Here is a 57,118-nt window from a genome sequence, read left to right as displayed (position 1 = left end):
TACACGCCCTCCGTCGGTCTTCTGAACGGTCTGAACATGGCTTGTGGTATGCTGCTGGATGAAGGGCTGGAGAACGTCTTTGCCCGCCACCAGCGGATTGCCGAGGGCGTCCGCGCCGCGGTCCGCGCCTGGGGGCTGGAGCTGTGCGCCGTGTCGCCGGATGTTTATTCCGACAGCGTCAGCGCCATCCGCACGCCGGACGGGTTTGACGCCAATAAATTCGTGAGCCTGGCGGCGGAGAAATACGGCGTCGCCTTTGGCACCGGCCTGGGTGAGGTCGCGGGCAAGGTGTTCCGCATCGGCCACCTGGGCAGCCTGACCGACGTGATGGCGCTCTCGGGTATTGCGACCGCCGAAATGGTCATGGCCGACCTGGGCCTGAACATCCAGCTGGGTTCCGGCGTGGCAGCGGCACAGGACTACTACCGCGGCAACACCGCCGGTCGCGCCAAGGCCGCCGCCTGATGAAGGATACCGCTATGTATATCCCAACCTATGAGGACATGCTGGCTGCGCGTGAGCGCATCCAGCCCCATATCCGCCGCACGCCGGTGCGCACCTCAGCCTATCTGAATGAACTGACCGGGGCGGAGCTGTTCTTCAAATGCGAGAACTTCCAGGAGCCGGGCGCCTTCAAGGTGCGCGGCGCCAGCAACGCGGTGTTCGGGCTGGATGAGGCGCAGGCCGCTAAGGGCGTGGCCACGCATTCCTCTGGAAACCATGCTTCCTGTCTGTCTTATGCGGCGATGCTGCGTGGCATCCCGTGCAACGTGGTCATGCCGCGCACCGCGCCGCAGGCCAAGAAGGACACCGTGCGCCGCTACGGCGGCAAGATCACCGAATGCGAGCCCTCGACCAGCTCGCGCGAGGAGACCTTTGCCAAGGTGCAGGCGGAGACCGGCGGCGACTTTGTGCATCCCTACAATGACCACCGCGTGATTGCGGGGCAGGGCACCTGCGCCAAGGAATTCGTGGAGCAGACCGACGGCCTCGACATGGTTGTGGCCCCCATCGGCGGCGGCGGCATGATCTCGGGCACCTGCCTGACGCTGTCGACGCTGGCGCCCGAAACCCAGGTGATCGCGGCGGAGCCGGAGCAGGCCGACGACGCCTACCGCAGCTTCAAGGCAGGTTACATCATCGCTGATGATGCGCCCAAGACCATCGCCGACGGGCTGCTGGTGCCGCTGAAGGATCTGACCTGGCATTTCGTCAGCAACCACGTCAGCGAGATCTACACCGCGTCCGACGCGGAGATCATCGAGGCGATGAAGCTGATCTGGAAGCACTTGCGCATCGTGATGGAGCCGTCCAGCGCGGTGCCGCTCGCCACCATTCTGAAAAACAAGGACGCCTTCGCGGGCAAACGCGTGGGCCTGATCGTCACCGGCGGCAATGTCGACCTCGACAAGCTGCCCTGGATGAACAGCTAAACTGGGGAATATCAAAATGAACGCACAGACCAAATTCGAAGAGCTTGAAGTCGGCTATGACGTCCCGGCGATCCCGGGCATGGACGAGGCCGACATCCAGACCCCGGCGCTGGTCCTCGACCTGGACGCGCTGGAGCGCAACATCAAGAAGATGGGCGACTATGCCAAGGCGCACGGCATGCGCCACCGGGTGCACGGCAAAATGCACAAGTCGGTGGATGTGGCCAAGCTGCAGGAGACCTTGGGCGGTGCCGTCGGCGTCTGCTGCCAGAAGGTATCCGAGGCAGAGGTTTTTGCCCGCGGCGGCATCAAGGACGTGCTGGTTTCCAACCAGGTCCGCGACCCGCAAAAAATCGACCGTCTGGCCCGCCTGCCCAAGCTGGGCGCACGCACCATTGTCTGCGTCGATGATCTGGCCAACGTGGGCGACCTGTCGGCGGCGGCGCAGAAGCACGGCACCGAACTGGAAGTTTTTGTCGAGATTGATTGCGGCGCGGGCCGCTGCGGCGTGACCACCACCGAAGCGGTTGTCGAGATCGCCAAGGCGGTGAACGCAGCAGAGAACCTCAAGTTCTCCGGCATCCAGGCCTATCAGGGCGCCATGCAGCATATGGACAGCTACGAGGACCGCAAGGCCAAGCTGGACATCGCCATCGCGCAGGTTGCCGATGCGGTCGAAGGCCTGAAGAAGGAAGGCATTGAATGCGAGCTGGTTTCCGGCGGCGGCACCGGCTCCTACTACTTTGAATCGAACTCGGGCGTGTACAACGAACTGCAGTGCGGCTCCTACGCATTCATGGACGCAGATTACGGCCGTATCCTGGACAAGGACGGCAAACGGATCGATCAGGGCGAGTGGGAAAATGCCTTCTTCCTGTTCACTCAAGTGATGAGCCACGCCAAGGCCGACAAGGCCATCGTGGACGCCGGCCTCAAGGCGCAATCGGTCGACAGCGGCCTGCCCTTCATCTTTGGCCGCGACGACGTGGAATACATCAAATGCTCCGACGAGCACGGTGTTGTCTCCGACCCTGACGGCGCGCTGAAGGTGGGCGACAAGCTGCGTCTGGTGCCGGGCCACTGCGACCCGACCGCCAACGTGCATGACTGGTACGTCGGTGTGCGGAACGGCAAAGTCGAAACCGTCTGGCCCGTCTCGGCCCGCGGCAAGGCCTACTAACCGAACCATCCCCGAACTGGCGGAGGTGCGCATGCCGCCCTCCGCCGGCTTTTTTGTTGAGGAGAAACAGACATGTATATCGTTCCGGAAAAGGCGATTGCGGACCTGGTGACCCGCGAAGCCTCGTTCGATGCGGTCGAGAAGGTCTTTGCCGCCATGGCCGCAGGCGATGCCTACAACTTCCCCGTCGTGCGCGAGGCAATCGGCCACGAGGACGCGCTTTATGGCTTCAAGGGCGGCTTTGACCGCGCGGGCCTGACCCTGGGCCTCAAGGCCGGCGGTTACTGGCCGAACAACCTGGAAAAACGCGGGCTGATCAACCACCAGTCCACCGTTTTCCTGTTCGACCCCGACACCGGCAAGGTGAAGGCGATGGTGGGCGGCAACCTCTTGACCGCGCTGCGCACCGCCGCGGCGTCTTCGGTGTCGATCAAGCACTTGGCCCGCCAGGACGCCAAGGTGATCGGCATGATCGGCGCAGGCCATCAGGCCAAGTTCCAGCTGCGGGCCGCCTTGGAGCAACGCAGCTTCGAGAAGGTGATCGGCTGGAACCTGCACCCGGAGATGCTGCCGAACCTGCAGGAAGTTGCAGATGAGGCGGGTCTGCCCTTTGAAGCAGTCGAACTGGACGGCATGCGCGAGGCGGATGTGATTATCTCGATCACCTCGTCCTTCGATGCGATCCTGACGGCGGATCAGGTCAGCCCCGGCACCCATATCGCCTGCATGGGCACAGACACCAAGGGCAAGCAGGAGGTAGATCCGCAACTGCTGGTCGCCGCGGACGTGTTCACCGACGAGGTCGCGCAGTCGATCTCTATCGGCGAGGCGCAGCACGCGGTGACGCAGGGTCTGATCCAGGAAGCAGACGTCGCCCAGATCGGCGCAGTGATCAACGGCACCAACCCGGGCCGCACCTCGGACGATCAGATCACCCTGTTCGACGGCACCGGTGTCGGCCTGCAGGACTTGGCCGTCGCAGCCTCCGTCGTTGAGGTGGCGGTAGAACAGGGCATCGCCATCGAAGTCGATTTCTGAACCGCAGCAAAACCAGCAAAGAAGAAGGGCGCGGTGAGGGCGCCCTTTCTGTTCCGGGGGCGTGACTTTGTCAGGCCCGGTCCTCACGCGGCAGCGATCCGCGGCCATGGCCGCTCATCCCGCCCGAGACTTCCTCAGTTGCTTCACCCGCCAGCTCTTGCGGCAGCACCAGGTTCAGCACGATGGCAATCAGCGCCGCCGGCAGCAGACCGCTGGTCAGCAGGATCCGCGCGGTATCGGGCATATGCTGCAAAGCACCGGGCTCCAGCTGCAGGCCAAGGCCGATGGATAGGGAAATCGCAAAGATCACCATATTGCGGCGGTTCCAGTCCACGTCCGACAGCATCGAAACGCCAGCCGCAACCACCATACCGAACATCACAATCACGCCGCCGCCCAGCACCTCAATCGGCACCGTGCGGATCACCGCGCCCACCTTGGGCACCAGCCCGCAGACGATCAGGAAGATGGCGCCGCAGGTCACCACATGGCGGCTCATCACCCCGGTCATCGCAATCAGGCCGACGTTCTGGCTGAAGGAGGTGTTGGGGAAGGCGCCGAAAAAGCCCGCCACGGCAGTGCCCACACCATCGGCATAAGTGGCACCCTCAATCTCCTGCTCGGTGGCCTCGCGGCCCGCGCCGCCCTTGGTCACACCGGACACGTCGCCCACGGTTTCAACCGCCGAGACAAAACTCATCAGGCAGAAGCCGATGATGGCGGCGGCAGAGAACTCGACCCCGTATTTGAACGGCTGCGGCAGGGCAAAGGCGGCGGCTTGCGACCAGGAGCCTGAGACGGCCTCAAACGTCAGCATCCCGGTCATCAGCGCGTAGACATAGCCAACGATCAGCCCCAGCAGCACGGCAGAGACCGACAGCATGCCCTTGGTAAAGAATTTCAGGCCAAGGGTGACAATGATCACCACCAGCGCCGCTGACCAGTTCAACAGCGAGCCATATTCCGGCGTGCCGATGGCCGGAACTCCGCCCGCGGCATACTGGATGCCGACCTTGACCAGCGCCAGGCCGATCATCGTCACCACCAGCCCGGTGACCAGCGGCGGCAGGGCAAAGCGGATCTTGCCAATTACTGTGCCGAGCAGCCCGTGAAAGATGCCGCCGACAATGACGCCGGTGAACAGCGCGGCCAGCCCGTCCACACCCTTGCCCGCAACCAGCGGAATCATGATCGGCAGGAAGGCAAAGGAGGTCCCCTGCACAATCGGCAGCGCCGAGCCGATGGGGCCCAGGGTGATAGTCTGCAACAGCGTAGCGATGCCCGCAAACAGCATCGACATCTGAATCAGATACAGCAGCTCCGGGAAATCGGGCGAGTTGGAGCCGAAACCGAAACCGGCGGCGCCGGCCACAATGATCGCAGGTGTCACGTTTGAAACAAACATCGCCAGCACATGCTGGATGCCCAGCGGCACCGCCTTGTGCAAAGGCGGGGTGTAATTCGGGTCGCGGAGCTGTGCCGGCGTGCCAATGGAAGTATCAGCCATGTCTTCTCCTGTTGGTCATGGGGATCTTACCGCTTCTTGTTTTTTGTTGGCGGCTTCGAGTTGTGCGGTCAGTCTGAGACCACAGTGAATGGCTCCTTGAACCAGTGTTCTTCAAGATTTGGCGTGGTGCCGATGCGGTCGACCACGATGTACTGGCCAGGTGCGCCCAACGGGGCCAGCACCCCGTGCCAGGTGTTCCGGTACAGGTTGATGGACTGACCCGGCTGGCTGATGAAGGCTTGCAGATTGGCGGGGGTGCCATCTTTGTCATCCGCCACCACAACCAGCATCGGCACGCCGTTGACGGGCACAAAGGCCTGGCTGCCCTCCGGGTGGCGTTCCACCATGTCCACTTTGTGCGGCAGGTGGCGGGCCTTGGCGTCAAACAGGCTGATGCCGGCCCGCCCGCCCTCGCCGAAGTCCAGGGTGGCGCGGTCGTGGTGACGGCCGCACATGCCCTGATTGATGATCTTGTCCGCTGCGCCAGTGACTTCGATCACATCGCCATAAGGCATAAAAGCTTCGGTTGTGAGCGGAAGCGCCGTCAGCCAGCGGCTCATGGCAACAGGTCCTGCAGACGGAACTGAGCAATCCGCTCAACCTGGCGGCAGGCCTCCTCGAACTCGGTCGCCCGGTCATTGTGGATACGGCGGTGGAACGCCTCCATGATCGACGCCTTGTTGTGGTCGCGCACCGCAATGATGAAGGGGAAGCCGTGCTTCTCCACATACTCGGTGTTGAGCCGGGTGAAGGAGTCACGCTCCTCGTCCGTCAGCATATCGAGGCCGGCACTGGATTGTTCCGAGGTGCTCTCCGCTGTCAGACGGCCCGCGGCGGCCAGTTTGCCCGCCAGATCCGGGTGCGCGGTCAGCACGCCCAGGCGCTCGTCCTCGCTGGCGGTGCGGAATTTGCGGCAGAGCGCGTTGTGAACACCAGCGGCGCAGTCATGCGCAGGGCCAAGCTCCAGATCAAAGGCGCGGTCGGCAATCCAAGGCGAATGCTCGAAGATCGAACCGAACTTGGCGACAAAATCCTCGCGCTCCATCCGGCTCGGGCGCTCGCGCTTTACCGGCGGATGGGTCTCTGCCCAATGCTCGGCAATGTCGATGCGGCGCGGGCACCACACACCCTCGAACTTCTGGATGTAGTCGATAAAGCGCTTGAGACCTGCAATTTTACCCGGACGTCCGATCAAGCGGCAATGCAGGCCGATGGTCATCATCTTCGCAGCACCTGCCTCGCCCTCGGCATAAATAACGTCGAAGGCATCCTTCAGATACTGGAAGAACTGCTCCCCGGTGGTGTACCCCGGCGAATTGGCAAACCGCATGTCATTGGCTTCAAGCGTATAGGGGATGATCAGCTGATCATGTTCGCCGGTCTCCAGCCAATAAGGCAGATCGTCGTCGTAAGTGTCTGAAATATAATCAAACCCGCCTTCTTCCGCCGCAAGCCGCACGGTGTTGGCGCTGCAACGTCCGGTGTACCAGCCGCGCGGACGCTCGCCGGTGACCTCAGTATGAAGGCGCACCGCCTCGGCAATCGCGGCGCGTTCCTCGTCCTCGGGCATGTCTTTATGCTCGACCCATTTCAACCCGTGGCTGGCAATCTCCCAGTCCGCATCTTTCATCGCCTGCACCTGTTCGGGCGAGCGGGCCAGTGCGGTGGCGACGCCATAGATGGTCAGCGGAATACCGGCGCCGGTGAACAGCCGGTGCAACCGCCAGAACCCCGCGCGGCTGCCGTATTCATAGATCGATTCCATGTTCCAATGGCGCTGGCCGGGCCATTGCGCGGCGCCGGGAATGTCGGATAGAAAGGCCTCGGACGCCGCATCCCCGTGCAGGATGCAATTCTCGCCGCCCTCTTCATAGTTCAGAACAAATTGCACGGCGGCTTTGGCCCCATTGGGCCACTGCGGATCAGGTGCGGCAGCACCGTATCCGCGCAAGTCACGAGGATAGCGCGTCACGTCAGGTCTCCTGTCTTTTTAATATGTATAGAACAGATAATCCCGCCCCGCTTTCAGTATATTTTTGAAAGAACTTTTTGACTCTTCCTTCTGTATGCACGGGGCTGAACAGCGCATATCTAAGTCAACAGAATTGAATGGAGGCTGGCATGACCGGATTTCTGACCACCCATGTGCTGGACACCGCCCGCGGCTGCCCTGCGGAAGGGCTGAAGATCGACCTTTACCGGATCGACGGCAACGAACGCATTCACCTGCGCAGCCTGACCACCAATGACGACGGGCGCACCGATGAACAGATCCTGCCGGCAGGTGAATTTTCCACCGGCACCTATGAGCTGGTGTTCCATGCCGGCGGCTATCTGCGCGCTACCGGCCAGGCCGGCGCTGACCCGCTGTTCCTGGATGAGGTGCCGCTGCGTTTTGGCATGAGCGAGGCAGACAGCCACTATCACGTGCCGCTGCTCTTGTCGCCCTACGGCTATTCCACCTACCGCGGCAGCTGAGCCGCAATCCCCAAAACACCTCTCCTCCCGCTTGGCATCCGCCGACGGTTCCCGTCCCAGGCAACTGGGGCGGGCTTTTTCATTCCGAGGGCAAGGACGCCTGGATGTGATCCACCATGAAGTCCATGAACAGCCGCACCTTGGGATCCTGGTGGCGGCGGTGGACATACAGGCAAGCCATCTGGATCGGGACCGGCGGCTCCTCTGCCAGCACCGGCACCAGCCGGCCGGACGCCAGGTGTTCCGAAATCTCGAACACCGGCTTCAGGATGATCCCATGCCCGTCCAACGCCCAGCTGGTCAGCACATCACCGTGATCCGATTCAAACGGCCCGGTGACGGTTACCCGCTTGACCCCGTCCTCGCTGCGCAGCGGCCATTGGAACTCCGGCGCGCCGGGGTAACGCAGGTTCAAGCAATCATGCGCCTCGGTCTTCAGCTCGTCGCTGCTGGCAGGCTGGCCCCGGCGTCTGATGTATTCCGGTGAGGCGCACAGTACCCTGGCACAATCGGCAATCTTGCGGATACGCAGGTTGGAATCCTCCGGCACGCCGAGGAAAAACGCCGCATCCAGCCCCTCGGCAGCCAGGTCCAGTTTGCGGTCCGACAGCCGCAGCCGGATTGAGATCAGCGGGTAGGCCTCGTTGAACTTCGGCACCGCCGGCGCAATCAGGTGCTGCCCCAGCCCCAAGGGTGCGGCCACATAGAGCGTGCCGCGGGGCGTTTGCGTCACATTGCTGATATCGGCCTCAGCCTCATCCACCGCTTCCAGGATCTTGACCGCGCCGTGGTAAAACAAGTTGCCCTGTTCGGTCGGATTGAGCAGCCGGGTGGTGCGCTGGAACAGCCGCACATTCAGGTGGTCCTCCAGCTGTGAAATCCGCGACGATGCCACCGCCGCCGAAATCCGCATGTCGCGCGCTGCGGCGGACATATTGCCAAGTTCATAGACGCGGACGAAGGTGCGGATGTTGTCGAGATAGGCCATTCATGTATTCTTTGTGTTATTTTGAAACAGCTTGGGTTTTTTACCTAATACATGAAAATAGCGGCATGCTCTAGTCTCGGGTCAAAGCTTATGAGGAGAGAACAATGGAAGAGCTCGTGATCATGTGGGACTGGCTGGGCTTCGCGGTCCGCTGGCTTCACGTCATCACCGCCATTGCCTGGATCGGATCGTCCTTTTACTTCGTCGCGCTGGACCTTGGCTTGCGGAAGGTTCCGCATCTGCCGGTTGGCGCGCATGGCGAGGAGTGGCAGGTTCACGGCGGCGGTTTCTATCACATCCAGAAATATCTGGTGGCGCCGGAAAACATGCCGGAGCATCTGATCTGGTTCAAATGGGAGAGCTACGCCACCTGGCTGTCGGGTGCCGGTCTGTTGATGATCGTCTATTGGGCCGGCGGTGAGCTGTATCTGATCGACGCGGCCAAGGCCGATCTGGCCCTGTGGCAAGGCATCCTGATTTCCGGCGCGTCGCTGACCATCGGATGGATCATCTATGACTTCCTGTGCAAGTCGCCGCTGGGGGAAAAGCCGACCTTCCTGATGGTGCTGCTGTTTGTGCTGCTGGTCGCGATGGGCTGGGGCTACAACCAGATCTTCACCGGTCGCGCCGTTATGCTGCACCTGGGCGCCTTTACGGCTACCATCATGACTGCAAACGTCTTTTTCATCATCATGCCGAACCAGCGCATCGTGGTGAAGGACCTGCAGGAGGGCCGCACGCCGGACGCGAAATACGGCAAGATCGCCAAGCTGCGCTCGACCCACAACAACTATTTGACGCTGCCGGTTGTGTTCCTGATGCTGTCCAACCACTACCCGCTGGCCTTTGCCACCGAGTACAACTGGCTGATCGCGGCGCTGGTGTTCCTGATGGGCGTGACCATCCGCCATTACTTCAACAGCAACCACGCAGGCACCAGCAACCCGACCTGGACCTGGCCGGTGACCGCGATCCTGTTCATCGGCATTATGATCCTGAGCCAGGCACCGCTGCAGCAGGACACCTATGAAGAGTCTGAGACGCGGGAGCTGACCAAGAGTGAACAGGTCTTTGCCAGCAACCAGCATTTCGAGGATGTGATGAACGTGGTGCCGGGCCGCTGCGCCATGTGCCATTCGCGCGAGCCCTACTATGACGGCATCCGCCGCGCACCCAAGAACGTGCTGCTGGAAACCCCGGCCGATGTGGCGAAATACGCCAAGGACATCTATCTCCAGGCCGGCGCCACCCACGCGATGCCGCCCGCCAATGTGACCTATATGGAGGACGAGGAGCGCGCCCTGATCCGCCGCTGGTACGGCAGCGCCGCCAAAGATCTGCCGTTTGCACTGGCCGCGAACTGACGCAAAACCGTCTGACATTCCCAATGGCCCCGCCCCAGTGGCGGGGCCTTTTTCGTCCGCCACCACGCCTGCGCCCCCACCGCAGCATGAGCATGGAACCAGACAGCCCCGCCATGTGTTATACTGCTACAGGGTTTGCCCAGCTGCGCCGGATACCCGGAGTCTTCCGGCTTGTTCAGCCACAGCGCCATTCCCTTTCGGGCACCCTTTTCCGGCGGTAATCGCCGGGAACCGGCCGTTTGGGACCGCGGCAAAACTGCGGGGATTGGACGTTGAAGGAGGAAATGCAATGCTTAAGAAAACCATCGCTATCGGATTTGCACTCTGCACCACCCTGGCCGCTTGCGGCGACACCACCGGCGAGCAGCTGGTCTATGGCGCAGGCGCGGGCGCAGCCGGTGCTGCTGTGCTGGACGGCAATCTGGTGACAGGAGCCGCTGTCGGGGCCGCGGCCAATCTGCTTTACTGCGAGGAAAATCCGCACCGCTGCTAAGGCGAGAACCCTCGTTATTGAGAGGCGGGCCAGCGGTGCCCGCCTTTTTCTTTGGCGCCTACCCGCCCGCGTCGCTGCGCCGGAAGGCCGCCAGCCCATGTTTCACCGCATAATCGACAAACAAGCGGATCTTGGGATCCTGCAATTTCCGGTGCGGGTAAAGGCAGCCGAAGATCGTCGGCTCCGGCGGCGTGTCCGGCAATACTTCCACCAGTGCGCCGCTGCGAAGGTGCGCGGCCACATCAAACCGCGGCTTGTTGACGATACCCCGCCCGTCCAGCGCCCAGCCAGTCAGCACATCACTGTCATCGGCGTCATATTTGCCCGACACCTCCAGCTTGCGCAGCCCCTCGGGCGTTTCCAGCGTCCAGTAATACTCGGGTGAGCGCGGGTAGCGCAGCAGCAGGCAATTGTGGCCGCTCAGCAGATCCTCCGGCAGCTGCGGGGTGCCGTGGCGATCCAGATACTCCGGCGCGGCGCACAGAACCCGGGCGCAATCTGCGATCTTGCGCATCTTCAGGGTGGAATCGTGCGGTGTGCCGATGAAGAACGCCACATCCAGACCATCAGCCAGAATATCAACCTTGCGGTCCGACATCCGCATCCGGATTTCGGTCGCCGGGTAGTCCTCGACAAAGCCTGGCACCAGCGGTGCGATGATGCGGCGGCCCACGCCCAGGGGCGCGGTCACCCGGATTACCCCGCGCGGTGCGGCGGAGAATTGCGAGACCACCGCCTCGGCATCCTCAATCGATTCGAGAACCTTCTTGGCTTCGGTGTAAAACAGCTGCCCGGCCTCGGTCGGGGTCAGCGACCTCGTGGTACGGTTGAACAGACGCACGCCAAGGTGCTTTTCCAGCTCCTTTATACGTTTGCTGGCCACGGCGGGAGTCAGCCGCAGATCACGCCCGCCAGAGGTGATGCTGCCCAGTTCAACGACTCGGGTAAAGACCCGCAGCGATTCCAGATAAGACATGTTCTACAGACCTTTACTGGGCGCGTTTGCCGCTTGCCGTTTCACAGCAGCTGGCGGCGGGCACGCCGGTTCCGGCACCTATAGCCTAACCATTTTCAACAAGGTGTTGAAAGCCTTTCGCAATTGCACCCGTTAACCGGGGCAGTCAGACAGGGTAAAACAAACCTAAGCGGGCCATGACGGCCCAACAACACTCCGGAGGCCAGATGACACATCAAACCGACATCCGCTTTCTGCTGAACGGCCAGGACATCACACTTCAGGACGTGAAGGCAACCACCACGCTCTTGGACTTCCTGCGCCTGGAACAGCGCCTGACCGGCACCAAGGAAGGATGCGCCGAGGGCGACTGCGGCGCCTGCACCGTGCTGGTTGGGCGGCTGCAGAATGGCGCCCTGCGTTATGAGGCGATCAACGCCTGCATCCGTTTCCTGGCGTCGCTCAACGGCTGCCATGTGGTAACAGTCGAGCATCTCTCCGGTCCCAATGGCCGTCTGCACCCGGTGCAGCAGGCCATGGTGGAATACCACGGCAGCCAGTGCGGTTTCTGCACCCCCGGATTTGTGATGTCGCTGTATGCGCTGTGGATGGAAAACCCGCAGCCGAACGAGGCTGAAGTCGAAACCGCCGTGCAGGGCAACCTTTGCCGCTGCACCGGGTATGAGCCGATTGTGCGCGCCGCACTTGCGGTGAACCAGTACGGCACCCCGGCCAATGACTATCTGACCACCGAGCGTGACAGCCTGACCGCCGAGCTGAAGGCAATCCAGCCGCAGGTCCGTGTGGTGACCGGTCCTGAAGACGACCGCGCCATACTGCCGCTGGACGTCGCCGATCTGGCAGCGGTGCTGGCAGAGAACCCCAAGGCAACCATCGTGGCGGGCTCCACCGATGTGGGCCTGTGGGTGACCAAATTCATGAAGCCGATCTCTCCGGTGGTGTTTGTATCCCACCTGGAGGCGCTGAAGGCGGTGGAGCTGACGGATGAGGCGCTGATCATCGGCGCCGGCGTCACCTATACCGAAAGCGAGGCGGCGATCCGCAATGCCTTCCCGCATCTGAGCGCGTATTGGGACCGCATTGCCGGCTGGCAAGTGCGCAACATGGGGACCATCGGCGGTAATATCGCCAATGGTTCACCCATCGGGGACACGCCGCCGGTGCTGATCTCTTTGGGTGCCGAGGTGACGCTGCAGAAACAGGGCAGCAGCCGCACCCTGCCGCTGGAGGAGTTCTTTATCGACTACGGCAAGCAGGACCGGGAGCCGGGCGACTTTGTGGCCTCAATCCGCATTCCGCAGCCTTCGAACGGACAGATCGACGCCGCCTACAAGATCTCCAAGCGCCGGGACGAGGATATCTCCTCGGTCGCCGCCGGGGTCAGCGTGAGTGTGAAGGACGGCACGATAACCGCTGCGCGCATTGCATTCGGCGGCATGGCGGCAACGCCCAAGCGCGCCGCCGGTGCCGAGGCCGCACTGGTCGGCCAGCCTTGGAGCAAGGCTGCGTTCGACGCGGCAGCGGAAGCGGTGAAGCAGGATTTCACCCCCTTGAGCGACTGGCGCGCCTCCGCGGAGTACCGCGCGCTCACGGCCAGCAACCTGCTGCGCCGCTTCTACCTGGAACATGATGCGGGAACCGCCGGAGCCGTCCGGCTGGCCGTCGCCTGAGGAGGATTTGAGATGAAAGACCATCAGACCATCAGCGGCGCCGTGCATCAGGATCGCCAGCACGACAGCGCGATCAAACACGTCACCGGCCGCGCCGAATACACCGACGATATCGCCGAACCCTATGGCACGCTGCATGCCTATCTGGGTGTGTCCACCGTCGCGCACGCCAATATCAAGGACATCGACCTCAGCGCCGTGCGCAACGCCCCCGGCGTGGTCGATGTGCTGACCGCCGATGATATTCCCGGCGTCAACGACATCAGCCCCACCGGCAAGCATGACGAGCCGGTATTCCCGACCGATAAGATCGAATTCCACGGCCAGCCGATGTTTGCGGTGATTGCCGAAACCCGCCACGCCGCCCGCCGCGCGGCTGAGCTGGCGCAGGTGGATTACGAAGTGCTGCCGCACGCGCTGGACCCGGTCCAGGCGCAGGAGGCGGGTTATCCGATGATCACCGACCCGCTGAAGCTGGAGCGCGGCGACGTTGAGGCCGGGCGCAAGGGCGCTGCCCACCGCATCAAGGCGCAGATGACCGTTGGCGGCCAGGACCACATGTATCTGGAGGGCCATATCGCCTTTGCCATCCCCGGCGAGGACGAGGATGTGACCGTGCATTGCTCCACCCAGCATCCCAGCGAGGCGCAGCATATGGTGGCGCATGTTCTGGGCGTGGCGAACAACGCGGTCACCGTCAACGTGCGCCGCATGGGCGGCGGCTTTGGCGGCAAGGAAAGCCAGATGAACCTGTTCTGCGCGGTGGCTGCAATCGCTGCGAAGAAACACAATCGCCCGGTCAAGATCCGCCCGGACCGCGATCAGGACATGACCGCCACCGGCAAGCGCCATGACTTTGTGATCGACTATGACGTGGCCTTTGACGACGCGGGCCGCATTCAGGCGGTTGAGGGCGGCTTTGCCGCGCGCTGCGGCTATTCCTCGGATCTGTCGGGGCCGGTGACCGACCGAGCGCTGTTCCACGCGGATAACGCCTATTTCTACCCGAACGTGCTGCTGAAAAGCAGACCCATGAAGACCAACACCGTCTCCAACACCGCCTTCCGCGGCTTTGGCGGCCCGCAGGGTGTGGTCGCTGCCGAACGGATGATCGAGGAGATCGCCTATGCCCTCGGCAAGGACCCCCTGGATGTGCGCAAGGCCAATTTTTACGGCGAAGAGGGGCGCGACCTGACGCCGTACCATCAGAAGGTGGAGGACAATATCCTCGACCGGCTGATCACGGAGCTGGAGGAAAGCGCCGAATACCGCAAGCGCCGCGAGGAGATCATCGCCTTCAACAAGGAATCGAAGATCATCAAGAAGGGCATTGCCCTGACGCCGGTGAAATTCGGCATCTCCTTCACTGCGACCTGGTACAACCAGGCGGGCTCGCTGATCCATCTCTACAACGACGGTTCAATCCACCTGAACCACGGCGGCACCGAGATGGGGCAGGGCCTCAACACCAAGGTGGCGCAGGTTGTGGCCGATGCCTTCCAAGTGGATTTCGAGCGCATCAAGATCACCAAGACCACCACCGAGAAGGTGCCGAACACTTCGGCCACCGCGGCATCAAGCGGCTCGGACCTGAACGGCATGGCCGCGCTGGACGCGGCGGAGCAGATCATTGCCCGGCTGACCAATTTCGCGGCCGAGAAGTATGAAGTCTCCGAGGCGGAGGTCGAATTCCTGCCCAACCGAGTGCGGGTTGGCAGCGAGGAGATCCCCTTTGATACGTTGGTGAAAGAGGCCTATATGGCCCGCGTCCAGCTGTCGGCTGCGGGGTTCTACAAGACACCGGAAATCCACTGGGACCGCGCGGCGGGCAAGGGGCAGCCGTTCTTCTACTACGCATATGGCGCGTCCTGCTCGGAAGTGTCGGTCGATACGCTGACCGGCGAATACCGGGTGGAGCGCACCGATATCCTGCATGACGTGGGCCGCTCGCTGAACCCGGTGCTGGACAAGGGCCAGGTGGAGGGCGCGTTCATTCAGGGCATGGGCTGGCTCACCACCGAGGAACTGTGGTGGGACGGCGAAGGCCGCCTGCGCACCCATGCGCCCTCGACCTACAAGATCCCGCTGGCCTCTGACCGGCCGCGCATTTTCAACACCCAGCTGGCCCAATGGTCGGTGAACAAGAAGCGTACCATCAAGCGGTCCAAGGCCGTGGGCGAGCCGCCGTTCATGCTGGGCATCTCGGTGTTCGAAGCGCTGTCGATGGCTGTCGCCAGCACCGCGGACTACAAGGTCTGCCCCCGCCTGGACGCCCCGGCGACGCCGGAGCGCGTGCTGATGGCGATCGAAACCCTCAAAGGGCAGGGCTGAGCCATGGCCCGCCACCTTTCCCTCCAGGGTTTTCTGGCCAGCCGCAAACATGTGGTGCAGGTGCGCCTGAGCCGCGTTCGCGGGTCTTCCCCGCGCGAAGCCGGCACCTGCATGTTTGTGGCGGCAGAGAGCCTCTGGGGGACCATTGGCGGCGGCCAGCTGGAATACATCGCCATCGACCACGCCCGGCGGATGCTGAAGCAGGGTGTGATCAGCGACACGCTGGACGTGCCGCTGGGGCCGGAGATCGGCCAGTGCTGCGGCGGACGTGTGGAGATGTCGCTGGCGCAGATGCGCCAAGCGGACCGCGAGAACGCGATTGCCAAAGAACAGGCTGATGAACAGACCCTGCCGCATGTCTATGTGATGGGCGCGGGCCATGTGGGCCGGGCGCTGGCGGATCTGTTCCAGCATATGCCGGTGCGCTGCATCCTGATCGACCAACGCGACGAAGAACTGGCCCTAGCACAAGCGGATGTGGAAATCCGCCAAAGCGCCATTCCCGAGATCGACATCGCCACCGCCCCGGCGGGCAGCGCCTTTGTTGTTCTCACCCATGATCACGCACTCGATTTCCTGCTTGCCTCCGCTGCCCTGCAGCGCGGCGATGCTGGATACGTGGGCCTGATCGGATCGGCCACCAAGCGGGAGAAATTCCGCCGCTGGTGCCGGGACCATTGCGACGGTCAGCGAACCGACCGTCTCATCTGCCCCATCGGGGCAAGCGGCAGCCGCGACAAGCGGCCCAGCGTCATCGCGGCCTTCGTGGCTGCGGAAGTGATCGCTGAATTGACCTCTGAAACTGCCGCGTCCGCTCCAGCACGGAGCATTGATTTGCCCCAAACGGGCAAGCAACCGGACGCAGAGGGAGACACGGCTGGAGTGATCAGCCGTTAAGGACTGCGTCCTCTGATAGGAGGAGGCCGCCATGACCACAGGGCGGAGCTACACATACAAACTGTTCGCGCGGAATGACTTCAGTGCATTTTGGGCGTTGTTCACCGACAACCTGATCAACCTGATCGTGCTATCTGGCATCTGTCAGTTTGTGTTCAACATGCCGGCGGACATCGTGTTCGGCCGCATTGTGCCCGGCGCCGCAGTGGCGATCCTGGCCGGTATCGCGGTTTACACCTGGCTGGCCAAGCACACCGCCGAGAAACAAGGGCGCGACGTGACCGCGCTGCCCTATGGCATCTCAACGCCCGTGATGTTCGTCTATCTGTTTGGGGTGATCGGGCCGATCTACTGGTCAACCAATGACGCGATGCTGGCCTGGCAGGTGGGCATTGGTGCGGGCTTCATGGGCGGTATCGTGGCTGGCCTTGGCGCCATCGCTGGCCCCTGGCTTAAACGCGTGACTCCGCGCGCCGGTATGCTCGGCACCCTCTGCGGCATCGCGCTGGTGTTCATCGGCACCGTGCCGCTGGCAACGATATTCGAGGATCCGTTCATCGGCTTTGCCTCGATGATCATCATCCTGTGGGGCCTGGTCGGCCGTCACCGGCTGCCGTTCAACATCCCCGCCGGTCTGCTGGCACTGATCGTCGGCACTGTTGTGGCGCTGGGAATGGGCAAGGCTTCGGTCTCGTTCGAGGGTGTGGGCGTCTACCTGCCGATCCCCTATTTCGGTGACCTGATCGCCGGTATCCAGCATCTGTTTGCCAACCCGGAGCTGTTCCTGGTGCTGGTGCCGGTGCAGATCTACAACTTCATTGAGACCATGAACAACGTCGAAAGCGCCGAAGCGGCGGGCGACCATTACCCGGTCGGCCTGTGCCAGGTGACCGACGGTGTCGGCACCATGATCGGTGCGGTCTTCGGCTCGCCGTTCCCGACCACCGCCTATATCGGCCACCCTGCGTATAAACGGATGGGCGCGCGCTCGGGCTATATTATCGGCGTTGGCCTGGTGATCCCCTTTGCCGCCTTCTTTGGCCTCCTGGCGTTCCTCAACAACCTGATCCCCGTGGCCGCTGCCGCACCGGTGCTGGTGTTTGTGGCGCTCAGCCTGGTGACCAATACCGCGCATTCGGTGAAGACCGACCATATCGCTGCGGTAACCATTGCGATGATGCCGCATGTCTCGGCCTTCCTAGTGATCAAGTGGGGTGCATTGGCCGGCGCATTGGGCGCATTGGGTGCCACCGGCATGGCCCAGCTGGGTGACGCTGAGCTGACCGCAGCGCTGCTGCAGCAGGGCGCGCATTACGAAGGCCATCTGGCGCTCAGCCAGGGTGCCATCCTGACCGGTCTGATCTGGGGTGCCATCGTGGCCAGCGTGATCGACGGCGATTTCCGCAATGCGGGCGGCTTTGCCCTGGCGGCGGCGGTGATGTCGCTGGTCGGCGTGATCCACTCTGCCAGCCTGCACTGGCCGGAATTCAGCGGCGTGGCAATGGGCTATCTGATCGCGGCTGCCTTCCTGTTTATCTATCCGATCTTCCACAAGGCGGATGAGACAGAGAAAGCCGAAAACGGCAGCATCGACTCCAAAGCACCGCACTTGCCAGCAGGCGAATAATCCCAAATGAAAAGGGGCAGGGGGCATAGGTCCCCTGCCTGCCAACCAAGGACATCAAAGACATGACATCGAAACAGACGCTGCTGCGCGGGCGGGTGCTGACCTTCACCGCCGAGCCGCAAGGCGCTGACGACACCAGCGCCTATGAGTTCATCGAGGACGGCGCGCTCTTGGTGGCGGACGGTATGATCCTGGCCAAGGGCAGCTATGGCGATCTGGCCGCGCAGGCGGCGGGCGCCGAGGTGATCGACCACCGCCCGAACATCCTGATGGCCGGCTTCATCGACACCCATCTGCATTTCCCGCAGGTGCAGGTGATCGCCTCCTGGGGATCACAACTGCTGGAGTGGCTGAACAATTATACCTTCCCTGAGGAGGTCCGCTTTGCCGATCCCGGCCACAGCGCTGATATGGCCGGGCATTTCTTTGACTTGCTGACCAGCCACGGCACGACCACCGCCGTTGCCTATTGCTCAGTCCACAAAACCTCCGCCGAGGCCTATTTCTCCGAGGCCGCACGCCGCAACATGCGGATGATCGGCGGCAAGGTGATGATGGACCGCAACGCGCCCGAGGGCCTGCTGGACACGCCCGTCAGCGGCTACGACGACACCAAGGAACTGATCGCGAAATACCACGGCAAGGGCCGCGGCATGTATGCGGTCACGCCGCGCTTTGCCATCACCTCCACCCCCGGCCAGATGGAAATGGCCGGCGCGCTGGTGAAGGAGCACCCGGAGTGCTACGTGCAGACACATCTGTCGGAAAACCACGACGAGATCGCCTTTACCGCCGAGCTGTACCCGCAGGCGCGGGATTATCTGGATGTCTACCAGTCCTACGGTCTGCTGACAGAGAAGATGCTGCTGGGCCACTCGATCCACCTGCAACCGCGCGAGATCGATGCGCTGGCCGAGACCGGCGCCAAGCCGGTGTTCTGCCCGACCTCAAACCTGTTCCTGGGCAGCGGGTTGTTTGACGATGCAGGCCTGCGCGGCCGCGGCATCACCAATGCGATTGCCACCGACATCGGCGCCGGCACCAGCTATTCGATGCTGCAGACCCTGAACGAGGGCTACAAGGTTCTGCAATTGCAGAACCAGAAACTGCACCCCTTGCGTGCCTTCCACTGGATCACCCGCGGCAACGCGGTGGCGCTGGGGCTGGCGGACAAAATCGGCACGCTGGAGGCCGGCACCGAGGCCGACATCGTGGTGCTGGATTCCCGCGCCACTCCGGCGATGGATCTGCGGATGCAGAGGGCCGAGACCCTGTCCGAGGAGCTGTTCATCCTCCAGACCCTGGGCGACGACCGCTCCATCGCCCAGACTTATGCGGCTGGCAAGCCGATGAAGGTCTGAGGCTCCGTTGAAAAAAGACCGGCCCTTGGGCCGGTCCGTAGCTGCCGGACAGAAACGTCCCGGCAGGGAGTGAAACCTTCAGGAACGGCGCTGGACCGGCTCCGCGCCATAAACTTCCTCAAGAATAACCTCGACTAGATCGAACTCTGTGTGCAGGTTGACGTCCTCGAAATAGATGTGGCTTGGCCAGGCCTGGCTGACGTGGTTGTCCTTGGGCAGGTCCACATGGGCGCAGACATTGCGGATTGCCGCCACATGGGTCCGCGCCATCCCGCGGGTTTCCGCCTTGGTGGCGTCCAGATCCTCGATGCTGTTGCGGTCGATTTCGGGTGAGCCGATGCCCGAGGTCAGCGGCATGTTGCGGGCGATCGCCTGCTGTTCATAGAAAGAGATGTCAACCTTGTCCGCAGCCAGCCGCATTATGAAGACCGGATTCACGCTCACCTTTGCATCTGTCAGCTCCAACAGGGCCGGGTTTTCCAAAGGCGCCGGTTCGGGTGTGGCAGCGGTGCTTGCCTCGGTGCCGCCGCGGCGGCGGGAGCGGCGGTCTTTCTTCCTGGCCAGCGTCACGTGGTCGCCGCGGTAGTTATTGTCGAACACCCGGTCCGCATAGGGCTTGTCCCGCAGCATGTGCCGGATCGCGCGGATCGACATGTTTTTGCAGTTCTCAGGCCCGATAAAGAAGGGCGAGCCGGAGGCGTCCGACAGTTCGATCCAGCCGTTCGGGAAGGTGGCGATATGGTGGTCCATCCACGGCCCCAGCACAACGTCGCCCAGGTGATACAGCAGTGCGTTCACCTCATCCGGATCATTCACAACATCGCCCAAAAGCGGTTCTTGCCCATAGATATCGGCGGCCAGGCTGTAGGGCGCAGTGATCTGCAACAGCGGCGGCAGGCCGGTCAGCTCCTCATGCACCCGCAGGATTTTGGTGATCGCCAGCGGCACGCCGGTGGTGAATTCCGGAGTCTTCAAGTCGCGCCAGTTGTCCTTGTTGATCAGCATGTTATCGGGGTCGGCGCCAGGCGGGTATTTGTCCGGGTACATCATGGTCTGGCCCAGCGGCTCGCAGGACCAGGCATACAGCGCCCAGGTAATATAGAACTTGTTCACCCCCAACAGCCGGCTGACCGCAAGGTTGGCGCGGACATAGCGATAGGGATCCTCGTGGTAATACTCGCGGGTCTCGATCCCATAAAGATCATTCAGCACCGCCAGCGCCAGCATGTGCACCGAGGCGACGCTGTTGACCCGGTTCGGGTCGGCCTTTTGCCCGAAATTGGCATCGAAACCGCCAGCGATAGCGGCGTCGAACACCCGCTTCATTTCTGCTTTGGCTTCAGCATCGCCCGCCTGCCAGGACCGCAGCAGGTCCAGCCCCTTGGGGAATGCGTAATCTTCGATTCTGGTCATGGATCGGCCTCAAACCTTCGTGAACCCGTGGCGCGTTTTGCACCAGTTTGGATTGAGACTACTAAAGAGTGGGCACATCAAATATACCCGTTATAGACCCAACTATAGACCCACTTGGACCAATGCCAAAATCCCCGGGCGGCGCCTTGCTGCAAGGTTTCACAATCGAACGCGACTCCCCGGTGCCGATCTACCGGCAGCTGGATGCCTCCTTGCGGCGGCTGATCCTGGACGGTTCGCTTGCCCCGGGGCAAAAGCTGCCCTCCACCCGCGAGCTGGCACAGGAGCTGGGGATTTCACGGATCACGGTCAAGAACGTCTATGAACAGATCATTGCCGAAGGCTATGCCCAAGCGAAAACCGGAGCCGGCACTTTTGTTGCCGAGGGGCTGGATACAGAGGCTTTTCCGCAGGTCCGCGCACCGCGGCACAGAGAAAAACCGGCAGATTTCGAGATTTCGGACCACGCGCGAACCATCACCGCGTCAAAGTCCCTTGCCCGCTACGGCGAGACGGCTCCTTTTCGCCCCGGCGTGCCTGCGCTGGACCAGTTTCCTGCGAAGCTCTGGCAGAAATACATGGCCGGGGCCATGGAACGGAACGCGCGGCGCAGCCTGAGTTACGGGCAGGTGAATGGCAATGCAGCCCTGCGCGTGGCGATTGCCCGCCATCTGGGTGATGCACGCGGCATGAAGGTTGATGCGGAGCGGGTCATCATTACCTCCGGCGCGCAGCAAGCCTTTGTTCTGATTGCTTTTGTATTACTCAATCAGGGGGATACGGTCTGGTACGAAAACCCCGGCCATATCGCAGGGCGGGACGTGATGCAGATTATGGGGGCCCATGTGGCACCGGTGCCGGTGGACGGCGAGGGGCTGGATCTGGACCATGCCGTCCGCCGGTATCCGAAGCCCGCGCTGATTTTCACCACACCGTCGCATCAGCAGCCATTGGGCACCACGATGAGCCTGGGGCGGCGGCTGGCACTGCTGAATTACGCACAGGAGAACAACGCCTGGATCATCGAAGACGATTACGACAGCGAGTTCCGCTACCGTGGCCGGCCGCTGCCCGCGCTCAGTGCCTTGGACAGCGCGCGGCGGGTGTTTTACGTGGGCACCTTCTCGAAATCGATGTTTGCGGCAATGCGGCTGGGCTATGTGGTGGTGCCGCCCGAGTTTGCCGGAACCTTTGCCACGGCGCGCAACCTTTTGGGGCAGAACTCCTCCGCCGTGGTGGAGGAGGCGATGGCGTGTTTTATGGCGGACGGACGGTTCACCGAGCATATCCGCAAGATGCGCAAGCTATACCGGGTCCGCCGGGATGTGCTGTTTGAGGCCCTCAGCCGTGATTGCGCGGCTTGGCTGGAGCCGCAACGCACAGATGCCGGGATGCATATGGTGGCCTGGCTGAAACACGGGATTGATGACGAGACGGCCCACCGCGCACTGCTGGCGGCGGGCATCGACTCGCTGCCAATCTCGGTCTACTGCATCGAGCCGATTGGGCGCGCGGCGCTGGTGCTTGGGTTTTCCGGCGTTGATGAGCGGATTATTCCGCGGCTGGTCAAACGGCTGGCTGAGGCGCTGAACGAGCTCAGGTCAGCGCGCTAACCGCTGAAGGCCACCTCAACTTGCAAGCCGGGATTTGCATCGGACAGGGTCAGCCTGGCGCCATGCAGCTCGGCAATTGCCGCCACCAGGCTGAGGCCGAGACCGCTGCCCTGGGTGGTGCGGCTTTGTTCCAAGCGGTAAAGGCGGCGCAGCACATTCTGGTGCTCGGCTTCGGGAATACCGGGGCCGTGGTCGCGCAGGGACAGGATTGTCTCCCTGTTGTGCTGCAGCGACAGGCTGATGCCGGAACCTTCCGGCGTGTGGCGCAGGGCGTTTTCGATCAGATTTGCCAGCAACTGGCCGAGCAGCGCCCGGTCACCGCTGACCAGGACCGGCGCCTGCGGCAGGCTGAGCGTGAACCCCCGGTTTTGCTCTTCTGCGGCCGGTTCATAGATTTCGGCAAAGGTCGTTGCGATTTCGCAGAGGTCCACCGGTTCGAACCGCGATCTCGGCGTGCCCCCCTCCAGCTGGGCAATCTGCAGCAGCGCCTGAAAAGTACGGGTGATGCCGTGGGTCTCCGCAAGTGCCTGATCCGCCAGCGTTTGCGCATCTGACGGCAGGTCCGGTATTTCCTGCAAGCGGGCAAGCTGCACCGCCACCCGCTGGATCGGCGTTTTCAGGTCATGGGCAATATCGGCAGAGACCTGCCGCAGCGCCTCGGTTGATTGCTGCTGTGCCCGGGCCATGCGGTTCACGCTCTGGCCGATGCGGGTGATGTCGCTCCGGCGCGCCGCTTCCGGCACCCGAGCGCCAAGATCGCCGGAGGTCAGCGCCGACAGGGTGTGCTCAATCCCCGCCAGCGACCGGGCCGAGCGCCGCGCCAGCAGCACGCCGCCCAGGACTGCGATGGCAATGGCCGGCAGCAGGCTGAAAAACAGCACCCGCAGATAGGTCTGCCGCAGGTCGTCCAGAGGCTTGGCAGTCTGCGCGACGGTCAGCAGCCCGCCGTGGATGTATTCGCTAAGAGAGATAAAGCGGCCGGTAATCTCAACCGGAGCCGGCCCCAGTGCCACGACCCGGAACCCTTCCTGCTGCTGCATGATCGCCGCATTGCCGGCCACGATCCGCCCGCCCGGGCGGCGGTAGCTGAGCAGACGCCGTTGCGGATCGGTCTCGGCGGTCTCGGCATTGACCAATGCGGCCAGTGCAGCGGCGGAAGGCGTTGCCCGGAAACCCGCCATATCCTGTGTCAGGCTCTCCTCGATCGCCTGCCGCTGGGCACCATGCGCAACATAGTAGGTGATCCCAAGGCTCAGCGCACTGGCCGCCACAAACAGCAGCGACAGCCACAACGACTGCCGCATCGGCGACGAGCGCAGCAAAGCCCGCGTGCGGATCCGCCGGTCACCCGGCAATCCGGTACCCCGCACCGCGCACGGTTTCGATCAGATCGCTGGCAAAGGGCTTGTCCATCTTGGCGCGCAAACGGGAGATATGGGTCTCCACCACATTGGTCTGCGGGTCGAAACTGATGTCCCAGACCGCCTCCAGCAGCATGGTGCGGGTCTGCACCCGGCCCTTGCGGCGCATCAAATGCTCCAGCAGGCGGAATTCGCGCGGCAGCAGGTCAATCGCCTGCCCTTCGCGGGTCACCGTGCGGCGGACCAGATCCATCTCCAGATCACCAGCCCGGAGCACTGTTTCCTGTGTCTGCAGCCCCGGGCGGCGGGCGAGGGCAGCAACACGGGCGGACAACTCGCCAAAGGCGAAGGGTTTGACCAGGTAATCATCCGCCCCAGCCTCTAGCCCGTCGATCCGGTCGTTCACGCCGCTGAGCGCGGTCAGCATGATGGCAGGCGTGCGCAGCCCGGCGCCGCGCAGGGTCTTGATCAGGCTCAGCCCGTCCAGGCCGGGCAGCATCCGGTCGATGATCAGCACGTCGTAATCAGCCGCGTTGGCCTGCAGCAGCCCCTCGCGTCCATCAGTGACAAGGTCAACACTATGCCCCTCTTCGCGCAATCCCGTGGCCACATAAGGCCCCGTTGTCGTGTCGTCTTCCATCACCAGGATCTTCAAGGCTTCCCCCGCTTTGCTGCCGGCCCGGTGATACACCGTGCCGCGCCTCTGCACACATTACAGATCTGTATAGAAGACGTCAGGACATTGAAATCCGCACCCGCCATCTGCCTTGCATCACTTCAACGCAAGGAAATGAAGATGCCCAAAACCTACGCTCCTAAACGGTTTGCCTTTGCCCTGACCGCTGCCGCCTCAGCAGCGGCGATGTTTACCCTGGCGCCTGCGCCCGCTCTGGCGGTGCCGGCGGGCGGTTATGCGGATCTGGTCGAAACCTTCTCGCCTGCGGTTGTGTTTGTCGAGGTGACTGGCAAGGCGCAGCCGGCTTCCGGCCGGCAAACCATACCGAATGACCAGTTCATGGAAGAGTTCATGCGCCGGTTCGGCGGCAAAATGCCCCGGTTCGACGACAGCCGCCCGGTGAAGGGCGCTGGCTCCGGCTTCGTGATCTCCGGGGACGGGCTGATCGTCACCAACCACCACGTGATCGACAATGCCCAGACCGTATCCGTCACCCTGGCCGATGGCAGCGTGCATGAAGCAACCGTGATCGGGGCCGACCCGCTGACCGACATTGCCCTGCTTAAGGTCGAGGCAGACGCACCGCTTACCGTGGTGGAATTCGGATCCTCAGACGCGCTGCGGGTGGGGGATGAGGTGCTGGCCATGGGAAGCCCCTTCGGCCTGGCAGGCACGGTGACATCGGGCATCGTCTCGGCCACCTCCCGCAATATCAACGCCGGGCCGTTTGATGACTTCATCCAGACCGACGCGGCGATCAACCGGGGCAATTCCGGCGGTCCGCTGTTCAATGCCGAAGGTGAGGTTGTCGGCGTCAACACTATGATCTATTCGCCCGGCGGCGGCTCGGTCGGGATCGGCTTTGCCGTGCCCTCGGACATGGTGCAGAAGATCGTCGCTGATCTGGAAGATGATGGCGAGATCACCCGCGGCTGGCTGGGCGTGCAAATCAAACCGCTGTCCGAGGACGCCGCCAATGTCCTGGGCCGCGAGGCAGGCAAGGGCGTGGTGATCGAAAGCGTGGCGGCTGACAACCCTGCGGCGGAGGCCGGTCTCAAACCTGGCGACGTGGTGCTGCGGTTTGGCGACAGCGGCATCACCGAACTGCGCGACCTGACAGCTGCGGTGGCGGCGAATGCGCCAGGGGAGGCAGCACAGATCGACGTGCTGCGCAGGGGCAAGGAAATAACCCTGGATGTCACCTTGGGCGACCGCGCCAGCCAGGGTCAGGTATCATAACCAATCGGCGTCATGCCCGCGATCACCGGGCAGCCAGTCCACGTTTGGCAGACTGCTGGGCCAAGCCCGGGAACCGATGCAGCCGCTGACTTGCCCGGCGGCAACAAACAGGTTGATCGGGCGCCCTTGGCTATCACAGACCGCAAGCAGCTTGGTATTCATGCCCCCCTTGGTTCTGCCGGTCAGGCGGCCACGCCCCCCTTTTTCACGGCCATACTGGTCGCGGTGCGGTGTGCCTTAAGATAGGTCGCGTCCACTGGCAGGCAGGGCATCACTCAGTGATGTCCCGAGAGGGGATCATGATCGTATTCTCTTTGCGTTGCTCGGCAGCCAGGGCCGCCATAATCCGCACAAAGTCATCCTTATTGCCGTTGCCCGCAAGCTTGTAACAATCGTCAATGCACTCTGCAAATCCCGCCGGAAATGGGCCGCTCAAACCGTCTGAACAATACAGGTGCTCGGTACATTTTTTCATCAGCATCAACACAACAGATGCTATCCCCGTTTTGCAACGGGGATAGCGCGGCAGGATAGAGCCTGCTTGGGGAGGAACTGGTGTCAGCTGGCTGCGCGCAGTCCGCGGTCCAGGGAAACGCTGCGCAGCATGGTGGAGAAGCGTTTGTAGCTTTCAGGAGAATAGCGAACAGCAAAGAAGATCATCAGGAGCGAACCTGCCGCCATCACCAGCCAGACGTTGCTAAGGTCTGACATTGCATCCCGAACGGCACCAGCGGACAAAGGCACGAAGCTTGCCAGAATATAGCCGCCGCCCTGCACGAAAGAGGTGAAGTTGCCTGCGGTTGTGGGATCATCAACGTGATCGATGGCTACAATGATTGACAGCGGGAACAGAATGCCGATGCCAACACCCAGCAACGCCATTGCCAGGAAGGACATGTCAATCGGGGCGGTGTACAGCACGCCGAAACCCAAAGCTGTCATGATCAGCGCAACAACCAGCGGGCCGCGGCGGTCCGGGAAATGGTGAATGAAAGCCGCCACGCCCAAGGCTGTTGCCGCTTCGATCACCGTCAGCACCGACAGCAACAGGCCTGCGGCCCCTTGATCCAGTCCCTGTTCCAGGTAAAAGGGCGGGATCCAGGCCATCACCAGCATGAAGGCGCCGGTGCCAACCCCGAAAAACAGCATCAGCGACCAGCAGCGCGCGCTGCGCCAGAACTGCGGCGGCGTGGTGCCCGCTGCGGGGGCAGGCGCTGTGCGTTCGCTATCGGCGTTACGCGCGGCCATGGCCCAGATCAGAACCGCGAGAACTGCGGGCAGGCCCCAGGCCGCCAGAGTACCCGTCCAATCCAGCGAAGACGCTAGCCCTGCAGCCGTACCCGCTGCGATGCAAGCCCCCGCCACGATCCCGGTGGAGTAGAGGCCGATCACCCGGCCGGTTGCAGCGCCGAAATTGCGCTTGGCGAAGCCCGGCATGAGCGATTGCACCATGGCAATGCCAATCCCGGCCCCGGCGGCGGTGACAAGAAGGCCGGCACCGGTAGGCAGCCACATGCGGGCGGCACAGGACAGGGCGATGATCAGCGCGCCCAGCGTGATGCCGCCGCGCTCGCCCAATGCCGCACGCAGCTGGCGCACATAGATGGCACCAATGCCCATCAGAAACACGGGGATCATGGTCAGGAAGCCGATGATAGTGGAATTGACACCGGTATCGCCTAGGATTTGTGACACCAGCGGGCCGATGGCAGCGACAGCCGGGCGCAGGTTCAGTGAGATCAGGAATATCGCGACCAGCAGTAACGCTGGTGACGCTTTGGCAATGCGTGTGGTCATGGGGTGTCCTTTCAATAGGTTGTATGCGGGGGTCAAACCGCCGAGTAATCCGGCGATTTGATCAATTCTTGCGGACGGGTTTTGATGTCCGGGACAAAGACGCTGCCGTGCCAGTCATCCGGCGCCACCGGACGCAATGCGATGGAGACCGCGTGCGGGGAGCAGCCAAAGGCCTGAGTGACCGACCGGGTAATGGCGTCGCAAAGGGCGGCGTGCTGTTCCGCCGTCAGAGTGGCGTCGAAATGTTTGATAATGACGTGGGGCATGGGTTCAGGCCTCTTGCAGATTACGGGTTTCAGGGCGGGGTGGCTGCCATGCCGGAACGTGGCGGCGAATTGCAGCGGCCAACTCAGCAACGCCGCCGGGTTTGAGCAGCTGATAGTGGTCCGCAGCAAGCGTGTGGACCGGCGCCGGAGCGGCAAGAGTGCGGGTGGCTTCCTCCAGGAAGGAGATATTGTCGCCTGATGCCTTGAACAGGCGCACCGGCGCGGTCACCTGGCGCTGTTCCATCTGCAGCCCGTATTCCGGCGCATAGGTCTGTGCCACCAACCGGGTGATACGGCCGATCATGCCCAGGTCGAGATCCGGCTTTTCGGCAGCGATATACGATACGAAGCCATCCAGATCCGAGACCTGTTCGATCACCGGGGCCACCCGGTCCGCAGCGATAGTCTGCGCAAAGACTGAATACAGGATGGTCAGGAAGGACGGATCGCGGAACAGCGCGGCCTCATCCGCGCGCACCGGATCGCCGTCGGGCAGCTCCGGGGAGCCTGGCGCGATCAGGGTCAGCTCCGCTACCTCGCTGCCCGCCTGCTCCAGCTGGTAGGCGGTCTCATAGGCCACCCGTGCTCCAAAGGAATATCCCCAGAGCGTGTAGGGCCCCTCCGGCTGCGCCTGACGGATCAGTTCGGCGTCGCGGGCTGCCATTTCCTGGATCGAACCGCAGACTTGTTCGCCGGGGTTCACGCCCGAGGCCTGCACGCCGATGACGGGACGGGGCGTGTCAATCTCCCGCGCAAGATGGCGCAGGTTCATCGGGTAGCCGCCAAGGCCGGGCCAGCAGAATACCGGGCCGCCTGTGCCTTTCTTCAATGGTACTGCACGCGACAGGCTGGAGTCTGCGCTGCCGCCATCCAACCGGCGTGCCAGTGCCTCGATCGTCGTGTCCTCAAACAGCACCTGCACCGGCAGGCTGGCCTCAAAGGCCCGGTTGATGCCCTGCACCAGTTTGACGGCCTTCAGCGAGTCACCGCCGATTTCAAAGAAATCGTCCTGTACCGATACGTCCTCGATGCCCATTTGCGCGCACCAGATCCCAGCCAACCGGGTTTCCGTATCGTTGCGGGGGGTGATGATCTCACGTTCGGCAGCGGCATCGTCGAACTCGAGGAGCGCCTTGAGGGCATTCACATCCACTTTGCCCGACGCGCTGCAGGGGATCGACGGCACCAGTGCCAGCTTGCTGGGCACCATATAGTCGGGCAGCGCGGACTGCAGGTCGCGGCGGATCAGTTCAGCCGGACCTTCCATATGCACGCTGTCTTCGTGCATGCCTTCATGCGCAATTTGTTCGGCGCTGACCTTGCCGAAAACGGCGCTGTAACAGGCACCGGAAGTAAAGCCTTGCGCGCTCAGGATGTCCTTAAGACGGACCGCCGCAACAAGATCATTTCCCGATTTGGAGCTGTAGCCGGACGACATGGTCCCGATCCGGCGGCTGTTCTGCTGCACCCGCTGCAGGCTGCGGCCCAGGTCGATATAGGCGTGCCAGCGCTCCGCATCCCGGCTGACCATCGAGATCATGCCGCTGGCGCGCTGATAGACCCGCTGGTTGATGGCGATTACATGGCGCTGTTCCATGATGTGGCCCGAGAACGGCTGCAAGCCGCCATCGCGGTAGGCATAGTGCCCCGGCTCCAATCCCGACACCTTGCTACCATGCGCCTGTACATAGAAATCCACCGGCAGATCTGTTTGCCGGTCGGCATGTGCAGTGACCGCATAGCCCGCAATATAGATATGATCCGGGCCGCATTGCAGATGGGGCAGCGCGTCCGGCGCATCCGTGCCCGCACCGATGCCCAGCCCATGCGCCGGCAGGACATGGTCCATCAGGCCCAGGATATGGCCAGTCTCAAATTCCAGAACTTCGCGGATGTTGTTTTTGTAAACCGGTTCAATCGCCGGAATATTTCCCACGAAATGCAGCTGCATTACCGGCTTGGCCGAGGCCGCGCGCGGCGCTGTCAGAACCAGTTCATGGCGGGCCGGATGGTAATAGTAATAGCCGGGCTCAAACCCCGCCACATTGGCCAGCTCTACATAGACTTGTGTCGCGTTCAATGCGCCCGGTGAGGCATAGGCATGCTTGGGCAGCAGCCGTTCCCCGCTGGTGAACTGACCTAGCCAGCGCAGCAGAAAACCCAGATCGCCGGCGCTGAGCGTCTCAAGCCCGCCTGCGGCTGAGGCCGGTTGTTCCGGCTGCGCCAGAACCGCAAGCACATCCTCGGCCGAGACCTCTCCACCTTCGTAGAAACGATAGGTCTTGCGGGCAAAAGCCAGCTGCCGCTGGGCTGCGTCCGCATCGGCCCCCGCCAAGGCATAGGTTTTGCGCCCTTCGGTTTCCGCCGTGCTGCGCAAGCCCGCGCCGGACAGCTGCGCGCGCACTTGCAGGCGGCTTTTCTTGCTGTGGTGGTGGGCACCGGCATTGCCCTGATCCATCAGCGGCGCTTCACGCGGGTTCAGCTCAATACCGGCAGCAAGAACCGGCTGGCCGGTGCGGGCATGCGGTTTCACAAACACCCCGGCGGCCTTGACCCAGTCGTGGTTCTCAATCGCCAACCGGATTTCATCCAGTTCAATCCGGTAGCCGCGGAATTTGACCTGATTGTCGGCGCGGCCCTGGAATTGCAGGCTGCCATCGGGGTTGCGCCGCACCAGATCCCCGGTTTTGTACAGCCGCAGCGGCATGCCGCCAGCCGGGCTGATCCAGGTGATAAAACGCTCGGCGGTCAGTTCGCTGCGATCATGATAGCCATTGGCCAGCTGACGGCCGCCGATATAGAGCTCCCCGGCTGCGCCGTCGGCAACAGGTTGTAGATTTCCATCCAGAATCCAGCAGCTTGTATTTGCAGCTGGCTGGCCGATCGGGATCATCTCCGGGCCGTTCTTTAGCGCTGCCGGATCCACCGTATGGGCGGTGGCGTTAATGGTGCATTCGGTCGGGCCGTAAAGATTCACCAGACGGCAGCCGGGGCGGGACTCAAAAATCCGGGCGGCCAGTTTGCGGGTCAAGGCTTCACCGCCGCTGAACAGGCTGGTCAGGCTGGTGCAAGTTTCGAATTCCGGCAGGTCAACCAATGCCTGCAGCAAGGTCGGGACCCCCTGCAGCATAGTAACCCCATGCTGTTTGACCTGCTCAATCAGCGCTTCCGGGTCGCGGTAGACGCCGGGGCGGCCCATCACCACCTGAACGCCGCAGCAGACTGCCAACAGCTCCCACTGGGCGGCGTCAAAGCTGACGGGGGTTTTCTGCAGGATGACTTCGCCTACACGCAGCTTCTGCTCAGTCTGCAGCCAGGACAGCTGGTTGAGGATCGCCGCATGGGAAATGCCAACCCCCTTAGGGGCACCGGTGGTGCCGGAAGTGTAGATCATATAGGCCAGATCATCCGCCAGCAGCGCAGGGCCGCACAAACAATCGCTGTCTTCCCGGCCAGGGACCGCATCCAGCGCATCCAAGGTGATCACGGTAACTCCCGGCAGGATCATCTCGGCCAAGCGGCCGCGCAGCTTGGCCTGGGTGACAATCACGTCAATACCCGCATCGCGGATCATATAGCTCAGCCGGTCCACCGGGTAATCAGTGCCCAGTGGCAGATAGGCGCCGCCTGAGAACAGAATACCCCAGAGGCCGGCCATCATCTCGGCCGAGGAGTCCGCGAACAGCCCCACCCGGCTTCCCGCGCCGACACCTGTGCGTTTAAGTCGGGCGGCCAGGCGGGCGGCATATTCAGCCAGATCGCTATAGCGCAGTGCGCTGGTATCATCGCAAACCGCGATTTCTTCACCGCGGCAGCGCACCTGCAGCATCAGCATATCAATCAGCGAGGTGCGTTCCGACGCAGTGCGCAGCAGCGCACGGGTGATATCGGTCTGCTGCGGGCGGGCGGTAACGGGTCTGGAGAGGAGCGAGTTGGGGGTGCTCATGGTATGTCCTGTCAAGTATTGGAATGTTCGTTACAAAACTGGTGGCCACTCACCGCCGAGGCAGGCCGGCAGTGAGAATGCTGCTATTCGGATTAGATGCCAGCAGCAGGTACGCCTGCTACGGAACGAGTCAGTGGTTTTCGTAGAGAAAACCTCGGCCGGAGATCGGGTCGGTCACGCCGCAGCTGCGCAAAGCGTGCCAGTAAAGAACCGCATTATTCGACAGCACCGGTTTTCCAATCCAGGTTTCCGCGGCAGCGGCAAAATCCGCCATGGGAACATTGGTTCCCACTTGGACAATGGCTTCCACATCCGGTCCGTCAACGTCCAGCACCGCGTCACGCAGGTTTGCCGGGGAAACGTCCGAGATATTTGACGGCGTCCGCCCACCAAGCCCATGCGTGGCCGCAACCTCGATCCCGCTGTCGGTGAAGAACCGCGAAACCGGTTCATCGCCCAGTTCCAGATAGGGCGAAATAAGGCCAATTCGCCGGATTCCGCCAAGTGCCTTCAACGCTGCCAGGATTGCATCTGCGCTCATAATGATCTTTGCACCACCTGCTGCTTCCGCAAGACGGCCATGCAATGCCTCATGCGCAGCGTGGCCTTCCCAATAGCCATCTGGCGATACCGCAGCAATGATCGCCCCGGTGCCGCAATGGCGCAGGCTGCGGATGGCGTCCGGGGTGGAGCTGCGGATGTTTTCAATCACCCGGTTAAAGCCGTCCGTATGGGTCAGGGAATCGTCATCAATGAGCATCCTGCCGATGTGATTGGTGACGCCAAAGGGGCGCATGTCCTCCATTTCAGGCTGCGCTGAGGTGTTGGTTGACGGGATGGCAACGCCAATGCGCAGCCGCTTGCCGAGAAAATTGCTCATAGTCAGATCCTGTAAATATATAAATTCTTGAGAGCAGCGGCCCAATGGCCGCCGCTGCGGACTTCAGGCAAGGATCGAGGCTGCCATATCGGCATCGCCCCGGCCTTGCGCCTGCACCCGCCGGTAGCGGTTCAGGCCTGCCTCGGCCAAATCCGCCCGCACGCCTGCCTCCCGAGCGGCATCAAGGATCAGCCCACTGTCCTTGACGGCGTTGTCTATGGTGAAAGCCGGAGTGAAATCTCCCGATGCCATGGCCTGGGCTTTCATTTGGAAAAAGGGGGTATCCAGTGGCCCGCCACGCAGAGTGTCCGCCACCAGTTCCGGATCCAGTCCCAGGCCGCGAGCCAGGGCCAGGCTCTCTGCCGCTCCATGGGTCAGTGCGAAAACCCAGCTGTTCAGCGCCAGCTTCAGCCGGGTTGCCATTCCGGGGGCGGTGTCCAGCCAGCGGGTGGCTTTACCAACAGCATCCAGTACCGGCTGCACAGCTTCCTTAGTACTGTCCGGACCGGCAGCCAGCACTAGAAGCTGCCCGGCCTCAGCGGGTTGGCGGGTGCCAAGCACTGGTGCATCGATCAGGGTGAGCCCCTTGCGGTCCGCCAGCGTCTTCAGCCCGGACATGTCGGCCGGCCCGACTGTGCTCATCTGCAGCCAGCAGACAGGTTTCTCCGGCATGGCCTCAGCGTCCGGCAGCGCCGACATGACTTCTGCGATGGCCCTTGCGTCTTTCAGCATGGTCACAATGACTCTGGCGTTCTGAACCGCCTCAGCGGGATCCGCAGCTACTGTGATATTCGGCGCCGCCAAGGGTAAAGCCTTGCCTGGGGAGCGGTTCCATACACTGACCTGGCAGCCAGTCGCAGCGATATTGCGTGCCATCGGGGCCCCCATCAGCCCGGTTCCCAGAACTGCCACGCACAGGGCGGAACGGGGTGGCGGCGAAATTGCGTCCGTTGTCATGTTTAACCTCTGTTTCTTGGGTTCCAGCGACCGCTGTGGTGTTGGCCCCACCGGGGTGGCCGCATTTAAAACCGCTTATGGAACAATCATTCCACAACAGTCAGCAACCAATAGGAGAACTTCATGCTAATGTTACACCGTTTCGATGGAGGCTTCGACGATACTGTGCAGATAGGGCTGGCGGCAGGCCGCTGGGAGCCCTTTGCTGACAACTCTAATGCCTTGTATTACAGCAACAAAGTACCGGGACAGCATTTGGCAATCCTGATCAGGCGAAATTTCTCCGGCCTTTTGGCCGCGCTTTAGCAGGCGCAGCAATCCGCTCTCCAGCCGCTCGAAATGCTGCGCGACCAGCGCGCTGAGTTCCGGATCCCGGCCGGAAACCTCCAGGCTGCTGTTGGCGGCAAAACAGCCAAAACCCTCATGGTCGCTCAGCTCGTTGTCAACGATGGATGTTAACAGTGCCCGGAGGTTGCTTCTTACATCACCAGGCCGGGAGATCAGCGCGACATTCTCGGTGGTGACCCTCCGGTATTCTTTAAGGGCAAGCGCAAAAAGCGTTTTCTTGCCCCCAAAGGAATTGTATATCGTGCTGCGGGACAGGCCGGTTGCTTCTACCAGATCATTCATGGAGGTCGCAGCATAGCCATTGCGCCAGAATGTGCGCATGACTGCGTCAATCACCGCGCCTTCATCAAATTCTCTTGGCCTCATAGTGCTCTCAACCATTCTGTACCGAATGTTTCAGAACTATGCCAGAAGAGAGATCCATGCAACATTGTTGTGCAGGTGATCGCGCGTAGCCGGGGAAAGCCGCGATGCAGCAGCCAAACGATAGGTGGCTGGCTGCAACTTGCTTCGGTTATCACTCATGAAAAATTGGGTCCTATCGTACTATTCGGCCCCTTACCGGAACGGACCCCTGGTTGATCTGATGGCCGGGACCGGCGCCGCGACGTTCTGGGCCGCATTACATCACCAATGCGCCGAGCGCCCCGGCGGCTTCGGGGATTTCTGTGCGGGTTCTGGCCCTAACCTGCGCGATATCGCTTTGCAGGGTCTGAAAAACCGCATCCCCGAACCATTCCAGCGAGGCTTCGCAGCCGGGTTCCTGTGCCAGAGCGGCCAGAAATTCGCTGTAATCATATGCGCCTTCGAACAGCGGCACCATGCCGTCGCGGGTGCCTGCGGCGCTGTAAACATTGCTGGGCGCGAAAACCCCAAGCCGGTCGCGGCCGGAGACGTTTTTCAGGTGGTAATGGGCAATGCGCGGCAACAGGATGCGGCTGCGCAGCAGATCCGGGTCATGCAACGGCAGGTAGTCGCTGATCATCGGCACCGACAGCCCCTGCGCCGCCATCCACTGGGCATTGTGAATGGCCAGCGGTGATTGGTTGCGCGCGTGAATGGCCCATAGTTCGATGCCCTGAAAGCCGTTGTCGCGGGCCCAGCAGGCGATGCCCTTGAGACCGATCAGCTGATGGCGGAACGAGATGGTGCAAAGCGAGATCTTCATGCCGGAACCTCCTGCGGCTGGGGGCTGGCCGGGGATCAGTGCGCGGTCGCTGGTATGGGCGATGCGGGCGGCCAGAAAGTGCTGGCTGCGGAAGCCCTCGCACAGGGCCTCAACCCGGTCGCATTCGGCGTCGAAGGGTTCGAACGCCGTGTCCAGCTCCTGCCAAAAGAAGGCAAAGGCGTGCTCATAGGCGTATTTGCGCAAAGAGAGCACCGGCATTTCCCGCACCGCGCGGCCCAGGTCCGCCAGCGCCAGCGGGCGGGCGGGGTCGCAGTGGTAGTCGAAAATCTGCCGCAGGGCGGAGATCAACAGGTTGTCATCCGCGCGGAAGGTCTCGGTGAAATAGGCTGCCAGATCCTGTCTTACGGCGCCTGCGCATGGCCGCTGTGCAGGGTGTAGCCGCCCGCGACGGTGGGCTGTGCCATGGCATTCAGGATCGTCTCGCGCGGCAGGTCGCCGCGCCAGCGGTAGTCCGGATCATAAAGATGCCAGAGGTCCGGATCATCTGTCAGCTCGATGATGACATAGTGGGGGAAGGGGTTCTGGTTGTACTTGTTCTCGCGCTCCGGCAGGTGGAACATGTCGAGGAAAACCACCAGCTGCTCATCGTCTGATTTGGTCGACAAGAGCTGTTCGAAGCGGATCAGGTTCTGCTCCTTGGTCAGGCTGTGGTCGTACCACTCGCGCACGGGGATGCTGTAGAGCCGCTCGACCCAAACAGCGAAATGATCCTGGGTGATTTCCTCGCTGTGGTAGGCGAGCTGCATCGCCGGGGTCACCGCAAAGCTGCTGCCCCAGGTGACGAAGTAGAAGGGGCGGAAGTTCAGGTGTTAGTGGCGGCGGATCGCGGCGCAAAGGCAGCTGACAAAGCAGTGCAGGGTGATTTCGCTGGGGGCAGGGGCGGTGTCCGCTTGCAGCTTGGGGGTCTCGCCCAGCAGCATGCGGATCAGGCCGTCGACGGTGGCGAAATCGTCTTTGGACAGCTCGCGTTCGGGCATCTCAATTCCGTGGTCCGTTTCCAGATGCAGCATCAGGTTGATCAGGATCACCGGGTCGATGTGCAGGTCGTCGTTCAGCACGGCCTGTGCACTGAAGTTCTGCATATGCGGGTTGGCAAGCGGCCCGGCCAGTGTCTGGCGCATGGCCTCCAGGATGGTGTCGCAGGTCATGCGGGAACCGCCTTTTGTGTGTATCGGGCCGAGATTTCGCGGCGGCTGATCTTGCCGTTGGCCTGGCGGGGCAGGGCGGGCAGCTGTTTGATCAAGGTGGGCTGCTGGTAGCCGGCAAGTGCCGCGCGGCAGGCCTGGCGGATGGTTTCTTCGGTTTCGGTGCCTGAATAGAGCAGCCCGGCGCGAGCGCCGCTGTGCAGATCTGAGATGCGGAAGGCGACGGCATCGGATACGCCATCCAGCGCCATCACCGCCCGTTCCACGTCCTGCGGATAGACGTTGAGGCCCGCGACGTTGATCATGTCATCGGCGCGGGCGGTAAACACCGCATGCCGGTATCATTCAGGTGGCCGAGGTCGCCGATGTCGATTTCGCGTCCGGCAACGTTGATACGCACTGCATCCGGTGTGCCGTTTTGGCCTGCGCTCAGGGTGACGTGCGGCAGCGGGCGGCCGACGTCATAGGGGTTTTGCAAATCCTGGTTGATGGCAACGCAGCCGGCCTCGGAACAGCCGTACTGCTGGAACAAATAGGTGGTTCGGGCGCGGATCAGCTGGAACCAGGTCTCTGGCAGTACGGTGCCCGAGGTGTTGGCGCCACGAAAACGCCCGCAATCAGCCCGTAGGAATGGGTGACGGGGCAGGCAATCACCGGCGTCATCGCAGCACTGGCGGTGAAAAAGGCGGCGTAGCTTTCGACCTCAGCCGCAATCTCATCCCATGTGCGGGTGATCACCTTGGCCGCACCTGTGGTTCCGGAGCTCATCTGCACCAGCACGCCGCCGCGCGGCGAGGTCCGAGGGATCGATGGGGGTGTCGTTCAGAACAAACATGTCAGTCATCCTTTGTCGGTTGCCAAAGCATTGGCGATCAGGTGGCCGTGCTGCGGCCTGTCAGGCTCTAACTTGCCGGAAATCAGGCTTTCGGCGCGGATTTGCGGGGCGAAGGGCGCGAAGGCGGCCTGCCTCTCCTGCATCCCGTGCTCGGACGCATAGCGGTCCAGCCGGGTGCGGACCCGGCGCCAGAAAGCGGTCTCAGCCAGGCCGTAGCGGCGCTGCAGCAGGTCAGAGAGGCCGGAGAGGTTGAAAATAAACAGCGTGTCCATCACCAGCCAGCGCAGTTCCTCTGGCCGGGACATGCGGTGAAACTTGTCCGGCGGCGCGTCCTTGTAGACTGGATCTATACGCGAATGGTCCGGGCAGAGATCCGGGCGCGACAGCAGCTCCGGCACGTATTCCAGGCTTTCGTAGAAATCGCGCGCAATCAGGCCGGTGGGCCAGCCGTTATCATGCTGCAGGATCAGGTTCTGGCCATGCGCCTCCAGCCCGATGCCGTGCGCGGCCATGAGGTGCCAGATTGGCAGCACCGCAACCTCGACCAGCCGATCCAGCCAGGCGTCCAGTCCGTGCTGTTCGATCCAAGGGGCAATCAGGGCGTACCGTCGGGTTCGTTCAGCGCGAGACCGTTCACCGGCATCATACTGTCCGGGGCCAGGCCGAGGGACTGCGGGCTGCGGCGCCAGATCGCGGCCAGATGCCCGTCCAGCGCGGTGCCGCGGCCGACGGTGATGGCGGCGTATTCCGGCAGGAGGATCAGCGGTAGCGGCTGATGAACAGGGGGTCGCAGTCCAGCACATCCGCCAGCCAGTGGGAGATCGCCGGGGCGACAGTGACGGATTCCGGCGCCAGGGTGCGCAGCGCGGAGGTGTTGCGCATCATTGTCGCGGTTTTCACATGGGCTCGGGCGGGGTTTTCGGCGTTCATCAGGGTGCGGACCGACTGGGTGGCACGGTACTGCGCGCCGATGGGGCCGATCTCTGCCAGCTGGCCCGCGTCGCGCCATGTGTTGAAAAGCGGGTTGTCCTGCAGTTTGACATGTTGCCAGGGATGCAGGGGCAGCAGGTTGTAATTGCCGGGCGGTGCGTTGCGCCGTTCCGCCAGTGCGGTGATGCGCTGCCATTCAGCGGTGCCCAGCTCCTGTTCCCAGAAGCCCTCGTGCGGCAGGGATTGCTGTATCAGCGTGTGGTGGATCAAGAGCCCTTCCAGCCGGAAGGTCTGGCCGCCCTCAGGCCCGTAGGCGAGATGGTCGGCGTCCGAAAACCCGCTGCGGGCCTTGTAACAGGGGTGGTAGGGGTGGCCCTCGTGCAGGGCGGTTTCCAGTGCAGAGATGCTCAGCCCGTGCCGCCGCGCCGCTGCCGGGGTCTGCCGGGCGGTCAGATCGCTGAGGTGTTCGGTGTGGCTAAGGTCGGCGCGCAGGATTTCCATCGCGGCCGAAGGGTCCGCAACCGCTGCCGTCCCGAACCTAGATACTGCCGCCCTGCAACCGGTAGCGGCCAAAGGCGCCACGGAGGCCGCGGGCGCGGAAATGGGTCTGGCGCAGGCACCAGCTGACGGTCTCGTCGCGGTGGATCTGCATCTCGGCGGCCCAGCCCTCGCATAAGAGCGCCTCGCACAGCTGGCGCAGAACACGGGGGGAAGTGCTGGCGCGGTTCAATGGTTCATGCGTGGACATCGTCCAGCGACGGCTCCAGCGCGCTGAGGCGGGGAAAGGCATCCTGAGTGATGTAATAGCCCTGATTATCACGGTAATAGGCGCAGGACGGCAGGCCGGTGCTGAGGTCCAGCAGGCTGTTCTGCTGATGCGCCTCAAGCGCGATGCCGTACCGGTCGTAGAGATCCAGCACCGGGTCCAGCATGCAATCGAGATTGGCTTCGAACCACAGACGGGCGGTTTCGGCGCAGGACTGGCCGCGGGCGGCTGCCAGCCGTTTGATGGGGGTGGTCAAAAACGCACTGCGGCCGGGCAGCGGGCCGGCGGTGAGGGCGGCGAGGTTAAAGATGCCTTTGCCCTGCGTGCCGGTAAAAGGGTTCTGGCGAAAGATCACCTCAAACCCGCTTTCACGGCGGCCCGGCAGGTCCAGGGTGAGATAGGCCGGGTCGTCGATGATCCGGAAGCGCGGGCTGAGTTTGGTGAATTCCAGCCTGTGCAGCAACCGGGCCATGGACACACCCACCTCCAACTCGCTGCGCAGGGTGCCGCGCAGCGAGTTGGTCAGCCGCACCGGGATCGAGAAGTTCAGCATCCAGGGGCAATCCGGAGCATAAGCCGTGCGCACCGAAGAGGTGGCGTAAAAATCGCCCCCCGCCGCGCCCAGGTCGCGCAGTTTGCCCGAGGCGAGCAGCGCCTGCACCGCCGGATCCAGCCGCAGCATCTGCGCCTGCAGCGGGTGTGCCGGGAATCTGACCGGTCAACTCCGCGGCAGATCCGTGTGCAGACCCTTGCGAGACGATGCTTTTGTCCGCAGCAAAGAAGGCGAGCGGGAACCGGCCTGCGTATTCGGGAGTGTATGCCGCCTGCTGCCAGTTGATCAGACCGTCGCGGCTTTTGGGATTGGGGTGCAGCCAGTGGCCGTAGGAAAGCGCCTGCTCTGCCGCCAGAAAGCTGTCCGGGTCGGGCGTGCCGGCCTTGCGGCGCAGGATCTTTTCGATTTCAGCGTTGCTGTTCAAGACGCCGCGCAGGAACTCTGGCAGCTTGCCGGGATCGCGGGCGTCCAGATGTGCACAGCGGATCTGCGCCGCCCCGAAATGATGCAACCTGGGACGCGATCTGAGGTGCCGCCTGGGCGCTGAGGCCGGGCTGGAGTGCTTTCCGGAAGCTCATCGCAGGCCGCTCCGCAGAGGCGGGACGAGAGTAGAGGCAGGTCGCATGGTCCAGGGTTTTTCCCGTAGCCGTGCCTCGGCGGGCTGACGCCTGACGGGGGGCCGGGCATTCAGGTCAACCGGGTCTGTTTCGACATGAACTGGCGGGATGGCTGACTGCTGAGCGGTGCCGGCAAAAGGCAGGGCACCTGTTGTGACGTTGAATTCACACCGTTCTCATTAGTCGGAGTCCGGTGGGCGGGGAAGCGGGTATTTTCCAAAAATACAAAGGACTTACGGTAGCCGGCAGAAGATCGCGCATGACGGAAATCCGAAATGGGGGCGCCAAGGCAGGCGCCCCCGCGGTTGCTTAGAACTTAAGGGTGGCAACAACCGAGACATTGCGGCCCGGTTCCTTGATCGAAGTGATCGACGCGGCGGTGTATTCGGTGCCATAGGTGGCCCGGTCGGCGTATTGCGTGTCGAATACGTTGTCGATGGCCGCCCGGATGGTGACGTTGCCAAGCGACGGCGGGCTGTATTCAGCAAAGAGGTTCAGAACCTGATAGCTTTCCTGCTTTTGGGTGTAGGTTTCATAGACGCCATTGTCGTTTGACAGGGCAGCCTCGACGCTGCCGCCGACCAGCAGGTTCATGGTTGGAATTTCCTGCTGCACCTCAAACGCCAGCACCTTGCCGATCGGGGTGCCCGAATCGACGACAAAGAAGCTCTCGGCCGGCTGATCGTTGAATTCGATGTCGCTGCTGTTCATGGTGAAGCGGGCAAAGCCGCTGTCCCAGCCATAGGTGGCGGCCAGATTGAAGCCTTTGCTTTCAAAGTCGTTGCCGATGACAGCACCGGTCCGGGTAACACCGCGGAGATTGCCGATGCTGGTCTTGAACAGCTCGCCGCCCAGGGTCCAATTGCCGCGCTGCCAGTCGGCGCCGACGATGATGTTTTTCGCGCGGGAGGACTGCAGGGCGGAATAGTCCCAGGCCTGGTAGAACAGGAAGTTGTCCTCGAGGTCATAGCCGCCGAAGACGTTGGAGTAGCCGGCCCGCAGCGACAATGCATCGGTCAGGTCATAGACCAGCGACAGGTTTCCGCTTGCGCCTGACGTTGAACCGGTGAAGGCGGTGCCGGTCTGGGCAAAGTCCTGGCCGGTGAAGTCCTGCCAGTCATAGCGCAGGCCGGCAGAGACGCTGAGGCGATCGGTGGGTTCAAGCCGGGCCTGAGCAAAGACGCCCAGGTTCTTGCTTTCCTCGCCGGTCAGTCCGTTGACCCAGGTCGCGTTCACCGTGCTTTCGCGGACCTGATAATCCACGCCGCCGGTGATGGTGTTGCTGTCCGACAGGTGGAAATCGTTTTTCAGCGTCAGCGCGTAGGTGCTGGAACTGGTGGATGTTGAATCGCCGAACGGGTCCGACGGGCGGTCAACGTTGATTTCAGAAAAACCAAAGGTCGCAGACGGGTCCCAGAGACCGGTTTCATTACCGCTTTCATAGCGCAGCGAGGCAATCCGGCGCTTGGTGAAATAGGGGGCGAAGCCGCGGGTGCTGGAACCGAAGTTGGGTTGGAAATTGCGGATTTCGTTATCCTGCGCCTCTTGCAGCGACAATTCAATCCGGTCGCCGTGATCACCCTCATAGGCGAATTTCAACAGGCCCGCAGTCAGGTTCGCCGCAGAACCTGTCACCTCGTTGCCGTCACCGTCCTCGTAATTGTCGCCGGTGGCGCGTTTGGCGTAGCCGAGGATTTCAAAACCGCCGCTGCGGCCTGCCAGCGTCAGCGAACCCTGGGCGGTGCTGCCGTTGCTGGAATAGGACAGGCGGGACCGGCCGCCGAAGGTTTCGCCGTCTTCGATAATGTCTTCGGCGTCGATGGTTTCCATCACCACCCGGCCCGCCAGCGCGCGGGGACCTGCGTCAGCAGGGGCAACGCCGGGATCGACGCGCACCGATTTCATCAGGCCGGGATCGAATGCATTGGCGCTGACGTGGTGGAAGGTGCGGTTGTTCTGACTGACACCGTCCACCTGCACCGCAAGGTTCAGCATGTCGACGCCGTTGACAAAGATTTTCTGCGCAATCGGAATGCCGCCGCCGACCGAGACCGAGGCGATGCCGGCAAACAGGTCCTTGAGATCGCCCATCGCAGCGCGTTCAATCTCGGCGTCGGCCACATAGATTGATGTTGCGCGATCAGCGGCGTTGCCTGCGGGATCGCGCTGTTTGACGATGATCGGGTCCAGCGACAGCACTTCGTCTTCCTCGGCAAAGGCGGCTGGGGCGGAGATGAGAGCCAGAGCGGTGCTGCACAGCAGCCCTGACAGGCGGATGTTGGAAGTTCGTGCCATGATAAACCCGTGTTCTAAGAGCTGTTAGCTTGGGTCAAATCCTGGCTGGCCTTGCAAAGGCTTGGGCCTGATAGGGACCAATTCCTGCGGCTGCAAGCCCCTGTCCGGGCGATTTTCCGTTAATATGCTGATGTTGCATTTTTGCGCGGCCTGGAGCCTGCGGCAGGCACAACAGCAGCGCGGCTGGACTTTTTCATCGCAGGCCGGTAAGCCGCTCTCGATTTTGAGCAAGCCAATCCCGCCAGCCAAATTCCATCTTAACAGGATAGAAAATGGCCCATCGGAAGATCTTGCAGCTGGCTGCATCCATTGCTGTTGCCCTGGCCGGCGCGGCGCAGGCGCAAAGCATTGCCATCGACACCGCGCGCGGAGCGGTCGAACTGGCTGAAATCCCACAGAAAATCGTCGTGCTGGATGCCGCAGCCGCGGACACATTGGAGGCCCTGCAGGTACCAATCGCCGGTGTCCCGTCCAAACTGTATGTCAGCTACTTGCAGGATCTGCAGGACAAGGCCGTGCCAGTGGGCACCCTGTTTGAACCGGATTTTGAAGCCATTGCAATGCTGGCGCCTGATTTGATCGTAGCGGGCGGGCGGTCCTCGGCGCAGGTTGCGGCGCTGGCCGGGATCGCCCCGGCCATCGACATGACGATATGGGGCGAAGACCACGTTGCCCAATCGCTGGCGCGGCTGCGCAGCTATGGCCGCCTGACCGGGCAGGAGGCGCGGGCGGCGGATCTGGAAGCGGCCTTCACCGCCAAGCTGGAGCACACCCGCGCTGCCGTTGCCGGCCGCGGCACGGCGATGATCCTGATGACCAACGGCCCCAAAGTATCTGTCTACGGCGCAGGGTCGCGGTTCGGCTGGCTGCATACCGCGCTGAATTTGCCGGAGGCGGTCGAAAGCGTCGCAGCACAGACCCACGGCGAGGCGGTATCGTTTGAGTTCATCGCCGCGGCCAACCCGGACTGGCTGATTGTCATCGACCGTGCCGCAGCGATTGGCCAGGGCAATCAGGCGGCGGCGGTCACCTTGGACAATGCGCTGGTGGCGGGCACCACGGCCTGGCGCCGGCAGCAGGTGGTCTATCTTAATGCGGCCAACGTCTATATTGCGGGCGGCGGCATCCAGTCGATGACGGCGGCGCTGGACGAAGTTCTGGCCGGGTTTGCGGCAGGTGGCTGATCCTGCTGCTCTGAACAGCCGCGTCGCGGAGGGCCGGAATACTCTGGTTCTGATGGGCCTGCTGTTGGGCATGCTCGCTGCGGCCAGCCTGTTTGTGGGCGTCAACCGGCTGAGCCCGGGAGCGTTGCTGAGCGATCCGCAGGCGTTGCAGCTGCTGGCGGTCAGCCGCATTCCCCGCACCGCTGCGGTACTGCTGACCGGCGCGTCGATGGCGGTGGCGGGTGTCATCATGCAACTGCTGGTGCGCAATAAATTCGTCGAGCCCGGCACCACTGGCACCAATGAAGCCGCCATGCTGGGACTGCTGGCGGTGACGCTGCTGACGCCTTCGATGCCCTTGTTCGGCAAAATGCTGGCAGCCTCGGCTTCCGCACTGGCGGGCACTGCCCTGTTCATCCTGCTGGCCCGCCGCATCCCGCCGGAGCGGCCATTGCTGATCCCGCTGGCCGGGCTGGTTTACGGCGGGGTGCTGACGGCCTGCGCAACCTTCATCGCATTTCAAACCGACCTGCTGCAATATCTTGGCGTCTGGATAAGCGGCGAGTTTTCCGGCGTTCTGGCAGGGCGGTATGAGCTGCTGTGGCTGGCGGGCGGGCTGGCGGTGCTGTCCTATTTTGCTGCCGATCAGTTCACCATCGCGGGGCTGGGCCGGAATGTCAGCCTGAACCTTGGGCTGCGCTACGGGCAAGTGCTGGGTTTTGGCATTGTTACCGTTTCGCTGGTGTCGGCGCTGGTGATTGTGACCGTCGGGATGCTGCCCTTCATCGGGCTGGTGGTGCCCAATCTGGTTTCTCGGATCATGGGTGACAACCTGCGCGCCAGCCTGCCGGTGGTTGCCGGCACCGGGGCCGGGCTGCTGCTGCTGTGCGATATTCTGGGGCGGCTGCTGCGTTACCCGTATGAGATCCCCGCCGGCACCGTTTTCGGCATCTTCGGCGCTGCGGTGTTTCTGTATATGCTGCTGGGGCGGCGGGCACATGGCTGACCGGCGGATCCTGGGCCTGGGCTGCTTGCTGGCGGCGGCGGCGGCGCTGTTTCTGTTCTGGGGCTTGCGCGGGCCGGTGGCCTATATCCTGGAGCTGCGGCTGGTCAAACTGGCGGGCCTGCTGTCGGTCGGAGCCGCGGTCGGGGTGGCAACGGTGCTGTTGCAGACAATCAGCCACAACCGCATTCTGACGCCCGCCTTCATGGGGTTCGATGCGTTGTTCCTGCTGCTGCAGACCGGGCTGGTTGCAGGTTTGGGGATTGCCGGCAGCAGCCAGATCCCGGCCCTGGCCGGATTCCTGCTGGACGCCGCGGTCATGATGGGCGCGGCGCTGCTGTTGTTCACCAGCGTGCTGCGCCGAACACGCCATGACATCCAGCTGATGGTGCTGACCGGCGTGGTTCTGGGGCTGATGTTCCGGACAATCACCGCCTTTGTTCAGCGGCTGATGGATCCGTCCGAATTTTCAATCGTGCAGGCCAGGATGTTCGCGCAGTTCGGCGGTTTCGACCACGAGGCGCTGGCGGTGGCCCTGGGGCTGATGATGCTGGCCTTTGTGTGGATTTGGCGCAATCACGCGGTTCTGGATGTGGCCGCCCTGGGCCGGGACACGGCACGCAGCCTGGGCGTGGGTCATGACCGTCTGCAGTTGAAAGTGCTGTGCATCATTGCCTTGCTTGTTTCGGTGTCGACGGCGCTGGCGGGGCCGATTGCCTTTTTGGGGCTGCTGGTGACCAGCCTGGCGCACAGCCTGATGCAGAGCCACCGCCATGCGCTGCTGCTGCCGGCCGCGGCGCTGATTTCCGCGCTTGTTCTGGTGGCTGGCCAGACCGTGTTCGAACGCATCCTGATGCTGCAATCCACCCTGGCCGTTGTCATCGAATTTTGCGGTGGCCTGTTGTTTATGTTCCTGCTGGCAAAGGGGAAAATCCGGTGATCACAATAACGGGCCTCAGCTATGGCCACGGCGCAAAGCCCATAATTGACGGGATTGATGCAGAAATCCCCGCAGGCCGGGTCACTGCACTGATCGGCCCCAATGGTGCAGGCAAATCGACCCTGTTGAACCTGATCGCGCAGCAACTGGCCCCCAGCCGCGGCTGCATCAGTCTGGACGGTACGGACACGGCCCGGATCGCCCCGGGCCAGCTGGCCCGCAAGATGGCGGTTGTTGCCCAGAACCTGACCGTAGCCAGCCGGGTCCGGGTCAAAGACCTGATCGGCTTTGGCCGCTGGCCGCACAGCCAGGGGCGGCTGACGGCAGCGGACCAGGCCGCCATCGGGGATGCGATTGAGCTGTTCGGCCTTGCCCCCTTGCAGCAGCGGTTCCTGGATGAGCTGTCGGGCGGCCAGCGCCAGCGCGCCTTTATTGCCATGGCCTATGCCCAGGACACCGACTGGCTGCTGCTGGACGAGCCATTGAACAATCTGGACCTGCACCACGCCCGCAATCTGATGTCGCAGCTGCGCCGCCTGGCCGAACAGCGCGGCAAGGGCATTGTGATTGTTGTGCATGACCTCAATTATGCCATCAGCTGGTCCGATCACGTGGTGGCGCTGAAGGACGGGCGGATCGCTTTTCAAGGCCCGGTGGATGAGGCCGCCAGTGCCGCCAGCCTGACGGCACTGTATCAGACGCCGGTGGCCCTGACCCGGATCGGCGGCCTGCCGTTTGCGCAATACCACCGCTAGCGGCGGATGCAGGCAATGCGGCGGGCCGGTTGGACGGGTTCAGCCGGGATTGACCGGCATCAGCGCGGCATTGCGGCCTGCCGTCAGACCTTCAATGGAATTAACGATTGCCTGCCGGTCGATCCGGAAATGGCGGGCGAGATCGCCGATTGTTCCAGTCTGGCCAAAGTGCTCCACCCCATGCGGGATCGTCCTGTGCCCGGCCACGGCGCCAAGCCAGGCGAGGGTTGCGGGATGGCCGTCGATCACGGTGACCAAGGTGCAATGCGCAGGCAGATCCCGCAGCAGCTGTTCGATATGCGCCAGAGCGATCGGATTGCCGCGGGCGCGCTCCCGCTGGGCGGCGGTCCAGCCTGCATTCAAACGGTCCGCCGAGGTGACGGCCAGCACGCCGATATCCCGCCGCACGCCACCGATCATGCCGGCGGCGGCAATCGCCTCGTCTGCGACCGCGCCCTGATAGGCTATCACAACCGAACAATTGGGGCCGGGCTTGCGCAGCCAGTAGGCACCGTCGATGGCGCCTTGGCGGAAATCATCATCGGCGCGTTTGCCCGGCTGCTCCAGCGGTTTTGTGCTGAGCCGCAGGTAAACCGATCCGCCGGTCTCATCCCTGAGCCAGGTGCGCTCGTCGGAGTCGCCGTTGCCATCCCGCTGCAAATAGCCAAAAGCCCATTCCATGATCACCGCCAGTTCATCGGCAAAGGCAGGTTCAAAGGCCGCCAGCCCGTCCTGGCTCATCCCAATCAGCGGGGTGCTGATGGATTGATGCGCGCCGCCCTCGGGCGCCAGCGTCACACCGGAAGGGGTGCCTGCGATCATGAACCGCGCGTCCTGGTAGCAGGCATAGTTCAGCGCATCGAGACCGCGGCAGACAAAGGGATCATAGACCGTGCCGACCGGGATCACCCGCTTGCCCCACAGGCTGTGCGCCAGCCCCGCTGCCCCCAGCAGCAGGAACAGGTTCATCTCGGCAATGCCCAGCTCCAGATGCTGGCCCTCGGGGGCAAAGTTCCACTTGGCGGTGGAGGGAATGCGGTGTTCGATGAACGCATCCGCCTGCGCCTCGCGGGCAAACAGTTTGCGCCGGTTCACCCATGGCCCCAGCCCGGTGGTGCCGGTCACATCCGGCGAGGTGGTCAGGATCCGTGCCGCCAGTTCGCTGTCACCGCGCGCCAGCGCATCCATGATTTTGCCAAAGGCCATCTGGGTCGAGATTTCACGGGATGTATCCAACGCCACGGATGGCACCGCCAGCGGCGCCTCGGCATACCGGCGCGGGCCCTGGGCAAAAAACGGCACCTGGCCCAGGAAGGCCTGCAGCGCCGGCACATCCGCAACGGTGGCAAAAGGATCCCATTCCTGGCCTTTGGGCACCCCCATATGTGATTGCCAATCCGCCATCTGGGCCTTGGTCATCAGCCCGCCGTGGTTATCCTTGTGGCCGGCAATCGGCGTGCCCCAGCCCTTGACCGTATAGGCCAGGAAGCAGACCGGGCGGTCGTGGCCGATGGCAGCAAACGCATCCGCCATGGTCTCCACACAGTTGCCGCCGAGATTTTCCATCAGCGCCGCCAGCTCCGCATCATTGCGGTGGTCTATCAGCGCTGTGACCGCGCCCTGATCGCCCAAGTCATCCAGCAGCCGCTGGCGCCAGACCGCACCGCCCATGTAGGTCAGCGCCGAATATTCCTGGTTCGGGCAGGCATCGATCCAGGCGCGCAAGGCTTCCCCGCCCGGCTCTTCAAATGCCGCACGCTGCAGCGCCCCGTATTTCACCCGCACCACATCCCAGCCAAAGGCATCAAAGATCTTCTCGATGCGCTCAAACAGCCCTTCGCGCACAATCCCATCCAGCGACTGGCGGTTGTAGTCGATGATCCACCAGGTGTTGCGCAGGCCGTTCTTCCAGCCCTCTTGCAGTACCTCGTAGATGTTGCCCTCATCCAGTTCGGCATCACCGACCAGGGCCACCATGCGCCCCAGTCTGGTTCCCGTCCCCCAGTCCTTGGCGGCGATGAAATCCTGCACCATGGACGCCAGCGCGGTGATGCCGACACCCAGCCCGACCGAGCCGGTGGAGAAATCCACATCGTCAATGTCCTTGGTTCGGCTGGGATAGCTTTGCACCCCGCCAAAGCCGCGGAAATTCTCCATCTTTTCGCGGGTTTGGTTGCCCATCAGGTATTGCATCGCGTGGAAGACGGGCGAGGCATGCGGTTTCACCGCCACCCGGTCCTCGGGCCGCAGCGCCGAGAAGTACAGCGCCGTCATGATCGACACCATCGAGGCAGAGGAGGCCTGATGCCCGCCCACCTTGATCCCGTCCGGATTGGGGCGGATGTGGTTGGCGTTGTGGATCATCCAGTGCGACAGCCACAACAGCCGCTGCTCAACGGTCTTCAGATGGGTCAGGTCCGGGCGCATGGCTGTCTCCTTATTCGGCGGCGTGCTGCACCGGGGCGGGCAGGGCCTGCTCCAGATCCGCCAGAATGTCCTCGACCTCCTCCAGGCCGACGGACAGGCGGATCAGCCCGTCGCTGATGCCATGTTCGGCACGCTCTTCCGGCGTATAGGTCGAATGGGTCATCGAGGCGGGGTGCTGGATCAGGGTCTCGGCGTCACCCAGCGACACCGCGCGCTGGATCATCTGCAGACCGTTCATCAGCGCGATGCCGCCGGCCAGCCCACCCTCGACCTCAAACGCGATCATCGCGCCGGGCTGGTCCATCTGGCGTTCCGCCACGTCATGCTGCGGGAAGCTTTTGAGGCCTGGAAAGTGCATTGTGCGGACCGCCGGATGGGCGGCGAGGAAGTCTGCCACCACCCTGGCCGAGGCGCAGTGGCGGTCCATCCGCAGGTTCAGCGTCTTCAGACCGCGCAGGATCAGCATGGCATTGAACGGCGCCATCACCGCGCCGGTCATGTCTTTCATGCCGACCAGACGGATTTCGGCGATCTGCTCGGCGCGGCCCGCAACCAGCCCGGCCACCACATCGCCATGGCCGCCAAGGTATTTGGTGGCGGAATGCAGCACAATATCGGCGCCCAGTTCAATCGGGCGGGTCAGATACGGGGTGGAATAGGTGTTGTCGACCACCAGCTGGGCGCCAGAGGCATGGGCGATCTCGGCCGCGCCTTCGATATCCACCAGCCGCATGTTGGGGTTGGCCGGCGTCTCAAAGTAGACCACCCGCGTCTTGCCGGAAACCGCCTTGCGCAGGTTGTCCAGGTCGCTCATGTCGACATGGGTGATGGTGACGCCCCATTTCGCCAGCCCGTGACGCATGAAGGCAAAGGTGCAGCCATAAAGCGTCTTGTCGACAATGACTTCGTCCCCCGGCGACAGCAGCGTCCACAGCACAGCGGTCACCGCCCCCATGCCGCTGGCCAGCGCCAGGCCGGCTTCTGCGCCCTCCAGCGTGGCGATGCGCTGTTCCAGCAGATCGCAGGTCGGGTTTGAGATGCGGCTGTAAATATGGCCCGCGCGCTCCCCCGCAAACATCTCGCCGCCGGCCTCGGCAGTCTCAAACGCAAAGGTCGAGGTGAGGTGCAGCGGCGGCGTCAATGCGCCTTCGTGGTCCTGCGGGTCATAGGCGTGGTGGATGGCGCGGGTGGCAAAGCCGTTGGGACGGGTCATGGCTGTCTCCTCAATCTGATTTTAGCCATAATGGACCCAAATGCACAGCATTTGATTGCGAACTATGCCTCATAGGATATAAATATTGGCAGATACTGCCAATCCGGGATCCGCATGGACAACAAAGACAGACAAATCATCCGCGCCCTGCAGCAGGACGGGCGGATGACCAACCAGGAGCTTGCCGACGCGGTCAGCCTGTCCCCGTCGCCGTGCCTGCGGCGGGTCCGGAACCTTGAAGCCAAGGGGATTATCCGCGGTTACAGCGCCGATGCGGATGCCGCCGCCTGCGGGCTGGCGATCACCGTCTTTGTCCGCATCCGCCTGGAACGGCATAACGAAACCGACGTCCAGAATTTCGAACGGCGGATGCAGATGATCGAGGAGGTGCTGGAGTGCCACGTGCTGACTGGCGCAATGGACTACCAATTGCGGGTACTGGTGCCTGATCTGGAAGCCTATGAAAATTTCATCCGCCACCGCATTCATCCGATCGGCGGCATTGCATCGATCGACACCAGTTTTGTCTACGGCACCGTAAAACGCACCGCTGTCTTTCCCCTGTCTGAATGAACCCGGACCTTTTACTCCCGCCGCCAAGCGCAAAGCAACGGGCCCTGGCCCTAGGGGCAACCGCTAAAACGCAAGCTGCGGCAAGCTGTGCGGGTTCAGCTTTAAAAGGGCTGCAATCAGCTCCAGGCCTTTGCTGAAACGGGTCTCATCCTGAACCGCGCCCAGCGAAATCCGCACTGCGCCCGGTGGGCGTGTATCCGGGGGCAGAAAAGGTGTGTCAGGTGTCACGGCTATGTGCATCTGGCGCGCATATTGCGAAAAATCGACGGAGCTCCACCCGTCAGGCAGCGGCAACCACAGATGCAGTGCTGCAGGGTGACCTCTCCAGGGTATTCCATTTAATACTCCGCAAACATTGCGGTAGCGGCTTTTCAATGCTTTCCTTTGCCAGTCTGCAATCTCCAGCGCTGTGCCGTCCGATACCCAGCAGCCGGCAAGTTCCTGCATTAAGGGCGTGCCCGCCCCCCCGAAACTCAGCAGGCGGCCCGTCAGGGAAGGGAGCAAATGGCTTGGCGCAGCCATGTATCCGGCCTGCAGCCCGGGCATCAGGCATGTGCTGAGGGCAGACATATAGACGGAACGTTCCGGCACCAGCGATGACACCGGCGGCGGGCGATCCTCTGCTACAGGGCCAAGCGGATCATCTTCAATGATGTAGAGACCATGGTCATCGGCAATCCGGGACAGCTCCCTGCGCCGGTCTTCAGGCATCATAACCGGCACCGGGTTTGCCAATGATGGCAGCAAACACAGGACTTTAGCGCCGGACGTCCGGCAGGCTTCCTCCAATGCATCCGGCAAAATGCCAGATGAGTCCGTTTTCAGTCCCGAAAGTTTCAACCCCAAATAGGAACAACCGGAAACGAGCAGATTATGGGTGATACTGTCTGACAAAACTGTGTCGCCAGGACGGGTCAGTGCGGACAGCGCAACAGACATTCCGTGACTGCCGCCGTTTGTCACCAGAATCTGTTCCGGAGCGGCAGCAAGACCGCAGGCTGCCAGCCACTTTGCCCCTGCCGCGCGGCGGCCATCATGCCCGGAGCTGAAACTGCAATCCTGCAGGGCCGAGGGGCTCAGTTCTGCCGTAAGCCTCTGCAATGAAAGCTGAAACCGCCTGCTGTGCTCTTGGTTGCGGATGGGGCGGGAGGTGGAGAAATCAAACCCTTCTTCAAGAGCGGTTCTTGGCGGAGCCGCGTCTGGCCCGGGGCCACTGACATAGCTGCCCCGGCCAACCTGTCCGTCAATCAGGTTCTGCTTGCGCAAGCTATCGTAGGCTTTGCTTACGGTGTGAACGCTCAAACCAAGCCGGTCTGCCATTTTGCGGTGCGGTGGCAGCCGGGATCCGGCGGGGAGCTTCTCCGTCAGTATGGCCTGCTCAATCGCAACTGCCAGGCTGGCATGCAAAGGGGAATGAAGCGTTTCGGGATCAGGATACCACATTGCCGTTCCTCTATCCTGGCCGCAGGGTCGAAGCGACGGGGTGCCACAGGCCCGGCTGCCTGGTCACGCCGCTTTTACTTTTGCAGCCTGGCCGGTTCCCGCAATAAGAGCCCTGTGCAAAACCGTGACCGCAGTTTCCGCTGATGTCCGTGGCACCGCAAATTGAACATCGACATTGCGCGGTGTCTGATGCGCAGCGATCACCCCGACACCCGCTTGGTCAAAGGCTGCAAGCCCGCGGCGAAGCACTTGCACCCCGGACAGGTCGCGTCCAATGGCCGAAACGATGGACAACGCCCGTGTGCTGACCTGGGCGGACGGATACGCGCGCTCAAGGTCATTCACCACACGGCGCACTGTCTTCAGCGATGCCTCGACATAGTGGGTGATGGTATTGGCGTTCGAGCTTTTGGAGACGATCCGGACGTTGTGGCGGCGCAGGGCCTCTAATACAGTGGCATCATAGCCTTTGACGCCGACCATATCCTGCTCGAACAGTTCCAGCGCAACCACATCAAGGCTGGTCACGATTTCAACGGCTGCGGTTTTGGAAGGCTGGCCGTCGATGAGGGTGCCGGGATCGGAAGGCTCAAAGGCATTGGTGATGCGCAGAGCCACTTTTGACTGGCGCAGGATCTTGGCAGCATTCGGGTGAATGGCCTCCATCCCCATATTCGACAGCTGGTCGGCGACATCGTAATTCGTGTGCCCCAGTTTGCGCACGGCTTTTGTGCCCACCAGCGCCGGATCTGCAGATGACAGGTGGAACTCCTTGTGGATGATCGCCTCTTTCGCCTGGGTGTATGCCGCGATGGTGGAAAATGTGACTTCGGAATACCCGCGGTCATATTCGCGCATCAGCCCCTCGCGGCACTGCGCGTAGCCGGTGACGACAGGCAGCTCCGATGCCAGGTCAAGAGTGCCAAGGCCGCCGCTGATCCGTTCCTCAAGCGAGCATTCCCTGTCATCGCGCCAGCCGCTGAGGTCAATAAACCGGGCATTCACACCGGCACGCTGCAGCATCAGGGTCGTGACAAATGCAGAATGCGCCTCGCCCAGCCCGGACAGCAGCTCGCGCACCAGCATCATCTGGCTCGACAGGCGGAAATGGCCGTAGGAGCACAGGCGCTGCAGGTCGAACAGGCAGCTGCGGGCCCCTTCGATGCGGTCGCGCACAAAATCCTCCGCCAGCGCCCGGTCGGCCGGATTGTCCAACACGCCGTTGTGGACACCGGCCATCGCTTCCCCCACGCGGCTCAGCGCGTCAAGCCAGCCATGATCGTTGTCGTCGTTGGCAAACAGGGCATAGACGCCAGGTTCACCGGATTTCTTGTGCTCCAGCAACAGGTTGGTGATCCCGCCAAATGCGGAGACAACAAAAATCCGGTGATAGAGCGCGCCACCGCGACGGTCAGCAATGATCAAAGTGTCGCGCAACTCCCGGATGCGGGACATCGACGTGCCGCCGATCTTCTCGACGGTATGTTCGGGAAAATTCACTGTCTATCCCCCGGCTGGCGCCGGGGCCTCTTCAGGTGGTTTCCAGCGCGTAGGAGCCATCTTCGCGGTGGGTTTCGCTGCCGGTCACCGGCGGATTGAACACACAGGCCATGACAAGCTCTTCCTCAGCGCGCAGGGTGTGGCGGTCATGTTTGTCCAGCGCGTACATGACGCCGGGCCGGATCAGGTGGGTTTCGCCGGTGGCCAAATCGGTGATCGAGCCTGTGCCTTGCATGCAATAAACGCTCTCGAAGTGGTTCTTGTATTCAAACGTGTGTTCCGAACCGGCCTCAAGAAAGGTGATGTGGAACGAAAACCCCATCCCGTCCTGCTCCAGCAGCATCCGGACCGAAGACCACTTTGCGTCCGATACAACGCGGCTGCGGTCACTTTTGACAATGTCGTTGTAGTCGCGAACTATCATGTCTTACTCCGCTGCAAATTTGCTTGAGTCCGTTACGCCGCGGATCGCGCCGCGCAGGATGTTCAGACCCTTCATCAGGGTATCCTCAGATGTGGTCAGGGGGGCCAGCACCTTGACCACCTGGTCTTTGTTGCCCGAGGTTTCGATAATCAGCCCGTTCTCAAAGGCATGGGCGCAGATGCTGGCGGCCAGCTCGCCAGAGCCGACATCCAGCCCCTGCATCATGCCGCGCCCCTTGAGACAGGCGCCAGGCAGCAATTCGGCCATTTCTTCCAGGGCGGCAGTCAACAGCCGGGCTTTGGCGGCAGCATCCTTTTGGAACCGGCCGTCACCCCAGAATTTCCGGATCGCAACCCGGGCCGTGACAAAGGCATGAGTGTTGCCGCGGAAGGTGCCGTTGTGTTCGGCCGGGCCGAATATGTCATGTGCGGGGCGCACCAGCATCAGCGCCATCGGCAGGCCAAAGCCCGAGATCGATTTCGCCAGCGTCACAATGTCCGGTGTGATCCCCATGTCCTCAAAGGAAAAGAAGCCGCCGGTACGGCCGCAGCCGGCCTGGATGTCGTCGATGATCAGCAGCGCGCCGTGCTCCTTGGCCAGCGCGGCGATGCGCTGCACCCATTCGGGGCGCGCGGCATTCAGGCCGCCTTCGCCCTGCACGGTCTCCAGCAGGATAGCCGCAGGGGCGTCGATGCCGCTGGAGCGGTCGTTCAGCATCGTCTCAAGGTATTCAGCGGTATCAGCGCCGCCCGGAAAGTAGCCGTCATAGGGCATCCGGGTGACACCGTTCAGCGGGGTGCCGGCGCCACCGCGGTGATAGCTGTTGCCGGTGGCCGCCAAGGCGCCCAGGGTGACGCCGTGAAAACCGTTGGTGAAGGCGATGACAGTGTTGCGGCCGGTCACCTTGCGGGCCAGTTTCAGAGCTGCCTCAACCGCATTGGCGCCGGTCGGGCCGGTGAACATCACCTTGTGGTCCATATTGCGCGGCCGCAGGATGTGCCGGTCGAAGGCATCAAGGAATTCCGCCTTGGCGCTGGTGTGGAAATCCAGCCCGTGCGCCAGCCCGTCGGACGAGATGTGGTCGAGCAGCGCCGCCTTCATGTCCGGATCGTTGTGCCCGTAGTTGAGCGACGAGCAACCGGCAAGAAAGTCGATGTACCGGCGCCCCTTGTCGTCAGTCAGCTCAGAGCCGCTGGCATGGGTGAACACCGCATCGAAGCCGCGGCAATAGCTGCGCGCTTCGGATTCGCGGCGCTTGAAAATGGAAATCTCGGCTGACGTATCAGTCGGCATATTGTGTCCTCTTGGAACTAGACAGGTCAAAACGGGCAAGCGCCACATGGATCAAAGCGCCCTCAAACTGTGCTGCCGGGTGCCTCGGAGAAATCAATCGTGACCATGTGCTCGGTACTCTGGCGGTCACGGAAATGCCCGGCCTGCGTAAAGTGGGGCCGACTCCTCAGCGGCGCGCTCCGGTTGGCTGCGAAGTTGTGGAACAATGCCCAGGACGCTCTGTTTTCTTGCGTGATTGTCGTTTGCAGCCGTTTGATGTTTTTGCAGGCCTCGCGGAGCAGCAGGCCGTTCAGCATCCGCGAGCCAAGCCCGGTCCCGCGGGCGTGTTCCGACACTGCCACCTGCCAGACAAACAGCGTTTCCGGATCGTCAGGCAGAACGTAGGCAGAAGTCCAGCCAGCTATTTCTTCCTCAATCTCAGCAACCACGCAGGTCTCGCTGAAGTGGTCGCACTGGATCAGATTGCAGTACATGGAGTTTTCGTCGAGCGGCTTGCATGCGCGCACCAACTCCCAGATCCCGGCTCCATCTTCCGCTGCGGGCTCGCGCAGCGCAGGTGTTGCTTTCCGGAAAAACTCTAACGCATGCCGCATCTGCCCCGGCGCCTCCATTTTAATTTGACTGACTAAGTAACACCCTCCCGCAACGGCTTCAAGACAGTGTCGCAGATTGCGTCAATGTGTCGTTTTTTGCTCAGCATTCGCGAAAAAGCGCCCATCAAGTGGATCATTTATGCTTCATCTTTCAAAGTAAAAAGCCATAAAACCGCACTTCTTGATTATCCCCCCAAGCTCTGCCAGAAACTGAAGATGGACCGTATTGATGCCAGCTTGATAGCCCTGCGCCGGATTCTGCGCGCGACCGACCTGTTCGGACGTGAGCTTGCCCGGTCGGTTGAACTGACTGCACCGCAGTTTCGGGTGCTGCAAATTATTGCCGGCAGCGGGCATTGCACGGCCAAGGCAATCTCGCAGCAGATGCGGATTTCCCAAGCAACCGTGACTTCGCTTGTCGACAAGCTGGTGCGCAAAGAGATGGCCGTACGTGAAAAGTCGCAGACCGACCGGCGTCAAACCGATATATCTGTCACTGCAAAAGGCCGTCAGGCAATTGCGGAAGCGCCTGACCCCCTGCAGCAACGGTTTGTTCGCAAGTTTGAAGCGATGGAAGATTGGGAGCAGGCAGGGTTGATTGCGGCACTGGAACGTGTCGCCGCCATGCTGGACGCGGAGGACATTGATGCAGCACCCGTTTTGGATACCGGGGAAAGCCTGACGACTTCCTGAGCCGACCTTCCCGCAAATGCTGAAAGAGCGGACAGAATGTGCAAGTTATACTGACAGCCCCGGCGGCGCCGGAGTGCGGAGGCTAAGTGCGTAAAGAACACCCGCTCTTTGCTTGCTTAAGGGCTGCAGATGAGGACACAAGCTGCTCCTTTGCGCCAAGATGCGGCAATGTCCGCTACCGGACAGCAGGCTGGACTATGCAAAGGGGCGCTTCCTGTGCATTGCCGGTCCTGTCGCTGCCAGCAGCACCAGAGACTTCGCCCGCTCTACTGTGAACGACGGCCTTCATAGTTTGGAGGGGTTGCGCACGCAGATCCAGCGAACTCACACTTTTCGCTCTTCCTGTTGCACATTCAACATAACCCGGATTACAGGCTTCATATATGCAGCGCTCACAACCGTTTCTGCGCCAAATTTGCTAAGGTCCCTGCCAAGCCGGACAACCTGCACCGGGCGTTGAATGTCGAACCGGACCGGCTGGCGGAAGTTCTGTGCTGGCGGGAGAATCGCTATGCCGGCAAACAGCTCACAACTTCCTATGACCGCAAGCGGATCATGCTGGAAGAGAACGAATTGTCACGCGCTGGTTGCAAATATGCGGATACCTATGCCTTTGCGGATGGGCGGTTTGAGGTCCGCTTGAAAGGCCACTCCCTGCCCTACCGGGTCATTGATATGAACCCAGCGCGTCACCCATGCTGCCGTCATCGGGAACAAGCGGCTGAGTGCGGTTATGGCGCATATCAAAGAGATGCATGAGAAAGCGCCGCCAAAGCCCAAAGTGCAGACCAATTCCGAGAAGATGGGGTATAAGCCCAGGCCCTGCAAGAAGGAATTGCCAGAGGCGATGATCGCAAGCGACTGACATGGTGTGTTTGCGGCGGCCGCTCTCCCAGGGCGAACGAGGTCCGATAAGATGGGCCTCAGCG

General features: G+C 62.3%; 51 protein-coding genes and 3 pseudogenes (1 of these 54 cut by a window edge). 21 read left to right on the top strand and 33 right to left on the bottom strand.

Translation table 11 applies throughout. From position 1 onward, the window contains the following. From bhcA to bhcD, 4 genes are all read left to right on the top strand, one after another. A protein-coding gene (gene bhcA, locus L1069_RS03290; protein ID WP_237454780.1) for an L-aspartate--glyoxylate aminotransferase BhcA crosses the window boundary here: on the top strand, positions 1-465 show its final stretch. Its footprint begins 726 nt before the window's first position; only the last 465 of its 1,191 coding nucleotides appear in the window; its start codon lies off the left edge, out of view; its stop codon occupies positions 463-465. Further along, a complete protein-coding gene (gene bhcB, locus L1069_RS03285; protein ID WP_237454779.1) occupies positions 465-1,433 on the top strand; it encodes a beta-hydroxyaspartate dehydratase BhcB in 969 nt (322 codons plus the stop codon). Before bhcA ends, bhcB begins: the two co-directional genes overlap by 1 nt. Before the next feature lie 16 nt (positions 1,434-1,449). Next, positions 1,450-2,613 (top strand): 3-hydroxy-D-aspartate aldolase BhcC, encoded by a 1,164-nt coding sequence (gene bhcC, locus L1069_RS03280; RefSeq protein WP_237454778.1) that lies wholly within the window; start codon positions 1,450-1,452, stop codon positions 2,611-2,613. A 72-nt stretch (positions 2,614-2,685) separates the two neighbouring features. Continuing rightward, on the top strand, positions 2,686-3,651 hold the full coding sequence (bhcD, locus tag L1069_RS03275; RefSeq protein ID WP_237454777.1) for an iminosuccinate reductase BhcD: 966 nt from the start codon (positions 2,686-2,688) through the stop codon (positions 3,649-3,651). 70 nt (positions 3,652-3,721) lie between these two features. Here the strand turns inward: bhcD and L1069_RS03270 are convergent, their stop codons facing one another. The 3 genes from L1069_RS03270 to puuE form a co-directional block, all read right to left on the bottom strand. Continuing rightward, a complete protein-coding gene (locus L1069_RS03270; protein ID WP_237454776.1) occupies positions 3,722-5,158 on the bottom strand; it encodes a nucleobase:cation symporter-2 family protein in 1,437 nt (478 codons plus the stop codon). Positions 5,159-5,226: 68 nt separating this feature from the next. Further along, on the bottom strand, positions 5,227-5,718 hold the full coding sequence (locus tag L1069_RS03265; protein WP_237454775.1) for an ureidoglycolate lyase: 492 nt from the start codon (positions 5,716-5,718) through the stop codon (positions 5,227-5,229). Further along, positions 5,715-7,130 (bottom strand): allantoinase PuuE, encoded by a 1,416-nt coding sequence (puuE, locus tag L1069_RS03260; protein WP_237454774.1) that lies wholly within the window; start codon positions 7,128-7,130, stop codon positions 5,715-5,717. Before puuE ends, L1069_RS03265 begins: the two co-directional genes overlap by 4 nt. Before the next feature lie 149 nt (positions 7,131-7,279). Here puuE and uraH point away from each other — a divergent pair, with 149 nt between their 5' ends. Further along, entirely contained in the window at positions 7,280-7,636 is a 357-nt protein-coding gene (gene uraH / locus L1069_RS03255; protein ID WP_129373215.1) for a hydroxyisourate hydrolase, read from the top strand. 79 nt (positions 7,637-7,715) lie between these two features. On the opposite strand, the gene L1069_RS03250 is transcribed toward uraH, so the two are convergent. Further along, complete coding sequence (locus tag L1069_RS03250; RefSeq protein WP_237454773.1) at positions 7,716-8,624, bottom strand: LysR family transcriptional regulator; 909 nt, start codon at positions 8,622-8,624, stop codon at positions 7,716-7,718. A gap of 104 nt (positions 8,625-8,728) precedes the next feature. Here L1069_RS03250 and L1069_RS03245 point away from each other — a divergent pair, with 104 nt between their 5' ends. Next, on the top strand, positions 8,729-9,988 hold the full coding sequence (locus L1069_RS03245; protein ID WP_237454772.1) for a urate hydroxylase PuuD: 1,260 nt from the start codon (positions 8,729-8,731) through the stop codon (positions 9,986-9,988). A 289-nt stretch (positions 9,989-10,277) separates the two neighbouring features. Continuing rightward, on the top strand, positions 10,278-10,481 hold the full coding sequence (locus L1069_RS03240; protein ID WP_129373218.1) for a hypothetical protein: 204 nt from the start codon (positions 10,278-10,280) through the stop codon (positions 10,479-10,481). A gap of 58 nt (positions 10,482-10,539) precedes the next feature. On the opposite strand, the gene L1069_RS03235 is transcribed toward L1069_RS03240, so the two are convergent. Then, positions 10,540-11,457: a LysR family transcriptional regulator gene (locus L1069_RS03235; RefSeq protein ID WP_237454771.1), complete on the bottom strand. Its 918-nt coding sequence runs from the start codon at positions 11,455-11,457 to the stop codon at positions 10,540-10,542. Between the two features lie 206 nt (positions 11,458-11,663). Between L1069_RS03235 and xdhA the strand changes: the two genes are divergently transcribed. From xdhA to guaD, 5 genes are all read left to right on the top strand, one after another. Further along, a complete protein-coding gene (gene xdhA, locus L1069_RS03230; RefSeq protein WP_237454770.1) occupies positions 11,664-13,127 on the top strand; it encodes a xanthine dehydrogenase small subunit in 1,464 nt (487 codons plus the stop codon). Positions 13,128-13,139: 12 nt separating this feature from the next. Further along, complete coding sequence (gene xdhB / locus L1069_RS03225) at positions 13,140-15,458, top strand: xanthine dehydrogenase molybdopterin binding subunit (protein ID WP_237454769.1); 2,319 nt, start codon at positions 13,140-13,142, stop codon at positions 15,456-15,458. A gap of 3 nt (positions 15,459-15,461) precedes the next feature. After that, positions 15,462-16,355, top strand: a complete 894-nt coding sequence (xdhC, locus tag L1069_RS03220) for a xanthine dehydrogenase accessory protein XdhC (protein WP_237454768.1) — start codon at positions 15,462-15,464, stop codon at positions 16,353-16,355. Positions 16,356-16,386: 31 nt separating this feature from the next. Beyond that, entirely contained in the window at positions 16,387-17,982 is a 1,596-nt protein-coding gene (locus tag L1069_RS03215) for a xanthine/uracil/vitamin C permease (RefSeq protein WP_237454767.1), read from the top strand. A 62-nt stretch (positions 17,983-18,044) separates the two neighbouring features. Next, positions 18,045-19,343: a guanine deaminase gene (guaD, locus tag L1069_RS03210; protein WP_237454766.1), complete on the top strand. Its 1,299-nt coding sequence runs from the start codon at positions 18,045-18,047 to the stop codon at positions 19,341-19,343. 78 nt (positions 19,344-19,421) lie between these two features. On the opposite strand, the gene L1069_RS03205 is transcribed toward guaD, so the two are convergent. Then, positions 19,422-20,756 carry a hypothetical protein gene (locus L1069_RS03205; protein WP_237454765.1) on the bottom strand — a complete coding sequence of 445 codons (1,335 nt, stop codon included), beginning with the start codon at positions 20,754-20,756 and terminating at the stop codon, positions 19,422-19,424. 122 nt (positions 20,757-20,878) lie between these two features. Between L1069_RS03205 and L1069_RS03200 the strand changes: the two genes are divergently transcribed. Beyond that, a complete protein-coding gene (locus L1069_RS03200; RefSeq protein WP_237454764.1) occupies positions 20,879-22,369 on the top strand; it encodes a PLP-dependent aminotransferase family protein in 1,491 nt (496 codons plus the stop codon). On the opposite strand, the gene L1069_RS03195 is transcribed toward L1069_RS03200, so the two are convergent. Both L1069_RS03195 and L1069_RS03190 read right to left on the bottom strand, forming a co-directional pair. Beyond that, positions 22,366-23,724, bottom strand: coding sequence for a HAMP domain-containing sensor histidine kinase (locus tag L1069_RS03195; protein ID WP_237454763.1), 1,359 nt, complete (start codon positions 23,722-23,724; stop codon positions 22,366-22,368). The genes L1069_RS03200 and L1069_RS03195 overlap by 4 nt on opposite strands. After that, positions 23,714-24,385: a response regulator transcription factor gene (locus L1069_RS03190; RefSeq protein WP_129373124.1), complete on the bottom strand. Its 672-nt coding sequence runs from the start codon at positions 24,383-24,385 to the stop codon at positions 23,714-23,716. The genes L1069_RS03195 and L1069_RS03190 overlap by 11 nt, the downstream gene beginning before the upstream one ends. A 135-nt stretch (positions 24,386-24,520) precedes the next feature. On the opposite strand from L1069_RS03190, the gene L1069_RS03185 reads away from it, so the two are divergent. After that, positions 24,521-25,645 carry a trypsin-like peptidase domain-containing protein gene (locus L1069_RS03185; RefSeq protein ID WP_237454762.1) on the top strand — a complete coding sequence of 375 codons (1,125 nt, stop codon included), beginning with the start codon at positions 24,521-24,523 and terminating at the stop codon, positions 25,643-25,645. Here the strand turns inward: L1069_RS03185 and L1069_RS03180 are convergent. The 18 genes and pseudogenes from L1069_RS03180 to L1069_RS03095 form a co-directional block, all read right to left on the bottom strand. Further along, positions 25,646-26,000: pseudogene (locus L1069_RS03180) on the bottom strand (hypothetical protein); the annotation flags it as partial. A gap of 203 nt (positions 26,001-26,203) precedes the next feature. Beyond that, entirely contained in the window at positions 26,204-27,442 is a 1,239-nt protein-coding gene (locus L1069_RS03175; RefSeq protein ID WP_237454761.1) for an MFS transporter, read from the bottom strand. Between the two features lie 32 nt (positions 27,443-27,474). After that, positions 27,475-27,708, bottom strand: coding sequence for a tautomerase family protein (locus tag L1069_RS03170; protein ID WP_164982799.1), 234 nt, complete (start codon positions 27,706-27,708; stop codon positions 27,475-27,477). A 4-nt stretch (positions 27,709-27,712) separates the two neighbouring features. Beyond that, positions 27,713-31,654: an amino acid adenylation domain-containing protein gene (locus tag L1069_RS03165; protein WP_237454760.1), complete on the bottom strand. Its 3,942-nt coding sequence runs from the start codon at positions 31,652-31,654 to the stop codon at positions 27,713-27,715. A 130-nt stretch (positions 31,655-31,784) separates the two neighbouring features. Then, entirely contained in the window at positions 31,785-32,534 is a 750-nt protein-coding gene (locus L1069_RS03160; protein ID WP_129373128.1) for an arylmalonate decarboxylase, read from the bottom strand. Between the two features lie 63 nt (positions 32,535-32,597). Further along, positions 32,598-33,491, bottom strand: a complete 894-nt coding sequence (locus L1069_RS03155) for an NAD(P)-dependent oxidoreductase (protein ID WP_237454759.1) — start codon at positions 33,489-33,491, stop codon at positions 32,598-32,600. Positions 33,492-33,623: 132 nt separating this feature from the next. Then, positions 33,624-34,205, bottom strand: coding sequence for a TetR/AcrR family transcriptional regulator (locus L1069_RS03150; protein WP_164982800.1), 582 nt, complete (start codon positions 34,203-34,205; stop codon positions 33,624-33,626). Positions 34,206-34,461: 256 nt separating this feature from the next. Beyond that, positions 34,462-35,774: pseudogene (locus tag L1069_RS03145) on the bottom strand (DUF6005 family protein). 63 nt (positions 35,775-35,837) lie between these two features. Beyond that, positions 35,838-36,176, bottom strand: coding sequence for a hypothetical protein (locus L1069_RS03140; RefSeq protein ID WP_237454758.1), 339 nt, complete (start codon positions 36,174-36,176; stop codon positions 35,838-35,840). Then, positions 36,173-36,502, bottom strand: coding sequence for a hypothetical protein (locus L1069_RS03135; protein ID WP_237454757.1), 330 nt, complete (start codon positions 36,500-36,502; stop codon positions 36,173-36,175). The genes L1069_RS03140 and L1069_RS03135 overlap by 4 nt, the downstream gene beginning before the upstream one ends. Further along, complete coding sequence (locus tag L1069_RS03130) at positions 36,475-36,705, bottom strand: hypothetical protein (RefSeq protein ID WP_237454756.1); 231 nt, start codon at positions 36,703-36,705, stop codon at positions 36,475-36,477. The genes L1069_RS03135 and L1069_RS03130 overlap by 28 nt, the downstream gene beginning before the upstream one ends. A 20-nt stretch (positions 36,706-36,725) precedes the next feature. Then, positions 36,726-36,941 carry a hypothetical protein gene (locus tag L1069_RS03125; protein WP_237454755.1) on the bottom strand — a complete coding sequence of 72 codons (216 nt, stop codon included), beginning with the start codon at positions 36,939-36,941 and terminating at the stop codon, positions 36,726-36,728. Between the two features lie 72 nt (positions 36,942-37,013). Then, positions 37,014-37,520, bottom strand: coding sequence for a ferric iron reductase (locus L1069_RS03120; RefSeq protein ID WP_237454754.1), 507 nt, complete (start codon positions 37,518-37,520; stop codon positions 37,014-37,016). Between the two features lie 247 nt (positions 37,521-37,767). Then, positions 37,768-38,439: an IucA/IucC family protein gene (locus tag L1069_RS03115; RefSeq protein ID WP_237454753.1), complete on the bottom strand. Its 672-nt coding sequence runs from the start codon at positions 38,437-38,439 to the stop codon at positions 37,768-37,770. Between the two features lie 37 nt (positions 38,440-38,476). Next, positions 38,477-38,686: a hypothetical protein gene (locus L1069_RS03110; RefSeq protein WP_237454752.1), complete on the bottom strand. Its 210-nt coding sequence runs from the start codon at positions 38,684-38,686 to the stop codon at positions 38,477-38,479. Then, the gene (locus tag L1069_RS24115; protein ID WP_275423047.1) at positions 38,673-39,386 is read right to left on the bottom strand and encodes an IucA/IucC family protein; all 714 of its coding nucleotides are present in this window, start codon (positions 39,384-39,386) and stop codon (positions 38,673-38,675) included. The genes L1069_RS03110 and L1069_RS24115 overlap by 14 nt, the downstream gene beginning before the upstream one ends. Before the next feature lie 109 nt (positions 39,387-39,495). After that, positions 39,496-39,681: pseudogene (locus L1069_RS24110) on the bottom strand (IucA/IucC family protein); the annotation flags it as partial. Between the two features lie 502 nt (positions 39,682-40,183). After that, positions 40,184-42,169 (bottom strand): TonB-dependent receptor, encoded by a 1,986-nt coding sequence (locus tag L1069_RS03095; protein ID WP_237454751.1) that lies wholly within the window; start codon positions 42,167-42,169, stop codon positions 40,184-40,186. A gap of 272 nt (positions 42,170-42,441) precedes the next feature. Here L1069_RS03095 and L1069_RS03090 point away from each other — a divergent pair, with 272 nt between their 5' ends. Genes L1069_RS03090 through L1069_RS03075 form a run of 4 tightly spaced genes read left to right on the top strand, consistent with a single transcriptional unit; the run spans position 42,442 to position 46,030 of the window. Next, positions 42,442-43,353, top strand: a complete 912-nt coding sequence (locus L1069_RS03090; RefSeq protein ID WP_237454750.1) for a siderophore ABC transporter substrate-binding protein — start codon at positions 42,442-42,444, stop codon at positions 43,351-43,353. A gap of 52 nt (positions 43,354-43,405) precedes the next feature. Further along, positions 43,406-44,338, top strand: coding sequence for an iron chelate uptake ABC transporter family permease subunit (locus L1069_RS03085; RefSeq protein WP_237454821.1), 933 nt, complete (start codon positions 43,406-43,408; stop codon positions 44,336-44,338). Then, a complete protein-coding gene (locus L1069_RS03080) occupies positions 44,331-45,275 on the top strand; it encodes an iron chelate uptake ABC transporter family permease subunit (RefSeq protein ID WP_237454749.1) in 945 nt (314 codons plus the stop codon). The genes L1069_RS03085 and L1069_RS03080 overlap by 8 nt, the downstream gene beginning before the upstream one ends. Continuing rightward, positions 45,272-46,030, top strand: a complete 759-nt coding sequence (locus L1069_RS03075) for an ATP-binding cassette domain-containing protein (protein ID WP_237454748.1) — start codon at positions 45,272-45,274, stop codon at positions 46,028-46,030. The genes L1069_RS03080 and L1069_RS03075 overlap by 4 nt, the downstream gene beginning before the upstream one ends. A gap of 39 nt (positions 46,031-46,069) precedes the next feature. On the opposite strand, the gene L1069_RS03070 is transcribed toward L1069_RS03075, so the two are convergent. Together L1069_RS03070 and L1069_RS03065 are read right to left on the bottom strand one after the other, a co-directional pair. Beyond that, positions 46,070-48,457, bottom strand: coding sequence for a transketolase (locus L1069_RS03070; RefSeq protein WP_237454747.1), 2,388 nt, complete (start codon positions 48,455-48,457; stop codon positions 46,070-46,072). A gap of 10 nt (positions 48,458-48,467) precedes the next feature. Beyond that, on the bottom strand, positions 48,468-49,670 hold the full coding sequence (locus L1069_RS03065) for a methionine gamma-lyase (RefSeq protein ID WP_237454746.1): 1,203 nt from the start codon (positions 49,668-49,670) through the stop codon (positions 48,468-48,470). Between the two features lie 114 nt (positions 49,671-49,784). Here L1069_RS03065 and L1069_RS03060 point away from each other — a divergent pair, with 114 nt between their 5' ends. Further along, the gene (locus tag L1069_RS03060) at positions 49,785-50,243 is read left to right on the top strand and encodes an Lrp/AsnC family transcriptional regulator (RefSeq protein ID WP_129373138.1); all 459 of its coding nucleotides are present in this window, start codon (positions 49,785-49,787) and stop codon (positions 50,241-50,243) included. Between the two features lie 63 nt (positions 50,244-50,306). Here the strand turns inward: L1069_RS03060 and L1069_RS03055 are convergent, their stop codons facing one another. The 5 genes from L1069_RS03055 to ectA form a co-directional block, all read right to left on the bottom strand. Beyond that, entirely contained in the window at positions 50,307-51,686 is a 1,380-nt protein-coding gene (locus tag L1069_RS03055; RefSeq protein ID WP_237454745.1) for a PLP-dependent aminotransferase family protein, read from the bottom strand. Between the two features lie 63 nt (positions 51,687-51,749). Continuing rightward, positions 51,750-53,186 (bottom strand): aspartate kinase, encoded by a 1,437-nt coding sequence (locus tag L1069_RS03050; protein ID WP_237454744.1) that lies wholly within the window; start codon positions 53,184-53,186, stop codon positions 51,750-51,752. Positions 53,187-53,217: 31 nt separating this feature from the next. Further along, positions 53,218-53,610 carry an ectoine synthase gene (locus tag L1069_RS03045; RefSeq protein ID WP_129373141.1) on the bottom strand — a complete coding sequence of 131 codons (393 nt, stop codon included), beginning with the start codon at positions 53,608-53,610 and terminating at the stop codon, positions 53,218-53,220. A gap of 3 nt (positions 53,611-53,613) precedes the next feature. After that, a complete protein-coding gene (gene ectB / locus L1069_RS03040; RefSeq protein WP_237454743.1) occupies positions 53,614-54,903 on the bottom strand; it encodes a diaminobutyrate--2-oxoglutarate transaminase in 1,290 nt (429 codons plus the stop codon). 62 nt (positions 54,904-54,965) lie between these two features. Further along, positions 54,966-55,496, bottom strand: a complete 531-nt coding sequence (ectA, locus tag L1069_RS03035; RefSeq protein WP_237454742.1) for a diaminobutyrate acetyltransferase — start codon at positions 55,494-55,496, stop codon at positions 54,966-54,968. 216 nt (positions 55,497-55,712) lie between these two features. Between ectA and L1069_RS03030 the strand changes: the two genes are divergently transcribed. Together L1069_RS03030 and L1069_RS24105 are read left to right on the top strand one after the other, a co-directional pair. Next, positions 55,713-56,189 carry a MarR family transcriptional regulator gene (locus tag L1069_RS03030; protein ID WP_134831495.1) on the top strand — a complete coding sequence of 159 codons (477 nt, stop codon included), beginning with the start codon at positions 55,713-55,715 and terminating at the stop codon, positions 56,187-56,189. Positions 56,190-56,922: 733 nt separating this feature from the next. Then, positions 56,923-57,054: a hypothetical protein gene (locus L1069_RS24105; RefSeq protein WP_275423046.1), complete on the top strand. Its 132-nt coding sequence runs from the start codon at positions 56,923-56,925 to the stop codon at positions 57,052-57,054. The last annotated feature ends 64 nt before the right edge of the window (positions 57,055-57,118 follow it).

It is taken from the genome of Leisingera sp. MMG026, assembly GCF_021654205.1.
In the GTDB taxonomy this organism is placed as follows: Bacteria; Pseudomonadota; Alphaproteobacteria; order Rhodobacterales; family Rhodobacteraceae; genus Leisingera.
This window is presented reverse-complemented; position numbering and strand designations above follow the sequence as displayed.

Coding starts and splice junctions, on each gene's coding strand:
- bhcB (WP_237454779.1), top strand. CDS start 465: ATGAAGGATACCGCTATGTATATCCCAACCTATGAGGACATGCTGGCT.
- bhcC (WP_237454778.1), top strand. CDS start 1,450: ATGAACGCACAGACCAAATTCGAAGAGCTTGAAGTCGGCTATGACGTC.
- bhcD (WP_237454777.1), top strand. CDS start 2,686: ATGTATATCGTTCCGGAAAAGGCGATTGCGGACCTGGTGACCCGCGAA.
- L1069_RS03270 (WP_237454776.1), bottom strand. CDS start 5,158: ATGGCTGATACTTCCATTGGCACGCCGGCACAGCTCCGCGACCCGAAT.
- L1069_RS03265 (WP_237454775.1), bottom strand. CDS start 5,718: ATGAGCCGCTGGCTGACGGCGCTTCCGCTCACAACCGAAGCTTTTATG.
- uraH (WP_129373215.1), top strand. CDS start 7,280: ATGACCGGATTTCTGACCACCCATGTGCTGGACACCGCCCGCGGCTGC.
- L1069_RS03250 (WP_237454773.1), bottom strand. CDS start 8,624: ATGGCCTATCTCGACAACATCCGCACCTTCGTCCGCGTCTATGAACTT.
- L1069_RS03245 (WP_237454772.1), top strand. CDS start 8,729: ATGGAAGAGCTCGTGATCATGTGGGACTGGCTGGGCTTCGCGGTCCGC.
- L1069_RS03240 (WP_129373218.1), top strand. CDS start 10,278: ATGCTTAAGAAAACCATCGCTATCGGATTTGCACTCTGCACCACCCTG.
- L1069_RS03235 (WP_237454771.1), bottom strand. CDS start 11,457: ATGTCTTATCTGGAATCGCTGCGGGTCTTTACCCGAGTCGTTGAACTG.
- xdhA (WP_237454770.1), top strand. CDS start 11,664: ATGACACATCAAACCGACATCCGCTTTCTGCTGAACGGCCAGGACATC.
- xdhB (WP_237454769.1), top strand. CDS start 13,140: ATGAAAGACCATCAGACCATCAGCGGCGCCGTGCATCAGGATCGCCAG.
- xdhC (WP_237454768.1), top strand. CDS start 15,462: ATGGCCCGCCACCTTTCCCTCCAGGGTTTTCTGGCCAGCCGCAAACAT.
- L1069_RS03215 (WP_237454767.1), top strand. CDS start 16,387: ATGACCACAGGGCGGAGCTACACATACAAACTGTTCGCGCGGAATGAC.
- guaD (WP_237454766.1), top strand. CDS start 18,045: ATGACATCGAAACAGACGCTGCTGCGCGGGCGGGTGCTGACCTTCACC.
- L1069_RS03205 (WP_237454765.1), bottom strand. CDS start 20,756: ATGACCAGAATCGAAGATTACGCATTCCCCAAGGGGCTGGACCTGCTG.
- L1069_RS03200 (WP_237454764.1), top strand. CDS start 20,879: ATGCCAAAATCCCCGGGCGGCGCCTTGCTGCAAGGTTTCACAATCGAA.
- L1069_RS03185 (WP_237454762.1), top strand. CDS start 24,521: ATGAAGATGCCCAAAACCTACGCTCCTAAACGGTTTGCCTTTGCCCTG.
- L1069_RS03175 (WP_237454761.1), bottom strand. CDS start 27,442: ATGACCACACGCATTGCCAAAGCGTCACCAGCGTTACTGCTGGTCGCG.
- L1069_RS03170 (WP_164982799.1), bottom strand. CDS start 27,708: ATGCCCCACGTCATTATCAAACATTTCGACGCCACTCTGACGGCGGAA.
- L1069_RS03165 (WP_237454760.1), bottom strand. CDS start 31,654: ATGAGCACCCCCAACTCGCTCCTCTCCAGACCCGTTACCGCCCGCCCG.
- L1069_RS03160 (WP_129373128.1), bottom strand. CDS start 32,534: ATGAGCAATTTTCTCGGCAAGCGGCTGCGCATTGGCGTTGCCATCCCG.
- L1069_RS03155 (WP_237454759.1), bottom strand. CDS start 33,491: ATGACAACGGACGCAATTTCGCCGCCACCCCGTTCCGCCCTGTGCGTG.
- L1069_RS03150 (WP_164982800.1), bottom strand. CDS start 34,205: ATGAGGCCAAGAGAATTTGATGAAGGCGCGGTGATTGACGCAGTCATG.
- L1069_RS03140 (WP_237454758.1), bottom strand. CDS start 36,176: ATGACCTGCGACACCATCCTGGAGGCCATGCGCCAGACACTGGCCGGG.
- L1069_RS03125 (WP_237454755.1), bottom strand. CDS start 36,941: ATGAGCTCCGGAACCACAGGTGCGGCCAAGGTGATCACCCGCACATGG.
- L1069_RS03120 (WP_237454754.1), bottom strand. CDS start 37,520: ATGGCCGCGCACGGCATCGGGCTGGAGGCGCATGGCCAGAACCTGATC.
- L1069_RS03115 (WP_237454753.1), bottom strand. CDS start 38,439: ATGGAAATCCTGCGCGCCGACCTTAGCCACACCGAACACCTCAGCGAT.
- L1069_RS03110 (WP_237454752.1), bottom strand. CDS start 38,686: ATGTCCACGCATGAACCATTGAACCGCGCCAGCACTTCCCCCCGTGTT.
- L1069_RS24115 (WP_275423047.1), bottom strand. CDS start 39,386: ATGCTGCGGCTGGATCCGGCGGTGCAGGCGCTGCTCGCCTCGGGCAAA.
- L1069_RS03095 (WP_237454751.1), bottom strand. CDS start 42,169: ATGGCACGAACTTCCAACATCCGCCTGTCAGGGCTGCTGTGCAGCACC.
- L1069_RS03090 (WP_237454750.1), top strand. CDS start 42,442: ATGGCCCATCGGAAGATCTTGCAGCTGGCTGCATCCATTGCTGTTGCC.
- L1069_RS03085 (WP_237454821.1), top strand. CDS start 43,406: ATGGGCCTGCTGTTGGGCATGCTCGCTGCGGCCAGCCTGTTTGTGGGC.
- L1069_RS03080 (WP_237454749.1), top strand. CDS start 44,331: ATGGCTGACCGGCGGATCCTGGGCCTGGGCTGCTTGCTGGCGGCGGCG.
- L1069_RS03070 (WP_237454747.1), bottom strand. CDS start 48,457: ATGCGCCCGGACCTGACCCATCTGAAGACCGTTGAGCAGCGGCTGTTG.
- L1069_RS03065 (WP_237454746.1), bottom strand. CDS start 49,670: ATGACCCGTCCCAACGGCTTTGCCACCCGCGCCATCCACCACGCCTAT.
- L1069_RS03060 (WP_129373138.1), top strand. CDS start 49,785: ATGGACAACAAAGACAGACAAATCATCCGCGCCCTGCAGCAGGACGGG.
- L1069_RS03055 (WP_237454745.1), bottom strand. CDS start 51,686: ATGTGGTATCCTGATCCCGAAACGCTTCATTCCCCTTTGCATGCCAGC.
- L1069_RS03045 (WP_129373141.1), bottom strand. CDS start 53,610: ATGATAGTTCGCGACTACAACGACATTGTCAAAAGTGACCGCAGCCGC.
- ectB (WP_237454743.1), bottom strand. CDS start 54,903: ATGCCGACTGATACGTCAGCCGAGATTTCCATTTTCAAGCGCCGCGAA.
- ectA (WP_237454742.1), bottom strand. CDS start 55,496: ATGCGGCATGCGTTAGAGTTTTTCCGGAAAGCAACACCTGCGCTGCGC.
- L1069_RS03030 (WP_134831495.1), top strand. CDS start 55,713: ATGGACCGTATTGATGCCAGCTTGATAGCCCTGCGCCGGATTCTGCGC.
- L1069_RS24105 (WP_275423046.1), top strand. CDS start 56,923: ATGGCGCATATCAAAGAGATGCATGAGAAAGCGCCGCCAAAGCCCAAA.